Source organism: Verrucomicrobiia bacterium (assembly GCA_036405135.1).
Classification (GTDB): domain Bacteria; phylum Verrucomicrobiota; class Verrucomicrobiia; order Limisphaerales; family JAEYXS01; genus JAEYXS01.
Genome location: DASWYF010000009.1, coordinates 115,344 through 155,808, shown reverse-complemented (window position 1 = coordinate 155,808; position 40,465 = coordinate 115,344). Strand labels below are relative to the sequence as shown.

The following is a 40,465-nucleotide window of genomic DNA, read 5'->3' as shown; positions in this document are numbered from 1 at the left end:
CTTCCTGCTCGATCTCCCGTAAGGTCAAAGGCCGCTTGGGTTCTGGCTTCATCCGTGTTCCTTTGGTTCGTGGTTGCCCCTTTGCACCCAGGATCGGAACCGTTACCAACTCATTATGGGGGCAGTGTCAAGATGCGCCCTCTGTCACCTGATTGTAACTTTCGAGATTGGCGGGGCAGGGTATCCTTGGCACACTGATTTTTGCCACAACCTATTGGCTATGAGCGGGAAATACGGACCATCACATTTTATCAACCGGGAACTGAGCTGGCTGGAATTCAACCAACGCGTCCTTGAGGAGGCGTTGAATCCGGCCAACCCGTTGCTGGAGCGCGTCAAATTCTTCTGCATCACGAGCTCCAATCTCGATGAGTTCTTCGAGGTACGCGTTGCGGGCGTGAAACAGCAGATCGAGTCCAGCGTGGTCACCCGCAGCATCGATGGCCGCACTGCCTCTGAAACCTTCCGTGAAATCGCCAAGCGTGTGCGCAAGATGGTGGATGAACAGTATACATGCTGGCGCAAACAGTTGCTTCCTGCATTGGCCAAAGATGCCAAAATCCAGTTCGTCGAGATCAAGAAGCTCGATAAGACGGATGCGGCCTGGATTGAAGACTACTATCACAGCAAGGTCCGTCCGGTGCTGACGCCGTTAGGATTAGATCCGGCGCATCCTTTCCCGCAGTTGCTCAACAAATCGTTGAACATCATGGTGCAACTGGAGGAGACGAAAAACGGTGACCGCCGCACGCGCATGGCCATTGTGCAAGTGCCGCGCATCTTGCCGCGTCTCGTCCGTCTGCCTCGTAAAGATTCGCGCCAGGATTTTGTTTTCCTCGGCAAGCTCATCTGTCATTACCTGCGCGATCTGTTCCCAGGAAATAATGTCCTGGGTCATTGGCTCTTCCGCGTGACGCGTAATAGTGAGCTGTACATCGATGAGGAAGATTCCTCCAACTTGCTGAAAGCGGTGGAGAATGAGTTGCATAATCGTCGTAAAGGCGCGGCGGTGCGTCTGGAAGTGGAGAAGGATTGTCCGCTGGAAATCCGCCGTTTCCTGATGGATGTGGTCGATATCGAAGAGAATGATGTATATGTGATTGACGGTCCGTTGAATCCGACGCGACTGATGGCAATCTATGAAGGGGATCACTCACCCGAGTTCCGTGATGTGCCGTTCGTGGCGCCCATCTCGCCGCAGTTGAAGGGCAAGGAAGACATCTTCGAAGCCATCCGCGAGCGCGACATCCTTTTGCATCATCCGTACGAGAGCTTTGATTCCACAGTCGATTTCCTGCAGCAAGCGGCGCAAGACCCGAAGGTGCTGGCCATCAAGATGACGCTGTATCGCACGGGTGGTGATCGTCGCGTTGTCGGACCGCTCATGGATGCGGTGCGCAATGGCAAGCAGGTGACGGCGGTGGTGGAACTCAAAGCGCGCTTTGACGAGGCGAACAACATCGAGTGGTCACGCCGACTGGAAGAGGCGGGTGTGCATGTGGTGTATGGTCTCGTGGGTTACAAGATCCATTGCAAGACGTGCCTCGTGGTACGGAATGATGATGATGGCATCCGCCGTTATGTGCATCTCTCCACGGGCAACTACAATGCGAGCACATCACGTTTCTACACGGACATCGGCTTGCTGACATGCCAGCCGGATTTTGGTGAGGATGCCACGAACCTGTTCAACTTGCTGACGGGCGTGTGCCAGTTCCCGGGTATGCGGAAATTCCTCACGGCACCGTTTGAGTTGCATGACACCATCATGCGCCTCATCCAGCGTGAAGCGGAAAATGCACGCAAAGGATTGCCTGCACGGATCATCGCGAAGATGAATTCACTGGTGGACCCGGAAGTGATCGAAACGATGTATGATGCTTCGCAAGCGGGCGTCCAGATCGATCTTATCGTGCGCGGCATCTGCTGTTTGCGTCCGCAGATGAAAGGTGTGAGCGAAAATATTCGCGTGCGAAGCATCGTTGACCGTTTCTTGGAACACAGCCGCATTTTCTATTTCGAGAATGCGTGCCAGCCGGAAGTGTTCGTGGGCAGTGCTGACTGGATGCCGCGTAATTTCTTCAGCCGTATCGAAGTGGTGTTTCCGATCGAGGACGGACGCCTGCGCGGACGGATCATGGATGAGATGCTGGCCTTACCGCTCGCAGACAATGTGAAGGCGAGGCAACTTCAATCGAACGGGGTGTATGTGGTTCCGCCCTTGGCCAAGAGAGAGGCGCCACATCGTAGCCAGATGGAGTTCATCGATTTATCCAAGGGCAAAATCAACCAGTCGCGCAAACCGGTCAGGACGGCTTCGAAGTATCCGCAGGTGAAAGTGAAACCGAGTCCGCATAAGAAGAAGGCATGAGCGAGGTGGGTAGGGCCGGTGTTCTCACCGGGCTGTCGGCGAAGCCCAAACATGCCACCCGTCTGAAAGCATTGTGGCGTCAATAACCCTTGATTGCTCTTTCCGCGTTGTCATTGGCATCAGTAAACAATAGACAATTGGGTTGCTATTGGCTTCGTCATCGGCGCAGTGAGGACACTGCGCCCTACCAGTCTAGGCGAGGAGGATGCTTTCAATCTGTAACAGACGGCGTTTCCATTCCGGGCCGCCGCCGAAGCCGCCCATGCGGCCATTCGCGGCAACGACGCGATGGCAGGGGATGATCACTGGAATTGGATTCGTTCCGCAGGCCATGCCGATGGCGCGGGAAGCGGAGGGTTTGCCAAGAATGGCAGCAAGTTCACCGTAAGTGCGCGTGCGACCAAGCGGGATGGCAAGCAGTTGCTGCCAGAGGGTACGTTGAAATTCAGTGCCGGTGGAGATATCCAGCGGTGGTAATTGTTTCGGCGCTTTGCCGGAGAGCATTTCGTTCAGGGCAGTTTCCGTTTGCGCCTGCCATTTCTTCAAATCGGATTCCGTTGGTTCACCGAAGAGTTCCGGCAGCGTGTAGGATTGGTTGGGGAAATCGAGCGAAGCGAGGCCGTGAGCGGAATAGAGTGCGCAAAAATTGCCCAGAGGAGTGATGATGTGATGTGGGAACGTCATTCAATCACGACCACCTATGATGAGGTAAGCCAGCACGACCAGAACAAGTATCACTGCAAGAATCGTAATCGACATTGCCAATCAGCGGCCTAGGAATCTGGCCACCACTATCCAAAGGACAATGACCAGACAGACAGAGTAAAAGATAAAACGGTTACGGGCTACCCGAGATTCATAGCGCAACGGACGCAAGCCATGAATGCTGCCCGCAGCCAGATAATTGATCAGTTTGGGACTATGCGCCGGTGGCCCGTAGAAATGGTTTCGGATGCGCCGCCATAGGGCAAGCAGGTCATACTTTCGCACACCCAGGTCGTTGTAGTGAGCATCGGTATTCTCTGGTTCAGTAGAAGCGGCGATCTTGCGGGCATTCACTTCTTCAAAGACCGGATCATGCACGGGACGCGGCTGAGGGCGGACAGGGACCGGACCGCTCTCAGATGGCAAGGCGGTCGAGCGAACGGCCGGGCGAGGCGTTTCCTTGCGGTTGCTCAACTTCTGGATCTCCGCTTCAAGCTGGGCGATCTCGCGCGAAAGCTCCTTCGCGCGATCGGTCAACGGATCCGGTTTTTTCTTCAACCACGGCATGGTCAGTTCACTTGCGGAAGATCAAAACCAAAACACCCAACAAGACGACCAGCGCTATGGGCCAGGTAAGGGCGAAGCCCAAACGGCAGAGCTGGCCGAAGTTCTGAGTTGGGAAAAGACTGTTCGGCACCTTGCCCGGACCACCGTTGGGTGAGCTGTCTTCCGTAGATTGCAGGGCCTTGTCGAGTACGGTCCATTTCAGGCGGGCACTGTTCCATTCCATCCGGGCGTTCTCAATGGTGGTGAGGGCGCGGGTGAGTTCGATGTTCTCACTCTCGGTGGTCCACTGTTCTTCGTTCAAGGCGGAGACCTTGACTTGGGCATCACGCAATTCAGCCAGACTCTTGGCCATCTGTTCGGCTTCACGGCGCGTGGCGAATTCCGCCTCTTCCAGCAAGGCCACACCTCGCGTGAGCTGGTGGATCATCTCTTCGCGACCGGTCTGGTATTCGATCTTGCGGCGGCGAGTGTCCTCGATCTGGGCGCGTTGGCGTTCCAGTTCCTCCTGTTTACGCTTCAAGGCGGACAGTTCGTTCTGCTTGTCGGCCATTTGGGCATCGAGCTCTTCGCGTGACGCCGGACGCCCGGCGCCACCGCCCGTGGAGGCGGCCTTTTGCGACGATTGAAAGTCGGTATCTACGAAATCTGAGCCGTCAAATTCTGCAGCCATGAAAGGAACTTAGTCACGAGGTCCGCCGCTGTAAAGCAGCACGCGCAATTTGCTGGCAAGAAGTGGTGAACAGGTCTACTTTCCCTCCGTCAAAATCAACCCTTGCAGCTTTAACGCATGAAATGTGTCGCCGCCTTATGCCTTGGGGTATCCCTCCTTGCGGGAGCCTTGCCATCAACCACTTGGGCTCAAAATGACTGGCCACAATGGCGCGGTCCGAGCCGGGATGATCTTTCCAAAGAGTCCGGTTTGCTGAAGCAATGGCCGGCGGAAGGGCCGAAGAAGGTCTGGATGTATCAGGACGGCGGTTTGGGTTATGCCGGTTTTTCGGTCGCCAAAGGCAAGCTTTTCACCATGGGTGCGCGGGGTGAGACGGAGTTTTTGATCGCTTTGGATGCCAATACGGGCAAGGAGCTGTGGTCAGCTCCCGTGGGAACGCGCTACACGAACCGCTGGGGTGATGGCCCGCGTTCGACGCCTACGGTGGATGGTGACAAGGTTTATACGATGGGTGGTCGCGGTGACTTGATCTGCGCGAATCTGGCGGATGGCAAGGTGCTTTGGAAAAAGAGCATGACGGCTTTGGGCGGCAAGCTTCAGAATTGGGGCTACACGGAATCCGTGCTGGTGGATGGCGACAAGGTCGTTTGCACGCCGGGCGGACCGCAAGGTGCGATTGCTGCCTTCAAGAAGACAGATGGCACGCTACTCTGGCAGAGTGCGGATTTTACGGATGAAGCCCAGTATTCATCCATCATCCCCATCAATCATTATGGCAAGAAGCAGTATGTGCAATTGACCATGAAAAGCATCGTGGGCATCGACCCGGCCAATGGCAAGGTGCTGTGGCGGTCTGACTTCCCGGGCAAGACAGCGGTAATCCCCACGCCTATCTACAAAGACGGCTATGTGTTCGTCACGGCTGGTTACAACGTTGGCTGCAAAATGGTGCAGATCAGCAAGGACAATCAGGTGACGGATGTTTATGCCAATATGGTGATGAAGAATCATCATGGCGGCGTGATCTTGGTAGGTGACCATCTTTACGGTCATTCGGATGGACCGGGTTGGATTTGTCAGGATTTCAAAACGGGAGAACAGGTCTGGGCTAACAAGTCAGTGGGCAAAGGCGCTGTCGGTTATGCGGATGGCATGCTGTATCTGCTGGATGAAGCCAATGGCAACGTGGTGTTGATCGAGGCTTCACCAAAGGGCTGGAGTGAGAAGGGGCGGTTCAAGCTGGACCCGCAAACGACTCAGCGTAGTCCGCAAGGTAAGATCTGGGTGCATCCGGTCATCGTGAACGGCAAGCTGTATCTCCGCGATCAGGAGATCATCCTGTGCTACGATGTGAAGAAGTAAGGAAAGCAGGTTTTGCAGAGCCGGTCGGACTGAAAGGTTCGACCGGCTTTTTGTTTTTTAGAAGAAGAGAATCAAGGACGACGAGGACGAATAGGGGCACCCCTCATCCTCAATCCTTCTCCCCTCCGAGGGGAGAAGGAAGAGTGGCTTTAGGCCGCATGGGTAATTCATCAAGGTGGGTGGACTTTTATGCGGTCATCTTCAGAAATTCGGCTTCGTCGATGATCTTGACGCCGAGTTTTTGGGCTTTCTCGAGTTTGGAGCCAGCTTCTTCACCGGCGAGGACGTAATCGGTCTTCTTGCTCACGCTGCCGCTGACTTTGCCGCCGAGGGCTTCGATCTTCGCGGCGGCGACTTCGCGGGACATGGTGGGCAAGGTACCGGTGAGCACGAAGGTCTTGCCGGTGAAAGGGCCGCTGGGAGGAGCGGCCTGGTAGAGTTCGGATTTGAAATTCAGACCGGCAGTGCGCAGGCGTTCGATGAGCGCGCGGGTGCGTTCATCATTGCGCCATTGTACGATACTTTTCACGATGACTTCGCCCACGTCATCGGCTTCCACCAGTTGTTCTTCAGTGGCGTTTAGGATGTCATCCAAGCTGGCGAAGCTACGGCCAAGGGACTTTGCGCCGCCGACACCGACATGCAGGATGCCGAGGCCGAAGAGGAGTCTCCAGAGATCGCGGGATTTACTCGCTGTGACGCCATCGATGAAATTGCGCGCGGATTTCTCGCCCATGCGTTCGAGGTTGGCGACTTGCTCCACGGTAAGCTGGTAGAGGTCGGCCACGTCACGGGCGAGATTGTTCTTAACAAGCTGGTTCACGAGGACCTCGCCGCCGCCTTCTATATCCATGGCTCCGCGAGCGCACCAGTGTTCGAGACGGCCACGCACTTGGGCGGGGCAATCGAGATTCACGCAACGCCACACGACCATCTCTTCGCCGCCAATGGAATCACGAGAGACTTTGGAGCCGCATTCCGGGCATACTTTTGGAAATTCAAAGACCTGTTCCTTGCCCGTGCGTTGTTCTTGCACAACACCGACGACGGCGGGGATGACTTCACCCGCCTTTTCGATGATGACGGTATCACCCACGCGGATGTCTTTGCGGCGAAGCTCTTCTTCATTGTGCAGCGTGGCACGGCTGATGGTGCTGCCAGCGAGAAAGACGGGTTCCAACTCGGCGACAGGAGTGAGTGCGCCGGTGCGGCCAACCTGGATGGTGATGGACTTGAGTTTGGTGGCGGCTTGCTCGGCCTGATACTTGTAGGCCATGGCCCAGCGTGGGGCTTTGGACGTGTAACCGGCACGTTCGCGTTGCGCGTAGCTGTTCAGTTTGATGACGGCGCCATCAGTGTCGTAATTGAAATTGCGCCGGACCTGATCGAGTTCCGTGATGGCGGCGAGCAGTTCTTCCGTGGAGCCGCAGACCCAATAGCGTTCGGCGATCTTGAAGCCGTAGCTTTGCAGCAGCTTCAGCATGTCCACATGGGTCATGGGCATCGGTGAACCTTCCGCAGCTGTGATCGCTCCGGTGCCGTAGAGAACGATGTCGAGCGGGCGTTTGGCGACGAGTTTGGAATCGAGTTGTTTGAGGCTGCCCGCCGTGGTGTTGCGCGGATTGGCGTAAAGCTCTTCGCCAGCTGCCGCTTTTTCAGCGTTCAATTTCGCAAAGCCATCGCGAGTCATGTAAACTTCACCACGCGCTTCAAAGACGGGAGGCGGGGTGCTTTTCGCGTTCAGCTTGAGAGGGATACTGCGGATGGTTTTGAGATTGCTGGTGATGTCATCACCGGTGGTGCCGTCACCGCGAGTCGCGCCGGTTGTGAAGACGCCGTTCTCGAAACGCAGGCTTATGGCGATGCCGTCCACTTTCGGTTCCACGACCCATTCCAGCTTTTCGTTTGGCAGGAGTTTTTGCAGACGATTTACGAAATCACGGACTTCCTCCTGTGAGTAGGTGTTATCCAGGCTCAACATGGAGAGGGCGTGCTTCACCTGGGCGAAGCTGCTGGCGACGTGCCCGCCAACGCGTTGGCTGGGGGAGTCGGCGGTGGAAAGATCGGGATGAGCTTTTTCAAGGTCGAGGAGTTCGCGGTAAAGCGTGTCGTATTCGCGGTCAGATATGCTCGGTTTCGCCAGCACGTAGTAAGCGTGATCGTGTTGGCGTAATTGCTCGGCCAGTATGGTATGACGTTTCCGTGCCTCGTCCTGTGTCATTGCGGGACTAGTATTCTGAGGCCGACGGTAAAATCCACTTTTTATTGGCCGGAAAACTGCTCCCGCCCCTATATTTAGCAGAAATGAGTTTGCCGGTTCATACAGTCCGCCGGGCTACGATCAATGATCTGGCCACGCTTCGCGCCATCTGGAGCGAGGAACGCTTTGCCGTGGGTGAATTGGAACGGAGATTCACCGAGTTTCAGATCGTGGAATCGAGCGATGGCAAAATCATTGGCGCACTCGCATTGCAGATACAGGGGAATCAGGGTCATATCCACAGTGAAGCTATCGCTATGCCGGAGCATACGGAAGCTGTGCGGGCAGTATTGTGGGATCGCTTGAAGAAGGTGGCGACGAATCATGGATTGGTACGGTTATGGACTCCTGCGGTGCATACGCATTGGACGAAGGCGGACTTTCGCGCGCCAACAGAAGCAGAGCAGGGGAAGCGTGCATCACAATTCGGTCAAAGCCTGGAAGGCTGGCTGGTCTTGCAACTGAAAGAAGAAGTGGAACATGCGATCTCGCTGGAGCACGAGTTGGCGATTTTCCGGGAAGCACAGAAGGCGGAATCAGCCGCGTTTAATGAGCAGGCGAAGAAGGTGAAGGTTTTAACGCTGGTAGTGGCGTTGCTGTTCGCCGGTGTCGTGACAGTCGGTATTTTCTATTGGCTCAAGTATCTGAAAAATCCCGATGCCTATCGGATGCCACCTCAGGGCGAAGCGGGAAATAACCAACCCACGCCGATACCTACGGGTACAAATGTGGTGGTGCCATCCAATGCTCCCGTGCTGATACCGGCACCGCTGCCCGCGCCGCAGACGAATCAGTCCGTGCCGGAGGGGAAGACAGCGAATTAGGGGTTTTTCAACCGAATGGTTCAACGGTTGAGAATACCTGTGCCGAATTGTTCATGGATGTTGCTGCGGGTTGGGGACAACCCGCACTCCATTAGAGCTTCGGGGCGATAGTAAATTCGTCCGCGTGATAGGAACTGCGAACCATAGGACCACTCGCGACATGGGTGAAGCCCATGCCTTCGGCAATCACCTTGTATTCTGCGAACTTGTCCGGATGCACGTATTCAATAACGGGCAGATGCTTCAGAGTGGGTTGCAGATATTGGCCGAGCGTGAGGATGTCGCAATCTGAAGCACGCAAGTCGCGCATCGCCTGGAGCAATTCCTCTTCCGTCTCCCCAAGACCGAGCATGATGCCGGACTTGGTGTAGATGGCTCCGCCACGTTTTTCCTTCACCTTCTTCAAGACGCTGAGAGAGCGATCATATTGAGCGCGGAAGCGGACGGACGGCGTCAGGCGACGGACGGTTTCGAGATTGTGATTGTAGATATGCGGCTCGGCTCGCAGGACGTTGTCGATGGCGTCATCTTTATCCAAGAAATCGGGCACGAGGACTTCGATGATGATGCCGGGATTCGCGGCACGAACGGCTTCGATGGTCTGGCGGAAGTGTTCCGCACCACCATCGGCCAGGTCGTCACGAGCTACTGCAGTGATGACGACGTGCTTGAGGCCCATGCGCCGTGTGGCTTCAGCCACGCGGGCGGGTTCATCGGCTTCGAGGGCCAAAGGTTTGGCAGTGCTGACGGCGCAGAAACCGCAGGCGCGCGTGCAACGGTCACCGGCAATCATGAAAGTGGCGGTGCCTTTACTCCAGCATTCCCAATGGTTCGGGCACTTGGCGCTCTCGCAGACGGTGTGAAGCTTGAGGCCATCCAGCAGGTTGCGGGTTTTGGAGAAACCACTGTTGGTAGGCAGGTCGAGCCGCAACCACGCGGGAAGGCGTGGCCGGGTCAGCTTGGGCGCATTTTCAGTGACGGCACTCATTACGACAGGCAGGAAGTGAAGCATGCCTTGGGCGCGGGTGCAACTGGTGTTGCATCGGCCAGAGAATGCTGCGGATCAACCACTGCCTGTTCGATAAGCCACCGCGAGCGCAAATATCAGAGAAAATATGCCAAGAATACCTGTTGAGATGATGACGGAAAAGATGGTGACTATGCGTGTGGCCCATGTGCCGGCCTGCTTGGCGCTTTTGATATCTTGCTCGTACTCTTCGCGTGAAGGCTTTCCGTTCGCAAAGTCCTTATATTCCGGCAGATCGAACTCTTTAAAGTCATCAACATCTTCTTTCTCAATGCCCACCGGTTGGAATTTCTCGCCTTTTTCTGCGAATTTCTCGAATTGTCTGCGGTGCTGGTTTTGCAGGAAGTTTTTGATATCATCATCTGTCTTCGCGGCCACAGCTTCCTTTGCCTCGGCCAGTTTTTCGTCGTAAGTCTCGAAAATGGCCTCGGTGTCGATGCCGCCCATTCTCTTGTCCATCTCCTTGGAAGCGATGGCGTATCGGGTGCCGAAGATGGCGATCAAAGTGAATACAGCGGCGCTTACGCCGATCCAGTGGTTGTCTTCCCGAGCCATTTTGCGCCCCAGCATGCCCGACATGGCAGCGGGAAGAAGGGCCAGCCAGCCGAAATCGATGTCGCCAAAATGGAAGATCGTATACCAGATCAGCGAACCAACGACAGTGCCGATGAAAGCCCCCAGCAGACCCCGGGGAAAACTGGGCTCCGGTCCATCCTTCGGCATGTAGCCGATGCGGACGTGCGGGTTTTCAATCGCGGATTCGGAAGGCTTTTCAGTCGCCGGTTCTGATGGAGTGGCATTGCTTGCAGCCGTTGGTGCGTGGGTTGAAGGGGCCACGCCTTTTACCTTCAAGCCGCCTGAAGAAGCGGGTGCTGCAGTGCTCGCGGGAGCGGTTGCCGGTGTTGGTGCTGAGTGTTCCTCCGGTGCACGACGTTTCACCGTGAGGCCACTGGCTGGAAGGGCCGGGGGTGGCGGAGGTGCCGGCGCGATTGTAGCCGGAGGTGGTGGTGGCGGTACGTTTACGATGGAAGATCGGGCTGGGACGGGCGTGGTCGGTTGGTCTTCCACAGGCAAAGCGATTGCTGGCGGTCTGGTCGGTGGCGCAGGAAGAGCGGATGCGGGAATGGCTGGAATAGCCGGTAAAGCGATGGCGGCAGGAAGTGCTTCTTCCTTATCATCGAGAGGCAGCGGTATGGCGGCCAGAACAGGAGCCTGGGCAGGTGCTGTATTTGCAGTTATGACGGGAACTTGCGCAGACTTGGGGGCGACCATCGCGAGAAGGGCATCTGCCTTGGCGGTGCCATCCATTCCGCATTTCGGGCAATTCACCCCCACCGGCATCAAGCCGTTCACGGGGGTAACATCGAAGCCGTAACGGCACCCGCACGCGCAAGCTACTTTGATGTACATTAGCCGGTTAGTTCAGCGTTTATCCGGATAAGATGAAATAACGCACCCTCCTTAGGGGACAATCATCGTGTTCGTTCAGAACATATCCCCTGTTTGCCGAATAGGAAACAGGACGACAAGCGCAAAACGCTCCTGTCGCCTTTATTTGTCGCCGTCTCCGGCCATTCAGCCCTGATGGGCTTTGGCGAGGCGGTCCCAGAATTTCTCAAGCTGGCCGACATCGAAATCGGCGAGGACTTCGCCGTCCACTTCGATGCAAGGAGCCTTGGTCTGGCCGGTGAGGTCGAGCATCTCGTCGTAGGCCTTGCGGTTGCTGGTCACGTCGAGTTCCTCGTATTGGATTTGGCGTTCATCGAGCCAGTCGATGGCTTCGTGACACCAGCCGCAGAAGGGTTTGATGAAGAGACGGACTTTGGTGGGCTTCCACATAGGAGGAGGGTGGGTTGAAGGTCAGATGATCTCGGTGATGATGGTGTCCTCATGCTCATAGGGCGGGGCGCAGCAGCAGAGGAGGTGCAAAGTGGTCTCGCCAGTGTTCCATATCTTGTGCTTCAAGCCGGGTGGGATGGCGATAGCATCACCAGGTTTTACTTCGCGTAATTCGTTCTCGATGCGCATCCGTCCGTGGCCTGAAGTGATGTAATAGATTTCTTCCGTTTTCTGATGGTAATGCTCCTGCGTGCTGCCATTCACGGGCAGGCGCGCTTCGGCGAGGCTCTGCAAACGGATCGCGCTATTGCGATGCGCGAGCAGTTCACGGATCTCCGAGCCGTCTTTGGTGGTAAAGGCGGGCACGTCGTTAAGGTTCTTCACATCCATAACGTGGAGAAACGTAGCCTTGGTTTGCTTTTCTGCCAGATGAAAAATAAAAAGGACGTCCGGTGAGGGGACGTCCTTTCTGGGAGAATTCTTTGGTGCTGCTTACTTCTTCGCTGCCGGAGTGGCGGCGGCGGTCTTGGTCGGGGCGGAGGCTTCAGCCGTCTTCTTTTCCGGGGTGGCGATGCGCAGGCTGCCACGGGCACCGAAGTTATGCGTGATGGGTTCGCCATCTTTCTCGATGATCATCGAGACATAGAGATTGCGATGCATGCCCACGGGGCTTTGCGCGTCCACCTTGATGGGGAACACGGCCTCGCTCATGTCTTTGGTGATCTCGATGTCTTGGGTGGTGACCTTGTTCGGCAAGCCCATGAGCTTGAGCTTGGCCTTGCCTTCGAAGGGCAGTTTTTGTTCGAGCTTGCAGATGACCTTGGAATCCTGGCCTTGCTCGGCGGTGGCGAGATCGAACTTCAAACCCACGAACGGCATGCCGATCTCGAGCTTGGCCATCTGTGAAGAGGTCCAGAGCGGCGCACCTTTCACGGTGGCGGAAGCGAGCACCGGGAAGCGCCAGACTTTCGTTTCTGCACCACCATTGGCGTTGATGGTGTAGGTGGTTTCCTTCTGACCCTTGGCGATCGTGGCGCTGGAATCCGCGCCCATGCCAGGCGGACGGAAGGGCATGTAAATGGTGATGGGTTCATCGAAGCCTTCCTTGCGGGTGGCCACGATCTTCAATTGCATGCTGCCTTCGCGGACGAGCGGGACCTTGGGTTCCACGATGTCGATCTTGAAGGGAGCTTCTTCGGCGACGGACACCACGAGTTTGTCGGCGTAGGTGGAGTAATAGATGGTGTTGTTCGGGCGACCGAGAACGAGGTTCAGCTTTTGATCGAGTCCACCGGGGATGGTGCGCTCGGTCTGTTTGCCGTCCTTGTCTTTCTCGATGAGGCGACCTTGCAAGTCCACGAACGTGGAACCTACAGCGGCATCAGGTGCGGCTTCAAACACGACGGGGACGCTGGTGAGGTTGCCGGGGATATTATCCACATCCACCTTCACACCAGCGGGGAGGCCCTTGGGGTCGAACTGAACTTCGCCGCCGAAGTTGTTCCGCTTGATGCTCATCATGGTCATGAAGCGGCCACCTTTCGGGACGACCATGGATTGGCGGCCTTGCGAATCATCACGATTCACTTCAGGGATGCTGAATGTGAGCGTTTGCGCGACTGGGGCGATCTCGGCACGGTAGATGTAATTGGGGCCACCGCGGCCCAAGTGATCGGTCACGCGGACGAAGAACTCGCCATCAGCGGGAGCGGTGAACCGCAGGTAGCTGTCGGCGCTGCCGGAATCGTCATTGCCTGCGAGGCTCTTGCCGTCCTTGTCGTAGACGTTCAGCACGGTATCCAGCGGAGAGCGGATGCTTTGGGCGTAAACATTGATCTCCCAAGCCTGACCTTTCTTCGCGGTGAAGCGGAACCAATCTTCATCACCGTTTTTCTCAATGATGCCGTTCAAAGCGAGCGGTGCTTCTTGAGCGCTACCGGAGGCTTTGGTGCGGTCATTGTTCGGTTCGGCTTCGAGGACGTTCGGAAAATCGGAGACGCGCAGCCAGTTTGGAGAAGGGGCAGACAGACCGCCATTATTTGCCAAGACGGGGAACTTCGGATCCTTTGCCCCGGGCAGAGCGATTTCCTGGGCGAATTCTCCGGAAGCATCACCGATAAATTTAACAGAAAGTTTTTCACCGGCCTCGCCGCCAGCAGGATAAACGGCGAGGGGACGCGGGAAATTGCCGATGTGCAGGCGATACATGGCATCGCGATTGCGTTCATAGGGAGCTTCCTCGATGGTGATGTAATAAGTGCCATCTTCCGGCGCGATGACGGTCAAAGCCGGATCTTGCAACAGCAGGGCCGTGTCATCGGCAGCAGCGAGCTTGCTGCCATCGGCTTTGGTCACAGTGACGAGCGGGTCGAAGAGATCACGACCAAGACGGATGCCTTCCACTTCTACGCCGATGCGCTGGCCTTTTTTGGCTTCGAGCGCGAAGACATCGGTATCTTCACGGCTGACGGTGCCGTTGATCGTCACATTCGCGGTGATTTTTTGGGCCGTCTCTTTGCTGTCATTGGCCGGTTTATCCACCTCTTGCACTTGGGTGAAGGGGCTGACATAGAAGGTGCGAAGCTCGGAGACGCCGGTGGCCGTGCGCAGGCGCAGTTGATGTTCGCCGGGCAGGACATTCGGAGCGACCTTCACCATGGCTTTCACGGAATTAGCATTGGTGGCAGTGACCTTGGTGATTTCAAAGCCTTGGGAGTAGAAGAGTACCTGCTGGAAATCGTCCAGGCGTTGGCCCCTGAACTCCACTTCCAGTTCTGTGCCGCGTTGTCCACCGGCAGGGAAGGTGCCGTTCAAGACCGGGGATACGGCCATGAGCGATCCAGCACCGGCAAGGGTGCTCAGCGAGATTGCCAACGACTTCTTCATAATTCAGTGTCTGCCAGACTGCTTACGTTGTGCTGCCAAGGGCTATGGTCCTATTTTTCCAGCCCCTACCTCCGGCTGGCAAGCGATTTCCTCTTTTTTGCCAGCTTCTTTTATTGACGCTGGCGAAGTGCATATTCTTCAAACTAAGTGAAAAATATGTACGCGTTCGTATCCTGTTGCCATTTAGGAAGATGAATGATTGGAGGTGGGGGTGTCTGCCTTGGCATGGGGTGAGCTTATACACAGGGGAAAACCTGCTGGTACGTCCGTCCTGAGTCCATTAGGTTGCATTCCGGCCAATCACTGGTGCGAGATATATGCAAAATGCGACGGTGGAAGGAGAGGGCCAGCGCAACTTGAAAGATGTACTGGCTTATGAAAACACCAACGAAATTACTGACGCTGGGTGCGGGCATCCTGACATTGATCTGCACCGCATGTTCAAGCAACCGGGAATATGAGGTGCGCAACGCACCGCCGAACCATTTCTACTGCGTGAACTGTGACGAATATCACACATTCCAGCACAGCCACTACCGCTTCTACCACAATAATCGTGATTATGAGGCATATCCCCAAGCCAAGCCGACCCGGGCTCATGTATATATCCAGCCGGGACGTTCCACGCCGCTGGGAGTCCCCGAGGCCCCGATGGCGCAACCTGCATCGCGGGTGGATTGATAGCGGGATGCCTGATTTAAGTACGGTTTTTAGCAACGGCTTACTCGTTCTGAGAAGGCCGTTTCTTTTTTTATGTATGACCTTGGCTTGCATTGCGTAAGGGAGGCTATGTATCGGGGCCTGCAATCTGTGCAAAGTGAAAGGTGCTAACATTGTTTCGGGCAAGGTAAGCAAGGGGAGGCAGGTTGAGCCGGGTTGCGCTATCTGTTTGAAATCAAGGTGGATATGGATGTTCTGCGGGTCCATTAGCAGGGGGTGGCACGGCATGAGCTTGTTAAGAAGAGAAAGAAGAAAGAACAGGCTTTATGACAAAACCAGCCAAAATTCTCAGTATGTTGCTGATGGGAGCGGCGATGATCTCTGCGGGTTGTGCGGCTCATCCACATGGGGAAGTAAGGGTTTCAACGAGGGATCAATTTTATTGCCATCATTGCTCCCATTATCACCCGTATTCCCACTCGCATTATCGCGTCTATCATAACACGCGATACAACTCGCCGCGGCATCATCACTATAATCAGGAACATCGCCGGACGATCGTGGTAGATCCGCCGGGACCGTTGCCGCCGCCACCCCGTCCGCCGCGTCCACTCAATCCATTCGATTGAGCTGCCGATAAATCGGTCAGCATTTTCCCTGGCAATTGCTAGCCGGGAAAGGATTACAAACAGCTTCCGCAGATCAGCCTGCGGAGGCTGGATTTTTTAAAACCGAGGGCAACAACAGCTATGGATTCTGGCGAGCTTTCACCCAGGCGGTGACGGCTTCGACCATGGGTGCGGTGTGTGCTCCCGCGAAGACGTGGTTGGAACCTTTAAGTTGGAGGAGGCTCACGGGTTGGTTGGCTTGAGCAAAGATGTCGAGGGAGTCTTGAGGAAAGACGACATCGTCTTCAGTGCCGTGGACAAGGAGCCAGGGGACTTTGATGTGCCGGGCGTTCTCCACTAGCGTATCCAGGGTGCGGAGGTCATCCATGTATTCTTGGGAGAGGGGGCAGGCTTCGTCGTCCCACATGTTACCTTTGCCGGGTGACACCATGCCGAATTCGCGTTCTGCGAATTGCTTGGTGTGGACCATGCCTGCAAGGGAGACGAGGAACTGGATGCGGTCATCAGTACTGGTGCGGAGAACGCCGACGGCGCCGCCCATGCTGTGGCCGATGTAGCCCACATTCCAACCCTTCAAGGCATCGAGCACGGAGCCGAGATCGGCGACTTCCTTGGAGATGTGGGAGTCGGTGAACTTGCCTTCGGATGCGCCATTGCCGGAGAAAGATATCCGGAGGGCGTTTAGGCCCGCTTTCTCCAGACCTTGGGCGAGGGCGACGACAAAGGGCCGGTCTTTATTGCCGGTGACACCGTGGCCGAGGACGACGATGTTCTTGGAGCCGGGTGCGCCCGCATGGAGGGTATAATCGATGCGTTCGCCTTGTTTATTGCGGATTTCGCCGAGCATAGTCATTTCAGGATGGCCGCAAAAAGGCACCAAAGTCGCAAAGGATGACTCAGCGCAAGGAGTGCCTGGCGGCAGTTAAAATTGAGCTGACGAAGTTTGTAACTGAGCGGAGGCGGTGGGCGCAAATAGCAAATGCGGAAGTGCATCCAGGCAGGCGGCAACTTTTTGACTTGGCGCCGGCTTTCCAGTATCTCCAAGGCCGTGACTCCACTGGCAGAACTGTCCAAGAACACGCGTCTTTGCGCGGCAGGATTATTTTTGCTCACAGTGATGCTCTTCTACCCGGCCTCCGGCTTCCAGTTCCTGACCTATGATGATTCAGCCTATGTCGTTCACAACAAGTATGTGAAACAGGGGCTTAACGAAGTGACGGTCCGCTGGGCATTCACCGGCCCGCATCACTCGATGTGGCATCCTCTGACATCGCTGAGTCATCTGCTCGATGTTGAGATGTTCGGTCTTAGTCCGCAGGCACATCATACGGTGAATATCTTGATCCATGGAGTGAATGCAGTGGTGCTGTATCTGTGGCTGCTGGTGGTGTTCCGGCTGCCGTTGCGGGCCTTGATCGTGGCGGCGATCTTTGCGTGGCATCCGCTGCGGGTGGAATCGGTGGCGTGGGTGGCGGAACGGAAGGATGTGTTATGCACTTTGTGCTGGTTGCTGACGTTGCATGCCTACACGCGTTATGTGCGCAAGCCGGGAAAGGCTTCGTATTTGCTGACTTTAGGGTCATTCGCACTGGCGGTGATGGCGAAGCCGATGAGTGTGACCCTGCCTGCAGTTTTGCTTTTGCTGGATGGCTGGCCGTTCAAAAGGTTGGGAGCGGGGTTCTCAGCAGAGGGTAACGCGTTGCCGATCGATCGGAAGCTGATCTTCCAGAGGATAGTGGAAAAAATCCCGTTCTTCTGCCTTAGCCTGTTTCTTGCCGTGATCACGGTGAAAGCTCAACAAGAGGGTGAAGTGCTGAAGATGATGACGGACACGACGCTGGCAGATCGTGTCGGCAACGCGCTGGTATCATATGTCCGCTACCTCGGATTGCTGCTGTGGCCGGTGAATCTGGCGGTGCTTTATCCGCATCCGGGCCGGTGGCCGGTGGGGGTGGAAGTCGCTGCGCTGGCGGTATTGGGTGGAGTCTCTTATCTATGCTGGCGGTTCCGCAGGTCGCAGCCGTGGTGGTTGGTGGCGTGGATTTGGTTCCTGATCACGTTGCTGCCGGTAAGCGGTTTGATCCAGGCAGGAGGCGCGGCGCTGGCGAACCGTTACTCCTATATCAGTACCATCGGATTGATTTGTGCGGCAGTGTGGACGCTGGCCGAATGGGCGGCTAAGCAGCCTGAGACGCGGCGTAAACCGGCCGGGGTGACGGTGTTCGCGGTCCTCATGAGCTGTGTAGTGCTGACGCTGGCGGCATTGCCTTTTTGGCGGGATACAGAAACGCTTTTCCGCGAGGCGTTGCGGGTGGCCAAAGCGAATTCAGTCGCTTATATGGTTCTGGGCGAGGCATTGCTCGACAAAGGGAAACCGGAAGCGGCGATGGTGGAGGTGTCCCACGGGATCATGCAATTCCCTGAAGATGGCCGTTTGCATCTGCTGGTGGGGAGGATCCTGCTTGAATTGAACCGGCCAGACCAGGCGCTGGAAGCACTGAGCAATGCGGCCAAATTCAACGCGAAACTGGACGAGGTGGATTTCCACATGGCCAGATCGTTGCGGCGTATGGGCCGGGCGGAGGAGGCAAGGGCATTGCTGGTGCGGTATCTGGAAAAGCAGCCGGATAATTCCAGTGCGTGGAACAATTTGGGAGGCATCCAGGCGGAGCAGAGGGATATAGCGGGTGCTGAAAAAAGTTTTCGCAATGCGCTGGCCACTGATGCCGCCTTGGTGGAAGCGCGAAAGAATCTGGTCCGGCTGCTGGCGGTTGGCGGACGCAGCCAGGAGGCATTGAAAGAATTGCAGGCCGGACTGAAATTTGCGCCAGACAATGCGGATCTCTGGTTCCAAAACGGGTTGTTGCAGGAGGAGGCCGGTGATCTGGCGAGGGCGCGAGGCAGTTTTGAAATGGCGGCAAAGTTGAAGCCGAACTGGTCGCTCCCCAAGGAATCATTGATATGGCTGCTGATACAACAGCCGCAAATAAGCACGAAAGATGCCCGGTTGAGCGTGATGTTGCTCAGCGAGTTGCTGAATCATTATGGGGCAGAGGTGCCATTGCGCGTGGCTGAACTGCAGGCTTGTACAGCGGCGGCAAATGGACGCTTTGATGAAGCTGTGGAGATGGCTGGCAAGGTGCGTGGTGCATTCCAAAAAAATGGCGATCAGCAGGGAGTGGCGCGTGTAGAGTCACAAATCACGGCTTTCCGTGCCAAGCAACGTTGGCTGCCAGGGAAGTGAGAAAATCCGAAGTGGCTGGCCGACATGGATTCGAACCATGACTAGGTGAGTCAAAGTCACCTGTGCTACCTTTACACCATCGGCCAAACCGGGACAGGAAAAATAACGGCGGAACGGCAGAGTGCAATGCCAATCTTGGAGAATTTTTCAGAGGGTTTGGTCACAGATGGATCACGGAAAGGCGCGGATAATGAGGGAATGGCCGCAAAAAAGCGCACAAGGCGCAAAAAGGGAGAAAGTTGAGGAGGCAGGCATGTGCTTGCGCTTGAAGTAAAACGGGTTTCGCGCCACTGTAACGGGCATGTTAAGCCAAAACGTTTCTTTCTCATGGCGAGTGGTGTCAGCGGGGATTTTGCTGGTGGCATTCACGGCGGGTGCGGCGAACTGGCCTTCGTGGCGCGGACTCAATGATGGTTCCAGCAAGGTGCAGGAGGAAGGGTTGCCCACCCGCTGGAGCGCAACAGAGAATGTGAAGTGGCGCATCGACTTGCCGGATCGTGGTAATTCCACGCCGGTGATCTGGGGTGATAAGATTTTTGTGACCCAGGCGGTCGAATCGGACAATCAGCGCACGGTGATGTGCTTCAGCAAGCGCGATGGCAAGCTGCTGTGGAAAGAGGGCGTGGTCTATGCCAAAGCGGAGCGGACGCATAAGGACAATCCGTATTGCGCAGCGTCACCGGTGGTGGATGGAGAACGGGTCATCGTGACGCACGGTTCGGCTGGCGTGTTCTGCTACGATCTGAGCGGCAAGGAAGTGTGGCGTCGTGATTTGGGACCGCAGGCACACGAGTGGGGTAATGCATCATCGCCTGTCATTCATGGTGATAATGTCTTCATCTTTCATGGACCGGGCAAAGGGTCGTTCTTGGTGGCGTTGAATAAAAAGACGGGCAAGGAAGTGTGGCGCTTCAACGAGCCGACGTTTGATTTCAGTGATCGCATCGATGGATTCAAGGGCAAGAAGGACGGTATCGAAGGTTCCTTCAGCACGCCGATCGTCATCAAGGTGGATGGACGGGAAGAATTGGTGATGAGCTTCCCGAAGTTCGTGCGGGCGTTTGATCCGAAGACGGGCAAGGAATTGTGGCGCTGCGATGGGTTGAATCCGTTGGTGTATACCTCACTCATCTATGGGGATGGCGTGTTGGTGGCGATGGGTGGGTTCTTCGGCAATTCACTGGCGGTGAAGCCGGGCGGCAGTGGTGATGTGACGGCGACGCATCGTCTGTGGCACACGGAGCGGGACAAAGGCTACATCGGCACCGGTGTGATCAAAGACGGGCATATCTATTATCACAATACAGGCAGCCTTTTCGCATGTCAGGATCTCAAAACGGGCAAGGTGCTTTGGGAGGAACGCGCAGCAGGTGTGGGCGCCAAGGCCGGGACGTGGGGCTCCATGCTGCTGGTGGGCGATGAGATTTATATGCCGAACCAGTCGGGTGATGTGGTGATCATCAAGGCGAACCCGAAGTTCGAAGTGGTGGCGGTGAACACGGTGAAGGAATACTCAAACTCGACACTGGCTGTGTCTGATGGCGAGATTTTCTTTCGTACGTGGAAGAGCTTGTGGTGCATCTCGCCGAGAAAACAAACGGTGTCGATCAAGTGAATGCTGAGGGGAGCGGCTGTGTCGATAGATCAGCCGCAGCAGGGGAAAACTAAGGAGAGTTACAAAAATATTCCGAAACTTCCTCTGACTATGTTTGCGACTGGTCCTCGGCGGACACAGTCGCGGTCCACGGTTTACGACCACGCGCAGAGATTTTCCACATAGGCAGCGGAGCCATCGCGGAGCCAGCCGTCCAGTTGAGCCTGATCTTTAAGTTGCTGACCACGCGCTCGCGGCACGACGACGAAGCAGCTGTCGATCTCCGGCAAGGCGGTGAGATCACCCCATAGCTTCTCGAATTGGGCGACGGGGAACACGTCTTCCTGGCCATGGCCCCAACGCTTTTTCACGTCTTTGAGCGTGATGTAGGTGGGTAGCTTCGCAGCCAAGGCACGGATGGCGGCGGTGATCTTGGTGTCGTCGGCCGCGAGGATGTCTTCGCGAGTGAGGCCGAGGATGCCGAGGAATTTATCGAGGTCAATCCACGCAGTGTTGGAGTTGTAATAGCTGAGGCGGAACTCGGCTTCTTCGCGCGGCATGGCGAGGCCTTCGACAAAACGCATGCGGCCATTTACCTTGGCGAGACCGCCGCCACGATCTTCCAAGCGGCGGGTGATGACTTCAAATGTTAGACACGCTCCGCTCTGGATGTGCTGGCCGAGCAGGGCTGGATCAGGGTTCGCGCCGAGCGTGTCGATATTATGCAGCATCAGGTATTTGAGCTGCGGACGTTCTTTCAGTAACGCAGCCATCACGCCGTTGCGCAGGAGATTCGGCACTTCGTAGAAATGACCGACGGGGTGCAGGCATTGGAGCGGGAGGTTGTCCGTGTAATCGCTGGCTTCACCGGCACTGCGCGCCCAGTTCATGAGGGCGTGACGCAGGCTTTCGCGGACTTTCTGTTGCTGTTCATCAAGGCGTTGCTGCGGCATCTCTTCCCACTGGAAACGCAAATCGCGCACGGTCGGTATGAGGCGCTGGCCGACGCTCTTGCCGGGGGAGAGGTGAAGCGGGCCGGAGTAATTGTAATTCTTAACGCGCGCGAGGAAATCCACCGTGGGCTGATGCGTGAGATAGCCGGTGGTGAAGACGTGTGGGATGCTGATGCCGTATTTTTCCGAGGCTTGGCGTGACTTGGCCAGGTGTGCCTCGATGAACGTGCGATGTTTGCCGCCGAGCTTGGCAAAGGGATGCAGTGCTTTGCACGTGCCCGCACCACCGGTCCAGCGGGAACCGGCGCCAGCAGCGAGGCTGATGATGGCGAGTTCGCCGTTGCGCAAGGCGGCTTCGCCGAGATTTACGATTTGGGATTTACGATTTACGAGGTCGTTGGAGAGTTCGGTTACTTCTGTAGAAACAACGTCTTCGATTTGTGTGTCAGCGCGAAGGCGGTTTTGGGCTAGGCCGATGCGGCCTTCTTTTAGATCAGTGCGGATCTGTTCGTGCTGATTGCGGTCGAAGCCGTTTTGTTCGAGGAGTTCATCCAGCGAGGCGCCTTGTATTTTCTCGGATTTGCCTTTGGGCAGGAGGACGTCGAAGAGGGTTTGTACCATGCCGCGCAGTTCGGGTTTGTTGCGGGCAGCGGCACCGAATTTGTCGAGTTCCGCGCGACGGGCGATGGGCAGGGTTTGCAGATCGCGACGCAACATACCGGGGACGGTGAGGGCGTAGTAATTCGCAGGCATGATGGCGTGTTCGCCGTGGAGCAGGTCGGCGACAGTGCCGTGTTCGTTGATGCTGTAATCGAACACAACGGGGTCCATTGCGAAGGGCAGGGCGTGCTGCAGTTCGCGCTTCGTCTCCAGCATGATCTGTTGCATGCGCTGCTGGGCTTCGCGCTTGCGCTCGGGGGCGAAGATGAAGCCCATGCCGCCACCGCTCATGCCGCCGAGCATCCAGAAGCCCCAGAAATCTTGACCAAACGCGGCTTCCGCCTTGGCGATCAGTTGCTCGGTGAAATAGGTGGAAGCCCAAGGGATGATGGTCTGGATGGGCTTGCGGAAATTGCGTGTGGTGGCAGCGCCGACGGCTTTGATGTCGCCGCGCTTCAACGCGTTGATGACTTCATCAAGCACGCCGAGGGCTTCCTGGCGGCCATGCCATTCGGCTTCGCTACGGAGCAGGTATTTCTCAGTGACCATCTCGAGGATGGGGCCGACGTTTTGCGCCATGCCGCCGTGGACGACAACGAGGGAATCTTGCAATGCTTGACGCGCGGAGTCGGGAATCTCATCGCGGCTGAACACATGATGCGTGGGCATGAGGCGGCCACGGGAGATGCCGAACTCGGGATCTTCTTCATGCGCGGTCTTGCCAGTGATGAGCTTGATGCCGGGCCAGACACCGCCGGAATCTTGCCAGCCGCCACCGGAGCCGCCGAGCCATTCGCCGAGCAAAGCGCGTGCAAGTACAAGGCGGCGTTCAGATTCTTCGAGCGGGCCGGTGAGCGATGCCGCTTGGCCAGTGGCACGCATGCAGACGCTGATGAGTGAGCCGAGGAGATTCGTGCTGACGGCGAGGCGTGAACCTTTCGGGATATCGTTCACGCAGGAGACGATCTCCAAGCCTTTGCCGGGTCCGACGATGCGGGCGAGCAATTCAGCGAGGGATTGGCCGGAGCCTTCAATGCCGGGTGGAACGATGCCGGAGGCGATGACGGCGGCTTTCAGCAGGCCAAGGTAATCTTTTGCGAAATCGAAAATGTCGCTGAGGGAATCGATGTCTGATGTGGCACCCAAGTCAACGGAAGTGAGGCGCAAGACGGGTTCATCGATGACACGGAGCCAGGCGCTGACGGGCGGGCGCGTGGTGTTGTCGCGGCCATGTACGCCGAGGTCCACGGAGATGTTCAGGACTTTCGCGCCTTCGGGGTAATCCATCCCGAGGAAGAAAATATCCGACCACGCGGAGTGCGTGAGGTCCATGCGCACGGGCGTTTGCTCGCGCAGGATGGGATAGGTGCCATCGGCGGCGCGTTGAAACAATTCCGGGCGCAGGCGCAGGGGTTGATCAGCAGGATGGCCCATGCGGAACATCCATTGATTGCCACGGACAGTGCGGACGCTGCGGCGGACTTGATCGGCCAGCGTTTGGAAAGCGAGACGATGATAAGCGGCGGCGAGGGCAGAGCTGATGCCGTCACTGGGGCCATCGGTGGACTGGGATTTCAGGAAGATGTCGATGGCTTCTTCGAAGCGGCGGTTCAGGAGTTGTTCGTAGCCCGGGAAAGGGATTAGGGGACAGGCGGGGGCGCCTGTCCGACTATTCGCAGGCGAGGGCGCCTGCGCCACTACGGCTAGCTTCTGGGGAATGTGGAAGCGATGGAGCGCGTAGAGGAAGAACAGGGCGCGGACGCGTTCGTAGAGGTTGTCGGCCTGACGGCGAAAGGTGTCGAGTTCGGTACAGGCGGTGAGCAGTTCATCCAAGGACCCGGCGCGGGCGAAGGCGTCGAGGGATTGGTTGCGCGTGGTGGCGTCGGGCGAGGTGATGATGTGCAGCAAAGAACTCATGGAGATGAGGCGTGCAGGTTCTTTACTTGGCGCGTTGGGCGAGGAGTTCGAGTAATTGCGCGAGGACTTCACTGCGGTCCTTGCCTTCCAGTGCGAGCGCGAGTTGCGCAGTTAGGACGCCGTAGCGCGCCCCGAGATCGTAACGGGCACCGGCGACTTCGTAGGCGAGGTAATGCTCCTGGCGTGCGAGTTGGGCAAGGGCGGAGGAGAGGGGAAGTTTTTCGCCAGTCTTCAAGGTGGCGAGTTGCTTCTCCAAGATGCCGAAAATAGTCGGAGTGATGACGTGCAGGCCGAAGAGGCAGAGGTAATGCCCCGCACGCAGACCAGGGACGACGAGTTGCTGCTCGGCCAAGGTGGGCGTGGGCTTTTCGAGGACATTCTGCACTTCATAGAGACCATTGCCGCCGGAGACGAGCTTGCCGCCGATGGCACCGTAGTTGGGCAGTTCGCGTTCCTTGGTGGGTTGCACACCGGAGACGGCGCATTCCTGTTGCGCGGCGATGGCGACGATCTGTTTGGCGCAGCTCACATCCGTGCGGCTGACCCAGAGGTGATCGCCAACGAGATGGAGGAAGGATTGGTTGCCGACGAATTCGCGCGTGCAGTAGATGGCATGACCGTAGCCACGTGGGTCGCGTTGTTCGATGAACTGGACTTTGCGGGCGTGTTCACCGGCGGCGGTGGCGTAGGCAGAGGCGTCACCGGGGGCGATGACGACGGCGATGTCCTCACAACCAGCGCTGACGGCCTCGTTCAGGAGGATGTGCAGGGCGGTGCGGGATTCGCCATCGCGGTCCACAAGGGTTTGGAGGGCGAGAGCGCGCTGGTTCCGACCGGCGGCGGTGATGACTGCTTTCCTGACGTCACGCATAAGTGATTCGAGTGCGGAGATGATGGAGAAAAGTGAAGGAAGAATAAAGGGAAACATCGAACATCGAGAGGGGGAAATTATGAATGATGAGGTGTGAATTATGGAAAGGTAAATAAAAGCGATGGCGGCTTGAAATAAGGCGAATAATCGGCAGGATGCTAGCGTCTCCTTTATTGCAGTCTATGACGTGGCAGAGCTGTAACTTAGAAATGGCCGTCAACCGGCCTAAGGAAACCCTTTTCAATAAAGGGTTTTCGCGTTTTTGGGGTGGCTCGTCGGTTGCTGCGAATAAGGTGTTTTCAATGTCATCCAGCAAGCTTCTTTCAATCGCGGTTCTGCTCGGTTTTTTGGCGGCTTCATCGGAAGCCATGGCGGCTGACCGTAAGGCCCCCTCAGGTGCGGATATTTACCGGAAGCAATGTGCGAGCTGCCATGGCAAGGTGGGCGAGGGCGTGCATGGGAAGTATGACGAGGCACTGCATGGCGATTGGTCCGTGGAGAAGCTGGCCCGGGTGATCGATCGCACGATGCCGGAGGACAAGCCGGAAGCGCTGGATGCCGCAGGCTCCATGGCGGTGGCGAAGTATATCTTTGATGCGTTCTATTCCCGTGAGGCGAGGGCGCGCATCCAACCGGCGCGTGTGGAACTGGTGCGACTGACGAATCGCCAATACATGAACACGGTGGCGGATTTGCTGAAAGGGTTCAGCATGGATGAGGTGAAAATCGGAACGGAACGTGGGTTGAAGGGGACGTATAACAATTCCCGCAACTTCGGGAGGAAGGTGTTTGATCGCGTGGACAAGCAGATCGCGTTCGATTTCGGCACCGAAAATCCCGATGCACGTATCACGGCGACGAATGAGTTTTCCATCCGCTGGGAAGGTTCGTTGATCGCAGAGGAATCAGGCACTTACGAATTCATCGTCAAGACACCGAACGGAATGCGCCTGTGGGTGAACGGCGGGAATGGCACCGAACCTTTGATCGATGCGTGGGTGGCCTCAGGCATCACCGAGCATCGGGGGACGATCAAGCTGATCGGCGGGCGGGCGTATCCGCTCATGCTGGATGTGTTCAAGTTCAAGGACAAGACAGCATCGATCGCGCTGGAATGGGTGCCGCCGCATGGCTCGCAGCAATTGGTGCCGATGCGGAATCTTGCGCCAGTGCAAGCGCGACCGACATTCGTGCTGAATACGCCGTTTCCGCCGGATGACAGCAGTGTGGGCTATGAGCGTGGTGTCAGCATCTCTAAGGGGTGGGATGAGGCGACGACCCAAGCGGGCATCGAAGTGGCGAATTATGTGATCGCGCGACTCGACCGCTTCACACGCAGCAAGGAGAAGGATGCCGACCGTCAGGCTAAGGTGGAAACATTCTGCAGAGACTTTGTGCAAGCGGCGTTCCGCCAGCCTTTGACGGAAGAGCAGAAGCAGATCCATGTGACGGCGCAGTTCCAAGGCGCGAAGGATATCGAGACGGCAGTGAAGCGCGTGATCTTGCTGGCGTTGAAATCGCCGCAGTTCCTCTACATCGGTTTGGAAGCGGACAAGATGAATCCCTACGCGGTGGCCACACGGCTTTCGTATGAATTGTGGGATTCTCTGCCGGACAAGGAGCTTTTGAAGCAGGCGGCAGAGAACAAGCTGAATACGCCGGAACAGGTGGCGCAGCAGGCGCAACGGATGATGGCTGATGCACGCGCGAAGTCCAAGATACAGTATTTCCTGCATCACTGGCTGCAAATGGATCATGTGGAAGATGTGTCCAAAGACGGCAATCTGTATCCGGGCTTCACGCCGGAGATCATCGCGGATTTGCGCACGTCACTGAACCTGTTCCTCGAAGATGTGGTGTGGAACGGGAACTCGGATTACCGGCAATTGCTGCTCTCGGATGATCTTTACGTGAATGAGCGCCTGGCGAAGTTCTACGGCATCCAGACGGACGCGAAGGATAACTTCGTGAAGGTGAAGCTGGACCCGAAACAACGCTCTGGTGTAGTGACACATCCGTATCTGTTGGCGGCGTTTTCGTATCAGAAATCCACGTCTCCGATCCATCGTGGGGTGTTCCTCACGAGGAAGATTGTGGGCCGGTCACTTAAGCCCCCGCCGATTGCGGTGGCGTTTGAGGAATCGAAATTTGCGCCGAATCTCTCCATGCGCGAGAAGGTGGCGGAACTGACGAAATCACAGAACTGCCAGACGTGCCATGCGGTCATCAATCCGCTGGGCTTCAGCTTGGAACTGTATGATGCGGTGGGCCGTTTCCGTACGACGGAGAATGGCAAGCCGGTGAATCCGGTGAGCGATTACATCACGGACGAAGGCGAGAAGGTGCGCCTCTCGGGTGCGCGTGATGTGGCGGAGTTCGCGGTGGGCAGTGATCTGGCTCAGAACGGATTCATTGAGCAACTGTTCCATCAGATCGTCAAACAGCCGATGATGGCGTATGGTCATGAGCAGATGGATCGCTTGCGCCAGTCATTTGCGGCATCGGGCTACAATATCCAGAAGCTGGCGGTGGAGATCGCCACTTTGGCGGCATTGCCGGAAAACGATAAAAACGGAAAGAAAAAGACATGAACGCGATACATCGCCGGGAATTCATCAAGCGAGTAGGGCTTTCAACGGCGGCACTGCCGTTCCTTATGGGACTGCCGAGTCTTGGTCTGGCGGCTCCGGCACGTCCGCGCCAACGCCTCGTGATCATGTTCAGCCCGAACGGGACCATTCCGCCTGCATTCTGGCCGGATGAAGTGGGCAGCGATTTCAAGCTGAAGGAGATCATGACGCCGCTGGAGGCGTTCAAGGACAAGATGCTCATCCTGAACGGCGTGTGCAACAAGGTGCGTGGCGATGGTGATAATCACATGCGCGGCATGAGCTGTCTGCTCACGGGTATAGAGCTGTTCCCTGGAAATGTGCAGGGTGGTGGTGGTGCGCCAGCGGGTTGGGCGAGCGGCATTTCCATCGATCAGGAGATCAAGAATTACCTGCAAAGCAAGGAAGACACGAAGACGCGATTCGGCTCGTTGGAGTTTGGGGTGGGCGTGACGGATCGTGCCGATCCGTGGACGCGCATGTCCTACGCGGGGCCGAATCAGCCGGTGGCGCCGATTTCCGATCCTTACCAGATGTATCAGAAGCTGTATGGGCAATTGAAGGACAAGGAGAGCCTGCAAAGCATCCTCGATGATGTGCAGACGGACTTGAAGAAGATCCGCAAGATGATCAGCTCGGAGGATCGTCGCATGCTGGAACAGCACGAGACACTGGTGCGCCAGATGGAGAAGGACCTGAAGGATAGCGAGAAGCAGAAGATGCTGGCACCGGCTCCTTCATTGGAGACAGGCGTGTCTGCGGGTCAGAATGACGATGTACCGCGCTTGAGCCGGATGCAGGTGGACTTGCTCATCAACAGTTTCGTGAACGACATGGCACGCGTGGCGACGTTGCAATATACGAAGTCCGTCGGTCAGGCGCGAATGAACTGGCTGGACATCAAAGACGGTCACCATGGTCTCTCGCACGAAGACGACAAGAACACGGATGCCGTGCAGAAGCTGACCAAGATCAACAAGTGGTTCGCTGGTGAGCTGAATTACCTGCTCAAACGACTGGCGGAGACGCCGGAACCGGGCAGCACGGGTTCCATGCTGGATAATACGCTGGTGGTGTGGACGAATGAGCTGGGCAAGGGCAACTCGCACACGCTGGACAACATCCCGTTCGTGCTGGCAGGTGGTGGATTCGGCTTCAAAATGGGCCGTTCACTCAAAATGCAGAAGACGCCGCATAACCGGTTGCACATGGCGCTGGCTCATGCGATGGGACATCGTATCGAGACGTTCGGTAACAAGGAACTGAGCAGCGGTGGACCGCTGGATCTGGTTAGCTGAGACTGAACTCCGGTAAAAATTGCGAAGGCTGACAGCGGAAGTTGTCAGCCTTTTTGTTTGCTCGGATGATGGAGAGTTCGAATGTTGCTGCGACTCGGAGAGTCTCGCTCAAATTGTGTCGGGCGGTGGGGTGTGTCTCACTACATGCTACGCTGTTTCGTCCATCTTCAGGGCGGCGTGCATCACCAGATCGTTCCAGCCAGTCTGGATGGTGCGGGCAAGGGCGGTGGGCAAGGGAACTTCGGTGATCTTGCCGCTTTTCCACGTCATGATCTGGCAGAAAGCGTCTTCACCGTTCAGATTACCAGTCGTCGCGTGGATCACCTGGCCATCGCGGAAATAGACTGTGCCGCGAACACCTTCCTTGTTGAAGAATTCCAAGCCCATCTTGGCTTGGGAAAGGCATTTCAACTGAACAAGGTCAATGGGTGTAAGGCAGCTTAATAGACCTTCAAAAGCGACATTCTGTTTCTCTGACTCCGGCTGGAGGGAGAGGATGTCTTTGATGACGACGGCAAATTCCTTCGACTTCACCGGCTTCTCGAAGAAACGGACAGCACCGGCATTTTGAGCACGCTGGCGGAACTCCGGGACCTTGCTGGCGGTCATGAAGATTGCGCGAGGGATGGAGACGTGTTCCTTCTGGAGGCCGGTGAGGAAATCAATGCTGTTGCCGTCGGGAAGCTGGATATCGAGGATGAACAGATCGAAAGACTGCTCGGCGACTTTCTGGGTGGCTTCCTTGATGGAGATGGCAGGGACGAATTTTACATCAGGCAGTTCGCGGGAAAGGGTCGTGATGAGAAAGTTTGACGCGACCAGATTGTCCTCGAGGAACAGGATGTTGAATTTGTGTCCAGGCATAGCGTGTACTCGTTTTGGCTAGAGCAATATAGGAGAAGTTCAGGGCGGGTGTCGAGCATGTAGAAGACAGCAAATGGCAGGCTATCCGGTAGCCTTTTAGGCATTGATAAAACCGACAACGCATCGAATTTATCAATGGGCTATGTGGCCATTCCGCTTGAAGCGGCGCGGGATACGGCCTAAATGAGAGTCACAGATGCAAGCGCAACCCGATACCCGGATGAAGATCGCACTGGTTTCACCCAAGGGTCCGCTGTACCGGCATCGGGGAGGTATCTGGAAAAAGTCATTGCGTTACCAGCCGCTCACATTGACGACACTGGCGGCGCTTATCCCGGCGGACTTGCCAGTGGACTTGCAGTTGTTTGACGAGGGCATCGCGGATGTGCCGCTGGACTTGGAGGCGGACATCATCGGGCTGACGGTCATCACAGGGACGGCGGTGCGAGCGTATGAGTTGGCCGATCATTTTCGCAAGCGCGGGATCAAAGTGGTGCTGGGCGGGCCGCATGTGACGTTGATCCCCGAGGATGCAGCCCCACATGCGGATGCCATTGTGGTGGGGTATGCGGAGGATACTTGGCCGGAGCTTCTAAACGATTTTGCGCGAGGTGAACTACGCCCGCGATATGATCAGGCACCGGGGTTGAATCTGGCTGACCGGCCGTTTGCACGGCGTGAGTTGTTACCGGGTGACAGTTATCTGACGAACAGCGTCTTTGAGGCCACGCGCGGTTGCATCCATAATTGTGATTTCTGCGTGGTGCCGACGGCTTGGGGGCGTAAGCCTTACCAGAAGCCGGTGGAGCAGGTGATCGCAGATATCCGGCAACTTGGCCAGCGGAAGCTGATTTTCGTGGACCTGAACATCATCGCCGATCGTGATTATGCGAAAGAGCTTTTCACGGCGTTGATACCTCTGAAGGTGCAGTGGTATGGGCTGGCGACGGTGTTGCTGGCGGATGATGCGGAGTTGCTAAAGCTCGCTGAGCGCAGTGGATGCAAGGGCTTGTTGATGGGGCTGGAATCCATCTCGCCGCAGAATCTCCGGCAGAATCACAAGGGGTTCAATTCGCCAGACAAATTCGCGAAGGTAGTTGAGCGATTGCATGAGCATGGCATCGCGTTACAAGGATGCTTTGTGTTTGGGCTGGATCATGATGAGCCGGATGTTTTTCTGAAAACGGCGGAGTTCGCAGTGCAGGCAAAGATCGATCTGCCACGGTTTGCGATTGTCACACCATTTCCGAACACAGCGCTTTATAAACGGCTGGTGGCGGAAGGACGGTTGCTCACGCGGAACTGGGAATTATATGACGGCCAGCACGTGGTGTTTCAGCCGAAGAAGATGAGCGTGCAGGAATTGCAGATGGGAGCAGAGGCGGCGTGGAAACATGCTTACAGCGTCCGTTCCATCGTGCAGAGGATAAGACATTCACCCGCGCCATGGCCGGTTAAGCTGGGGACGAATCTGGGTTATCGTTTCTATGCGCATAATCTCAGCCGGTTCTATAATTGCGACTGGATCATCGGCGGTTCACAGGCGATGCCGATGGCTCCAGTGGCAAAGTCTGAGGTGATGGCAGCTTCACTGACACAAGGATGAAACTCACGATCATCCATCCGTGCATCGGTCGCCGACCGGGGCAGAAATATATCCGCACGTGGCAGATGGAATCTCTGCCAGCCGCCACGTTGGCGGGATTGACACCGAAGGATGTGGAGGTGCGGTTTTACGATGATCGCATGGAGATCATCCCGTTCGATGAGGCGACGGACCTGGTGGCGATCAGCGTGGAGACTTACACGGCGAAGCGCGCGTATCAGATCGCATCCGAGTATCGCAGGCGCAAGATACCGGTGGTGATGGGCGGGTTTCACGCGACGTTGTGCCCGGATGAAGTGGCGCGTTATGCGGAGGCGGTGGTATGCGGTGAGGCGGAACAGGTCTGGGCGCAGGTCATTGATGATGCGAGGCATGGGCGATTGCAGAAATTTTATCGTGGTGAGGGGCGGCCTTCTTTGCAGGAATTAAAGCCAGATCGCACCATCTTCCGGGGCAAGCGGTATCTGCCTATCGGTTTGGTGGAGGCGGGCAGGGGATGCCATTTCAAATGTGATTTCTGCGCGATCCAGACGGTCTTCAATTCCACCCAGACGCGGCGACCGATTGATGACATCATCGAGGATATCCGACCACTGAAGGATTCGCGGAAGCTGTTCTTTTTTGTGGATGACAACATCACGTCGAATCTGGAACAGGCGAAGGAGTTCTTTCGTGCTCTCATCCCTCTAAAGATACGGTGGGTGAGCCAGTCCAGCATCAACGCGGCGCACGATGATGAGTTTTTGGAACTGATTGTGCGCAGCGGTTGCCAGGGTGTATTGATCGGTTTTGAGAGCCTGAACCCGGCGAATCTCAAGGTGATGAACAAATCGTTCAACACGATGCGGGGCGGTTTCGAGAAGGCGCTGGCGAATCTGCACAAGCACCGCGTGCGGGTGTATGGGACGTTTGTGTTCGGTTATGATGGGGATACACCGGAGAGTTTTGCCGAGACGGTCACGTTTGCGCGAGAACACGCGATGTATATCGCGGCGTTCAATCATCTGACGCCGTTTCCGGGAACGCCGCTCTACAAGCGATTGCAGGGTGAGGGACGCTTGCTCTACGAGAACTGGTGGCTGGATGACCGGTATAGTTACAACCGCATCCCGTTTCAGCCGCGAGGCATGGAGCCGGAGACGCTGCGGCAGAACTGCCTGGCGGCACGACGTGAATTCTATTCGTGGCCGAGCATCTTGCAACGCAGCATGGCGCCGGTGAACCGGAGCGACTGGTTCATGTGGCGGAATTTTTACGTGATCAATGCGCTGCATCGAAATGATGTGAGCCTGCGGGACCATTATCCTTTGGGAGATGAATCATGGCAGGGGCAACTCTTGACCGCAAACTGACGAAGGCACGCGCTTCCCGCGTCGCTTTTGCGCTGGCCAAACCGGAGGATGATGCCGGTTTGAGGCGGCTTTTGCGCGAGAATCCCATGCGCGGCGCGGTGACGCTGACGATGGAGCGTGAGCCGGATTATTTTGCGGATGCCGATCTGCCGGGCATGGAGAAGCAGACGATTATCGCGAAAGAAGGCGGTGTGGTGGTCAGTGCGGGGAGTTGTGCTGTGCGGCGGCGTTTTGTGGATGGACGGGCTAGTCGTGTGGGTTATCTGGGTGGCTTGCGGCTGGATGAACGGGTGGCGGGGCGGTTCGATATCGTGAGGCGTGGTTATGAAGTCTTGCGGGAGATGCAACAGGCCGATCCAGCGGATTATTATTTTACGAGCATCGCGGCGGATAATGCGAGGGCGCGGGCGTTTCTGGAGCGAGGTGTGCGAGGGATGCCGCGTTATGAGTTCATTGGGGAACTGGTGACGTTGTTACTGCCGGTGAAAGGGATGAAGAGGGCGGGGCAATCATTGGCGGTTCCGACAGTGGATGAAGTCGTGAGTTTTCTGAATGAGCAAAACGCGGACCGTCAATTCGCTGAGTGCTGGACGGTGCAAGAGTTGGAGGCACTGTCTGAGTTGGGATTGCGGAGGGAAGATTTTAGAGGCGTGCGGGTGAATAGGAAGTGGGTCGCGATGGGGGCGGTGTGGGATCAGCGGTCGTTCAAGCAGACGGTGATCCGGGAGTATGGCGGTGCTTTGGCATTGGCGCGGCCTTGGGTGAATCTGGCGGCGCGCTGCTTTGGGACATCGGTGTTGCCAGCGGTGGGTTCGACGTTGGCGAATGCGTTTGTGTCTCCGCTGGCGGTGGATCCGAAAATGCCGGAGGCGTTGACGGAATTGCTTGGTGGATTGGCAGAGGTGGCGAGGACACGGGGTATTGAATATTTGACGGTGGGTTTTGCTGCAGAGGATCCGCGTTTGGGGATGATGCAGCGGGAGTATAGTTGCCGCGAGTATGTGAGCCGCATCTATGTGGTGAGATGGGAAGATTTAGGCGGTGCGGTTAGAGAGGTGGAACCACTGGGACTGGATGTTGCATGGTTATGAACACGAACAATTCATTCACGGCAGTTCCGCGTGAGGAACTGACAGCGGAGCAGATGGCCGAGATGCTCGGGCTGCTCGCAAAGCATTTTGAGGGTGTGACGGCGGAACAGTTCGCGCGCGATCTGGCGGAGAAAAATTGGGTGGTAATGATTTGCAAGGAGGGGCGGTTGGTGGGGTTTTCGACCTTGCTGGTGTATGAGACGACGTTTGAGGGCGAGTTGGTGAGCGTGGTGTATTCGGGAGACACGATTGTGGACCCAGCGGCATGGGGGAGTTCCGCGCTGGCGCGTGGTTGGATCACGGCGGTGAACGAGTTGCGACTGCATTATCCGCGCGGGAAGTATTACTGGCTGCTGCTTTCTTCCGGGTTTCGTACATACCGCTTTCTACCAGTGTTCTGGCGGGAGTTTTATCCGCATTGTGAACAGGCGGATCCACAACACATGATGAGATTGCGGGATCATCTGGCGAAGGAACGGTTTGGAGAACGGTATGATGAGCAGGCGGGCATCGTGCGGTTTTCGCAGCCGCAACGGTTGCGGCAGGAGTTGAGGGAGGTGCCGGAATCGCGCAGGGATGATCCGCATGTGGAATTATTCCTGAAGCTAAATCCGGGACATGGGCAAGGGGATGAACTCGTGTGCTTGACGGAGCTTTGCGCGGAGAACCTGACGCGGGCCGGAAGACGCATGGTAGCACCACAATCACGTGAAGCCTGTTGCGACCATAACTAACCTTCTCTGGGGCGCGGCGAATGTGGCGTCGTATCGCCGTTTTTCGCAGGCGTTGCAGGAACCTGAAAGAGTGCAGCAGGAGCGGTTGCGGACCTATCTTCGGGCAAATGCGACGTCTGCTTTTGGGAGGAAATATGATTTCGCATCCATCCATGATTACGAGACGTTCGCACAGCGAGTGCCGTTGATGGACTACGAGGATTTGGAGCCGTGGATCGTACGCATCTGCAAAGGGGAAGCGGACGTGCTGACGTGTGAGCGGGTGACGCGGTTGGTGCCGACGAGCGGTTCGACGGGAGCGAGAAAATTGATTCCATTCACGGCGGGGTTGCAAGGGGAGTTCAATGCGGCGGTGGGGCCGTGGCTGGTTGATCTGTTGCGGCAATCATCGGGGATCGCAGGTGGTCCAGCGTATTGGTCGATAACACCAGTCGCGGGTTTTGAACAGGAGACGGATTCGGTTGTGCCGGTCGGGTTTGATACGGACACGGCGTATCTGGGCGGAACGCGACAGAGACTGGCGAATGCGGTGATGGCAGTGCCGACGGCCTTGGGCAAGGTCTCGGATATCGAATGTTTTCGCTATCTGACATTGCTGTGCCTGTTGCGCGAGCGTGATCTGCGGCTGATCTCGGTGTGGCACCCCTCGTTTCTCACGCTGCTGTTGGAAAAAAAGGTGACGGAATGGGATGATTTGCTGGCGGATATACGGAAAGGAACGTGCAAGCATGGCGGGCGTGTGCCGGGTGAAGTCATTGAGGCATTGAATCTGCGACCGCTTCCAAGGCGAGCGGCTGAATTGGCGGAGATGGATGCGCGCAAGCCGGAGTTGATCTGGCCTGAGTTAAAGTTGATCAGTTGCTGGGAGGATGGGGCGGCGGGATTGGCGGCTGCCAAACTTAGGAGCATTTTTTCGCAGACGTGGATTCAGGCGAAGGGGTTGCTTGCGACGGAGGCGTGTGTGACGATTCCGTTTGGCGGTCAGAATCCCGTGGCGGTGGAGTCGCATTTCTTTGAGTTCATGGATGACGGAGGGAAGATTCTGCGCGTGCATGAATTGCAGGAGGGGCAGACATATGAGGTCATTGTGACGACGGCGGGAGGGCTTTGGCGGTATCGGTTGCGCGATAGTGTGCGGGTCGAGGGATTTGTGGGGCGGACGCCATCACTGCGGTTTCTCGGACGCAGCGGGAATGTGTCCGATCTGTGTGGGGAGAAGCTGGCGGAGGCGTTCGTGGTGCAAGTGTTGCAGAAAACTTTGGCGGGCTTGGAGAAGCGGCCTGATTTTGTGTTTCTGGCGCCGGATACCGATGATGAGAGTAATCCTCATTATACATTGTATGCCGAGGGGAATTTGCCGGAGAGGTTTGATGCAGTTATCGAGCAGGCATTGCGGGAGAACCCGCATTACGCGTACTGCCGGGATCTGGGGCAGCTTAAGCCTTTGCGGGTATTCCAGATCAACGAGCGGGCGGAGGAGAAGTTCTTTCAGCGTGCGGTGGCGAAAGGGGCACGATTGGGGGAGCTGAAGCCGATGGGGTTCAGCAAGGTGACGGGGTGGTCAGAGTTTTTTGAAGGGCGGTATGGATGAAGTGAATTTCTATGCGAGACAAATGGGAGTCAGTCTTCTGAGATGAACTGCCACTGATGGTTCATGCTGGTCATGGACCAGAGATTGAAGGGGACGTGGTCTGGCGGGCATTGGACAAAACCGGTGCTGCCGCCGGGGCTGTGGGTGGTCCAGAGACACACAATGCCTTGAGAAGAGAGCTCGGCTTTGGCAATGCGGAAGGTGCCTGCCTGAATGGGAGTGCTGATGCTTTCACCGGCGCGGACGCGTTGGGAGAGGGCATCCAGTGAATGGCGATTGAGGGCAAAGGCTACACGCATGGGCCATTGAGTAAAGCTGGTGAGAAGCAAAAGACTGGCCAGTATGAGGGGGATCAAGGCGTAGCTAATCCGAAGACGGGTTGCCGACCGGGAAAGTAAAGCGGTGCCGAAGCCCATGAACGCAAAGAACACACTGGGCAATATCAGGAGAACGGTGGTGGTGGAGCCGTCCAACCATCCCAACAAATAGGCACAGATGAGCATCATCAGCGCCAACGCCGGTAGAGCGAGGCAGACGTGTTCCCAATGGGGTTTATAGCCAAGCGGTTTCATGCAAGCAGCTTTCGGGTTAGTGTGAGACACTATGCGCCGGTTCAAAGAAAGAGGCAAGCAGGCGGAGTTTGAAGTGATTTTGTCTCCATATAGCGCAGATAGCGCATATAGGACTCACGGGGGCGGAGAAATCGGGGCAGAGTGGGCGAAGGAAGGAATGGCCACAAAAAGGCACAGAAGTCGCAGAAGGGAAAAAGAGTAGCGAGAGCGGGGAAATGATAAATTTTGTGTGGATACAGTGGGATGTAGTGAGATGCATGATTGGCGGGGAGCCAGAAAAACAGGCAGGGTGAGGACGGTGAAAGTGAAGTTTTGTCTCCACCGAGCACACCGGACGAACCGGGGTTAGGATAATGGGCAGGCAGATGGCATGGTGAGGACATGAAAAAAGAGAAGTTGAGAAAATATCGAACATCGAACATCGAACATCGAACATCGAACATCGAACATCGAACATCGAACATCGAGAGAGGGGGAAGAGGGGTGGGAAATCGAGGACGAAGGACGATTACGAGCACGATTGGGAAATTGCGGCAGGATTTTACAATGGAGGGGACCGTTTCATCCATTGCGGTGTGAGCAGCAACAGGTTAATTAAGTAACGATGCACATGATGGCGAACAGACAGGCAAAGTGGCTGGCTTTGATCGGAAGCCTGAGCCTGTGTTTATTGGGTGCGCAGGGAGCGTCGCCGGAGGGGAAGGTGGATTTCTCCAAGGACGTTTTGCCTATTTTATCGGACAAATGCTTTCATTGCCACGGGCCGGATGATGAAGGGCGGAAGGCGAAGCTACGACTGGATACGGAAGAAGGCGCTTTCCGCGTGAACAAGGGCGTGGCGAACATCGTGAAGGGCAAGCCGGACCAGAGCGAGATGATCGTGCGTATCCTGAGCAAGGATGAAGACGACGTGATGCCACCGCCGTCATCGCATCGCACGCTGACGGAGGCGCAGAAGGAGACTTTGAAACGGTGGGTAGAGCAGGGAGCGCCGTGGGGTAAGCACTGGGCCTACACAGAGATCGCGAAGGTGACGCCGCCGAAGGTGAAGAACACGCGGGCGGTGAAGAATGAGATCGATCAATTTATTTTGGCGCGATTAGAGAAAGAGAAGCTGAAGCTATCAACGGAAGCGACGAAGGAACAGTTGATTCGGCGCGCGACGTTTGATCTCACGGGGTTGCCGCCGACGTTAGCAGAGATCGATGCGTTTTTGTCGGACAAATCTCCGAAGGCGTATGAGAAGGTGATTGATCGGTTGTTGCAATCGCCTGCCTACGGCGAGCAGATGGCGCGGGAGTGGCTGGATCTGGCGCGCTATGCGGATACGTTCGGCTATCAGGCGGACGTGGACATGAACATGTATCCGTGGCGTGATTGGGTGATCAAGGCCTACAATGAGAATCTGCCTTACGACAAGTTCATCACATGGCAGCTCGCGGGGGATCTGTTGCCGAAGCCGACGCGGGATCAGTATCTGGCCACGGCATTCAATCGCTTGCATCGCCAGACGAATGAGGGTGGGAGCATCGATGAAGAATTTCGAGTGGAGTACGTGTCGGATCGCGTACACACGATGGGCACGGCGTTCCTGAGCCTGACGCTGGAGTGTGCGCGCTGCCATGATCACAAGTATGATCCGATCAGCCAAAAGGATTATTATTCGTTGAGCGCGTTCTTCGATAACATCGATGAATCGGGGTTATACTCGCATTTCACGAAAGCGACACCGACACCGGCTTTGAGTCTCTACAAGGATGATCAGGAGGAGAAACATAAAAAACTGAAGAGCTTCATCAGTGTGCACGAGGTTCAACTTGAACTGATGAAGGGTGAAGCGCGGACTCGGTTTGAGAAATGGAAGAATCCGGGTGTAGCGATGCCGGAGGTGAAGCCGGTGGCGCGGTTCGCACTGGATGAGATCAAGGATAACAAAACGCCGAATGCGGTAGGCACCAATGTGGCGGTGCTGATGGATGCACCGAAGGCCGTCGCGGGCAAAGTGGGGCAGGCGCTGCAATTCAGCGGCGATAACGAAGTGGAGTGCAAGGGTGTGGGTGAATTTAAGCGCACGGATTCGTTCAGCTTCACGCTGTGGGTGAAGCCGACGGAGAAGCAGCCGCGCGCGGTGGTGTTCCATCGTTCTCGGGCGTGGAGCGATTCGGGAAGTCGCGGGTATGAGTTGGTGTTGGAGGATGGCAAACCGTTCTTTGGGCTCATCCATTTCTGGCCGGGTGATGCGATCGGTGTGCGCGCAAAGGAGATGTTGCCGCTGAATGAGTGGTCGCACCTCACGGTGACGTATGATGGTTCCAGCAAGGCAGCGGGGGTGACGTTCTATGTGAACGGCAAGAAACAGGCGATGGATACGGTGCGGGATGGGTTGACGCAGGATATCATTCATCGCGCGGAATGGGGCGATGCGGATGCGGGCAATACGCCGCTGACATTGGCAGGGCGCTTCCGCGACAATGGTTTCAAGAACGGGATGATCGATGAATTTACGGTGTATGACACGGCGTTGACGGAACTGGAGGTGACGAGTTTGCTGGCGACCGAGCCGCAGGTGACGGCGGATGACTCGCTGTTCGCGTATTATCTGAATCGTCACGATGCTGAGTATCGCCAAGCACAGGTGGAGTTGAAGAAGCTGCGCGAGGAGGAGAACGCACTGGCGAACAACGTGCAGCAGATCATGATCATGAAGGAATTGCCGAAAGCGCGCCCGACGTATCTGCTGAAGCGCGGCGCGTATGATGCGCCGGGGGATGAGGTGTTTCCGGGGACGCCGGAACGTATCTTCGCGATGCCGAAGGAGTATCCGAAGAATCGTCTGGGCTTGGCGCAATGGATGACGGACCCGCGCAATCCGCTCACGGCGCGCGTAGCGGTGAACCGCATCTGGAAACTGCATTTCGGTCGCGGACTGGTTTCCACAGTGGAGGACTTTGGTGCGCAGAGCCAGCGTCCGACGCATCCGGAATTGCTGGATTGGCTGTCGCGGAAGTTCATGGAAACGGGCTGGGACCGGAAGGCGATGCACAAGCTGATCCTGATGTCGGCGACGTATCGACAGACCTCGGTGCCGAGCGAGGAACAGGTGGCGAAAGACCCGGAGAATCTCTTGCTGGCACGCGGTGCGCGGCATCGGCTGGCGGCGGAGCAGATACGTGATGAAGCACTGGCGGTTAGCGGGTTGTTGAACCAAACCATCGGTGGGCAAAGTGTGAAGCCGTATCAACCGGCGGGTCTGTGGGAAGAGGCGGGCACGGGCAAGACGTATGTGCAGGACAAGGGCGAGAAGCTGTATCGGCGCAGTCTCTACACGTTCTGGCGTCGCACCTCGCCGCCGCCATCCATGGTGAGTTTTGATGCGACGACCCGCGAGGTGTGCACAGCGAAACGCGAGACGACTTCGACACCGTTGCAGGCGTTGGTGCTGCTGAATGATCCACAGTTTGTTGAGGCTTCACGGGTGCTGGCGGAAAAGTTGGTGAAGGCGGAACCGCTGGCGGTAGAGAAGCGGATCGTGAACGGGTTCCGTCTGCTGACGAGTCGTGAGCCGGACAAGGCGGAGGTGAAGATTTTGCAGGAGTTGTTTGCGGAACAGAAGGCGCGGTTCGCCAAGAATACGGAGGCGGCGCAGAAACTTTTGAAGACAGGTGAAGCGAAGGCGGATGCGACGTTGGACGTTGCCGATGTGGCGGCG

32 protein-coding genes and 1 tRNA gene (1 of these 33 running past the window's edge) are annotated in these 40,465 nt (G+C 56.6%); 17 read left to right on the top strand and 16 right to left on the bottom strand.

All coding sequences use genetic code 11. The annotated features are described in order from the left end of the window. Positions 1-220: 220 nt before the first annotated feature. Positions 221-2,371, top strand: a complete 2,151-nt coding sequence (gene ppk1, locus VGH19_03990) for a polyphosphate kinase 1 (GenBank protein HEY1170510.1) — start codon at positions 221-223, stop codon at positions 2,369-2,371. A 192-nt stretch (positions 2,372-2,563) separates the two neighbouring features. Here the strand turns inward: ppk1 and VGH19_03985 are convergent, their stop codons facing one another. The 3 genes from VGH19_03985 to VGH19_03975 form a co-directional block, all read right to left on the bottom strand. Then, entirely contained in the window at positions 2,564-3,055 is a 492-nt protein-coding gene (locus tag VGH19_03985) for a methylated-DNA--[protein]-cysteine S-methyltransferase (GenBank protein HEY1170509.1), read from the bottom strand. An 81-nt stretch (positions 3,056-3,136) separates the two neighbouring features. Beyond that, the gene (locus VGH19_03980; GenBank protein HEY1170508.1) at positions 3,137-3,643 is read right to left on the bottom strand and encodes a hypothetical protein; all 507 of its coding nucleotides are present in this window, start codon (positions 3,641-3,643) and stop codon (positions 3,137-3,139) included. Between the two features lie 7 nt (positions 3,644-3,650). Then, positions 3,651-4,313 carry a hypothetical protein gene (locus VGH19_03975; GenBank protein ID HEY1170507.1) on the bottom strand — a complete coding sequence of 221 codons (663 nt, stop codon included), beginning with the start codon at positions 4,311-4,313 and terminating at the stop codon, positions 3,651-3,653. Positions 4,314-4,430: 117 nt separating this feature from the next. Here VGH19_03975 and VGH19_03970 point away from each other — a divergent pair, with 117 nt between their 5' ends. Beyond that, a complete protein-coding gene (locus tag VGH19_03970) occupies positions 4,431-5,675 on the top strand; it encodes a PQQ-binding-like beta-propeller repeat protein (GenBank protein HEY1170506.1) in 1,245 nt (414 codons plus the stop codon). Between the two features lie 187 nt (positions 5,676-5,862). On the opposite strand, the gene ligA is transcribed toward VGH19_03970, so the two are convergent. After that, positions 5,863-7,896 carry an NAD-dependent DNA ligase LigA gene (gene ligA, locus VGH19_03965; GenBank protein HEY1170505.1) on the bottom strand — a complete coding sequence of 678 codons (2,034 nt, stop codon included), beginning with the start codon at positions 7,894-7,896 and terminating at the stop codon, positions 5,863-5,865. 83 nt (positions 7,897-7,979) lie between these two features. On the opposite strand from ligA, the gene VGH19_03960 reads away from it, so the two are divergent. Then, entirely contained in the window at positions 7,980-8,759 is a 780-nt protein-coding gene (locus VGH19_03960) for a hypothetical protein (GenBank protein HEY1170504.1), read from the top strand. A gap of 91 nt (positions 8,760-8,850) precedes the next feature. Here VGH19_03960 and lipA read toward each other — a convergent pair whose 3' ends face one another. Both lipA and VGH19_03950 read right to left on the bottom strand, forming a co-directional pair. Further along, on the bottom strand, positions 8,851-9,747 hold the full coding sequence (gene lipA, locus VGH19_03955; protein ID HEY1170503.1) for a lipoyl synthase: 897 nt from the start codon (positions 9,745-9,747) through the stop codon (positions 8,851-8,853). Positions 9,748-9,822: 75 nt separating this feature from the next. Then, a complete protein-coding gene (locus VGH19_03950) occupies positions 9,823-10,725 on the bottom strand; it encodes a hypothetical protein (protein HEY1170502.1) in 903 nt (300 codons plus the stop codon). A 68-nt stretch (positions 10,726-10,793) separates the two neighbouring features. On the opposite strand from VGH19_03950, the gene VGH19_03945 reads away from it, so the two are divergent. Next, on the top strand, positions 10,794-10,922 hold the full coding sequence (locus VGH19_03945; GenBank protein ID HEY1170501.1) for a hypothetical protein: 129 nt from the start codon (positions 10,794-10,796) through the stop codon (positions 10,920-10,922). Positions 10,923-11,023: 101 nt separating this feature from the next. Further along, positions 11,024-11,161, top strand: a complete 138-nt coding sequence (locus VGH19_03940) for a hypothetical protein (GenBank protein ID HEY1170500.1) — start codon at positions 11,024-11,026, stop codon at positions 11,159-11,161. Between the two features lie 200 nt (positions 11,162-11,361). Here VGH19_03940 and VGH19_03935 read toward each other — a convergent pair whose 3' ends face one another. From VGH19_03935 to VGH19_03925, 3 genes are all read right to left on the bottom strand, one after another. After that, positions 11,362-11,625: a glutaredoxin family protein gene (locus VGH19_03935; GenBank protein HEY1170499.1), complete on the bottom strand. Its 264-nt coding sequence runs from the start codon at positions 11,623-11,625 to the stop codon at positions 11,362-11,364. Between the two features lie 21 nt (positions 11,626-11,646). Further along, complete coding sequence (locus tag VGH19_03930; GenBank protein ID HEY1170498.1) at positions 11,647-12,015, bottom strand: cupin domain-containing protein; 369 nt, start codon at positions 12,013-12,015, stop codon at positions 11,647-11,649. 102 nt (positions 12,016-12,117) lie between these two features. Further along, on the bottom strand, positions 12,118-14,511 hold the full coding sequence (locus VGH19_03925) for a PPC domain-containing protein (protein HEY1170497.1): 2,394 nt from the start codon (positions 14,509-14,511) through the stop codon (positions 12,118-12,120). Positions 14,512-14,886: 375 nt separating this feature from the next. On the opposite strand from VGH19_03925, the gene VGH19_03920 reads away from it, so the two are divergent. Together VGH19_03920 and VGH19_03915 are read left to right on the top strand one after the other, a co-directional pair. Further along, positions 14,887-15,192 (top strand): hypothetical protein, encoded by a 306-nt coding sequence (locus VGH19_03920; protein HEY1170496.1) that lies wholly within the window; start codon positions 14,887-14,889, stop codon positions 15,190-15,192. A gap of 305 nt (positions 15,193-15,497) precedes the next feature. Continuing rightward, the gene (locus tag VGH19_03915) at positions 15,498-15,800 is read left to right on the top strand and encodes a hypothetical protein (protein ID HEY1170495.1); all 303 of its coding nucleotides are present in this window, start codon (positions 15,498-15,500) and stop codon (positions 15,798-15,800) included. 118 nt (positions 15,801-15,918) lie between these two features. On the opposite strand, the gene VGH19_03910 is transcribed toward VGH19_03915, so the two are convergent. After that, positions 15,919-16,647, bottom strand: a complete 729-nt coding sequence (locus tag VGH19_03910; protein HEY1170494.1) for an alpha/beta fold hydrolase — start codon at positions 16,645-16,647, stop codon at positions 15,919-15,921. Positions 16,648-16,779: 132 nt separating this feature from the next. Between VGH19_03910 and VGH19_03905 the strand changes: the two genes are divergently transcribed. Further along, positions 16,780-19,044 carry a tetratricopeptide repeat protein gene (locus VGH19_03905; protein ID HEY1170493.1) on the top strand — a complete coding sequence of 755 codons (2,265 nt, stop codon included), beginning with the start codon at positions 16,780-16,782 and terminating at the stop codon, positions 19,042-19,044. A gap of 12 nt (positions 19,045-19,056) precedes the next feature. Here VGH19_03905 and VGH19_03900 read toward each other — a convergent pair. Continuing rightward, positions 19,057-19,130: transfer RNA gene (locus VGH19_03900), tRNA-Gln, on the bottom strand. Between the two features lie 215 nt (positions 19,131-19,345). Here VGH19_03900 and VGH19_03895 point away from each other — a divergent pair. Further along, positions 19,346-20,659 carry a PQQ-binding-like beta-propeller repeat protein gene (locus VGH19_03895; GenBank protein ID HEY1170492.1) on the top strand — a complete coding sequence of 438 codons (1,314 nt, stop codon included), beginning with the start codon at positions 19,346-19,348 and terminating at the stop codon, positions 20,657-20,659. A 134-nt stretch (positions 20,660-20,793) separates the two neighbouring features. Here the strand turns inward: VGH19_03895 and VGH19_03890 are convergent, their stop codons facing one another. From VGH19_03890 to VGH19_03880, 3 genes are read right to left on the bottom strand one after another with little or no spacing between them, the layout of a single operon-like run. Further along, a complete protein-coding gene (locus VGH19_03890) occupies positions 20,794-24,168 on the bottom strand; it encodes a UTP--glucose-1-phosphate uridylyltransferase (protein HEY1170491.1) in 3,375 nt (1,124 codons plus the stop codon). Between the two features lie 22 nt (positions 24,169-24,190). After that, a complete protein-coding gene (locus VGH19_03885; GenBank protein ID HEY1170490.1) occupies positions 24,191-25,039 on the bottom strand; it encodes a sugar phosphate nucleotidyltransferase in 849 nt (282 codons plus the stop codon). Beyond that, on the bottom strand, positions 25,032-25,409 hold the full coding sequence (locus VGH19_03880) for a hypothetical protein (protein HEY1170489.1): 378 nt from the start codon (positions 25,407-25,409) through the stop codon (positions 25,032-25,034). Before VGH19_03880 ends, VGH19_03885 begins: the two co-directional genes overlap by 8 nt. Here VGH19_03880 and VGH19_03875 point away from each other — a divergent pair. Next, positions 25,408-27,630 carry a DUF1592 domain-containing protein gene (locus tag VGH19_03875; protein ID HEY1170488.1) on the top strand — a complete coding sequence of 741 codons (2,223 nt, stop codon included), beginning with the start codon at positions 25,408-25,410 and terminating at the stop codon, positions 27,628-27,630. The two genes, VGH19_03880 and VGH19_03875, sit on opposite strands and share 2 nt — an antisense overlap. Next, positions 27,627-28,946 carry a DUF1552 domain-containing protein gene (locus VGH19_03870; protein ID HEY1170487.1) on the top strand — a complete coding sequence of 440 codons (1,320 nt, stop codon included), beginning with the start codon at positions 27,627-27,629 and terminating at the stop codon, positions 28,944-28,946. Before VGH19_03875 ends, VGH19_03870 begins: the two co-directional genes overlap by 4 nt. 147 nt (positions 28,947-29,093) lie before the next feature. Here the strand turns inward: VGH19_03870 and VGH19_03865 are convergent, their stop codons facing one another. Continuing rightward, the gene (locus tag VGH19_03865) at positions 29,094-29,810 is read right to left on the bottom strand and encodes a response regulator (GenBank protein HEY1170486.1); all 717 of its coding nucleotides are present in this window, start codon (positions 29,808-29,810) and stop codon (positions 29,094-29,096) included. 196 nt (positions 29,811-30,006) lie between these two features. Here VGH19_03865 and VGH19_03860 point away from each other — a divergent pair, with 196 nt between their 5' ends. The 5 genes from VGH19_03860 to VGH19_03840 are packed head-to-tail and all read left to right on the top strand — an operon-like array spanning position 30,007 to position 36,184. Beyond that, positions 30,007-31,416 carry a radical SAM protein gene (locus VGH19_03860; GenBank protein HEY1170485.1) on the top strand — a complete coding sequence of 470 codons (1,410 nt, stop codon included), beginning with the start codon at positions 30,007-30,009 and terminating at the stop codon, positions 31,414-31,416. Continuing rightward, the gene (locus VGH19_03855; GenBank protein HEY1170484.1) at positions 31,413-32,768 is read left to right on the top strand and encodes a radical SAM protein; all 1,356 of its coding nucleotides are present in this window, start codon (positions 31,413-31,415) and stop codon (positions 32,766-32,768) included. The genes VGH19_03860 and VGH19_03855 overlap by 4 nt, the downstream gene beginning before the upstream one ends. After that, complete coding sequence (locus VGH19_03850; protein ID HEY1170483.1) at positions 32,738-33,859, top strand: hypothetical protein; 1,122 nt, start codon at positions 32,738-32,740, stop codon at positions 33,857-33,859. Before VGH19_03855 ends, VGH19_03850 begins: the two co-directional genes overlap by 31 nt. Beyond that, the gene (locus VGH19_03845) at positions 33,856-34,593 is read left to right on the top strand and encodes a hypothetical protein (protein ID HEY1170482.1); all 738 of its coding nucleotides are present in this window, start codon (positions 33,856-33,858) and stop codon (positions 34,591-34,593) included. Before VGH19_03850 ends, VGH19_03845 begins: the two co-directional genes overlap by 4 nt. Next, on the top strand, positions 34,568-36,184 hold the full coding sequence (locus tag VGH19_03840; GenBank protein HEY1170481.1) for a GH3 auxin-responsive promoter family protein: 1,617 nt from the start codon (positions 34,568-34,570) through the stop codon (positions 36,182-36,184). Before VGH19_03845 ends, VGH19_03840 begins: the two co-directional genes overlap by 26 nt. 29 nt (positions 36,185-36,213) lie before the next feature. On the opposite strand, the gene VGH19_03835 is transcribed toward VGH19_03840, so the two are convergent. After that, entirely contained in the window at positions 36,214-36,756 is a 543-nt protein-coding gene (locus VGH19_03835) for a hypothetical protein (GenBank protein ID HEY1170480.1), read from the bottom strand. A gap of 610 nt (positions 36,757-37,366) precedes the next feature. Here VGH19_03835 and VGH19_03830 point away from each other — a divergent pair. Continuing rightward, positions 37,367-40,465: the 5' portion of a DUF1553 domain-containing protein gene (locus VGH19_03830; protein ID HEY1170479.1), read on the top strand. It continues 57 nt past the right edge of the window; the window shows 3,099 of its 3,156 coding nt (coding positions 1-3,099); the start codon lies at positions 37,367-37,369; the stop codon falls past the right edge of the window.

Bases quoted from the DNA above. Each gene is read 5' to 3' on its own strand.
- ppk1 (HEY1170510.1), top strand. From the start codon at position 221: ATGAGCGGGAAATACGGACCATCACATTTTATCAACCGGGAACTGAGC.
- VGH19_03985 (HEY1170509.1), bottom strand. From the start codon at position 3,055: ATGACGTTCCCACATCACATCATCACTCCTCTGGGCAATTTTTGCGCA.
- VGH19_03980 (HEY1170508.1), bottom strand. From the start codon at position 3,643: ATGCCGTGGTTGAAGAAAAAACCGGATCCGTTGACCGATCGCGCGAAG.
- VGH19_03975 (HEY1170507.1), bottom strand. From the start codon at position 4,313: ATGGCTGCAGAATTTGACGGCTCAGATTTCGTAGATACCGACTTTCAA.
- VGH19_03970 (HEY1170506.1), top strand. From the start codon at position 4,431: ATGAAATGTGTCGCCGCCTTATGCCTTGGGGTATCCCTCCTTGCGGGA.
- ligA (HEY1170505.1), bottom strand. From the start codon at position 7,896: ATGACACAGGACGAGGCACGGAAACGTCATACCATACTGGCCGAGCAA.
- VGH19_03960 (HEY1170504.1), top strand. From the start codon at position 7,980: ATGAGTTTGCCGGTTCATACAGTCCGCCGGGCTACGATCAATGATCTG.
- lipA (HEY1170503.1), bottom strand. From the start codon at position 9,747: ATGAGTGCCGTCACTGAAAATGCGCCCAAGCTGACCCGGCCACGCCTT.
- VGH19_03940 (HEY1170500.1), top strand. From the start codon at position 11,024: ATGACGGGAACTTGCGCAGACTTGGGGGCGACCATCGCGAGAAGGGCA.
- VGH19_03935 (HEY1170499.1), bottom strand. From the start codon at position 11,625: ATGTGGAAGCCCACCAAAGTCCGTCTCTTCATCAAACCCTTCTGCGGC.
- VGH19_03930 (HEY1170498.1), bottom strand. From the start codon at position 12,015: ATGGATGTGAAGAACCTTAACGACGTGCCCGCCTTTACCACCAAAGAC.
- VGH19_03925 (HEY1170497.1), bottom strand. From the start codon at position 14,511: ATGAAGAAGTCGTTGGCAATCTCGCTGAGCACCCTTGCCGGTGCTGGA.
- VGH19_03920 (HEY1170496.1), top strand. From the start codon at position 14,887: ATGAAAACACCAACGAAATTACTGACGCTGGGTGCGGGCATCCTGACA.
- VGH19_03915 (HEY1170495.1), top strand. From the start codon at position 15,498: ATGACAAAACCAGCCAAAATTCTCAGTATGTTGCTGATGGGAGCGGCG.
- VGH19_03910 (HEY1170494.1), bottom strand. From the start codon at position 16,647: ATGCTCGGCGAAATCCGCAATAAACAAGGCGAACGCATCGATTATACC.
- VGH19_03905 (HEY1170493.1), top strand. From the start codon at position 16,780: ATGCGGAAGTGCATCCAGGCAGGCGGCAACTTTTTGACTTGGCGCCGG.
- VGH19_03895 (HEY1170492.1), top strand. From the start codon at position 19,346: ATGTTAAGCCAAAACGTTTCTTTCTCATGGCGAGTGGTGTCAGCGGGG.
- VGH19_03890 (HEY1170491.1), bottom strand. From the start codon at position 24,168: ATGAGTTCTTTGCTGCACATCATCACCTCGCCCGACGCCACCACGCGC.
- VGH19_03885 (HEY1170490.1), bottom strand. From the start codon at position 25,039: ATGCGTGACGTCAGGAAAGCAGTCATCACCGCCGCCGGTCGGAACCAG.
- VGH19_03875 (HEY1170488.1), top strand. From the start codon at position 25,408: ATGGCGGCTGACCGTAAGGCCCCCTCAGGTGCGGATATTTACCGGAAG.
- VGH19_03880 (HEY1170489.1), bottom strand. From the start codon at position 25,409: ATGGCTTCCGATGAAGCCGCCAAAAAACCGAGCAGAACCGCGATTGAA.
- VGH19_03870 (HEY1170487.1), top strand. From the start codon at position 27,627: ATGAACGCGATACATCGCCGGGAATTCATCAAGCGAGTAGGGCTTTCA.
- VGH19_03865 (HEY1170486.1), bottom strand. From the start codon at position 29,810: ATGCCTGGACACAAATTCAACATCCTGTTCCTCGAGGACAATCTGGTC.
- VGH19_03860 (HEY1170485.1), top strand. From the start codon at position 30,007: ATGCAAGCGCAACCCGATACCCGGATGAAGATCGCACTGGTTTCACCC.
- VGH19_03855 (HEY1170484.1), top strand. From the start codon at position 31,413: ATGAAACTCACGATCATCCATCCGTGCATCGGTCGCCGACCGGGGCAG.
- VGH19_03850 (HEY1170483.1), top strand. From the start codon at position 32,738: ATGGCAGGGGCAACTCTTGACCGCAAACTGACGAAGGCACGCGCTTCC.
- VGH19_03845 (HEY1170482.1), top strand. From the start codon at position 33,856: ATGAACACGAACAATTCATTCACGGCAGTTCCGCGTGAGGAACTGACA.
- VGH19_03835 (HEY1170480.1), bottom strand. From the start codon at position 36,756: ATGAAACCGCTTGGCTATAAACCCCATTGGGAACACGTCTGCCTCGCT.